Origin of the sequence: Pseudomonas sp. TE3-3-F2023 (genome assembly GCF_036784815.1) — a bacterium.
GTDB lineage: Bacteria > Pseudomonadota > Gammaproteobacteria > Pseudomonadales > Pseudomonadaceae > Aquipseudomonas > Aquipseudomonas pudica.
In genome coordinates, this window is record NZ_CP145113.1 from 4162637 (window position 1) to 4214003 (window position 51367).

General features: G+C 59.2%; 70 protein-coding genes and 1 pseudogene (2 of these 71 cut by a window edge). 17 read left to right on the forward strand and 54 right to left on the reverse strand.

The window, feature by feature from the left end:
• Positions 1-734, reverse strand: the 5' portion of a protein-coding gene (locus V3314_RS18825) for an OprD family porin (RefSeq protein WP_338459486.1). Its footprint begins 556 nt before the window's first position; only the first 734 of its 1290 coding nucleotides appear in the window; the start codon lies at positions 732-734; its stop codon lies beyond the left edge, outside the window.
• 361 nt (positions 735-1095) lie between these two features.
• On the opposite strand from V3314_RS18825, the gene V3314_RS18830 reads away from it, so the two are divergent.
• The 3 genes from V3314_RS18830 to V3314_RS18840 all read left to right on the forward strand — a co-directional run bounded on the left by V3314_RS18830 (position 1096) and on the right by V3314_RS18840 (position 2548).
• Positions 1096-1455, forward strand: coding sequence for a histone-like nucleoid-structuring protein, MvaT/MvaU family (locus V3314_RS18830; RefSeq protein ID WP_046615184.1), 360 nt, complete (start codon positions 1096-1098; stop codon positions 1453-1455).
• Between the two features lie 225 nt (positions 1456-1680).
• The gene (gloA, locus tag V3314_RS18835; RefSeq protein WP_338459488.1) at positions 1681-2208 is read left to right on the forward strand and encodes a lactoylglutathione lyase; all 528 of its coding nucleotides are present in this window, start codon (positions 1681-1683) and stop codon (positions 2206-2208) included.
• A gap of 97 nt (positions 2209-2305) precedes the next feature.
• A complete protein-coding gene (locus tag V3314_RS18840) occupies positions 2306-2548 on the forward strand; it encodes a hypothetical protein (RefSeq protein ID WP_013973119.1) in 243 nt (80 codons plus the stop codon).
• Between the two features lie 127 nt (positions 2549-2675).
• Here the strand turns inward: V3314_RS18840 and V3314_RS18845 are convergent, their stop codons facing one another.
• Entirely contained in the window at positions 2676-3497 is an 822-nt protein-coding gene (locus V3314_RS18845) for a shikimate 5-dehydrogenase (RefSeq protein ID WP_046615182.1), read from the reverse strand.
• Between the two features lie 290 nt (positions 3498-3787).
• Here V3314_RS18845 and V3314_RS18850 point away from each other — a divergent pair, with 290 nt between their 5' ends.
• Complete coding sequence (locus V3314_RS18850; protein WP_025338686.1) at positions 3788-3970, forward strand: hypothetical protein; 183 nt, start codon at positions 3788-3790, stop codon at positions 3968-3970.
• Positions 3971-4043: 73 nt separating this feature from the next.
• On the opposite strand, the gene V3314_RS18855 is transcribed toward V3314_RS18850, so the two are convergent.
• The gene (locus V3314_RS18855; protein ID WP_085599233.1) at positions 4044-4529 is read right to left on the reverse strand and encodes a glycoside hydrolase family 104 protein; all 486 of its coding nucleotides are present in this window, start codon (positions 4527-4529) and stop codon (positions 4044-4046) included.
• Between the two features lie 65 nt (positions 4530-4594).
• On the reverse strand, positions 4595-4960 hold the full coding sequence (locus tag V3314_RS18860) for a hypothetical protein (RefSeq protein WP_046615180.1): 366 nt from the start codon (positions 4958-4960) through the stop codon (positions 4595-4597).
• 163 nt (positions 4961-5123) lie between these two features.
• On the opposite strand from V3314_RS18860, the gene V3314_RS18865 reads away from it, so the two are divergent.
• Positions 5124-5948 carry a S24 family peptidase gene (locus V3314_RS18865; RefSeq protein WP_046615179.1) on the forward strand — a complete coding sequence of 275 codons (825 nt, stop codon included), beginning with the start codon at positions 5124-5126 and terminating at the stop codon, positions 5946-5948.
• 130 nt (positions 5949-6078) lie between these two features.
• On the opposite strand, the gene V3314_RS18870 is transcribed toward V3314_RS18865, so the two are convergent.
• Positions 6079-6402, reverse strand: coding sequence for a DUF1654 domain-containing protein (locus V3314_RS18870; protein ID WP_046615178.1), 324 nt, complete (start codon positions 6400-6402; stop codon positions 6079-6081).
• 235 nt (positions 6403-6637) lie between these two features.
• On the opposite strand from V3314_RS18870, the gene V3314_RS18875 reads away from it, so the two are divergent.
• The gene (locus tag V3314_RS18875) at positions 6638-7312 is read left to right on the forward strand and encodes a polysaccharide lyase family 7 protein (protein ID WP_046615177.1); all 675 of its coding nucleotides are present in this window, start codon (positions 6638-6640) and stop codon (positions 7310-7312) included.
• Between the two features lie 601 nt (positions 7313-7913).
• On the opposite strand, the gene V3314_RS18880 is transcribed toward V3314_RS18875, so the two are convergent.
• Positions 7914-8510: a hypothetical protein gene (locus tag V3314_RS18880; RefSeq protein ID WP_338459489.1), complete on the reverse strand. Its 597-nt coding sequence runs from the start codon at positions 8508-8510 to the stop codon at positions 7914-7916.
• A gap of 321 nt (positions 8511-8831) precedes the next feature.
• Here V3314_RS18880 and V3314_RS18885 point away from each other — a divergent pair, with 321 nt between their 5' ends.
• The 3 genes from V3314_RS18885 (at position 8832) to V3314_RS18895 (ending at position 10360) form a co-directional block, all read left to right on the forward strand.
• Entirely contained in the window at positions 8832-9419 is a 588-nt protein-coding gene (locus V3314_RS18885) for a hypothetical protein (RefSeq protein ID WP_153670799.1), read from the forward strand.
• Positions 9420-9822: 403 nt separating this feature from the next.
• Complete coding sequence (locus tag V3314_RS18890; protein ID WP_338460321.1) at positions 9823-10065, forward strand: hypothetical protein; 243 nt, start codon at positions 9823-9825, stop codon at positions 10063-10065.
• Positions 10046-10360, forward strand: coding sequence for a hypothetical protein (locus tag V3314_RS18895; protein WP_338459490.1), 315 nt, complete (start codon positions 10046-10048; stop codon positions 10358-10360). The genes V3314_RS18890 and V3314_RS18895 overlap by 20 nt, the downstream gene beginning before the upstream one ends.
• A gap of 14 nt (positions 10361-10374) precedes the next feature.
• Here the strand turns inward: V3314_RS18895 and V3314_RS18900 are convergent, their stop codons facing one another.
• Genes V3314_RS18900 through V3314_RS18910 form a run of 3 tightly spaced genes read right to left on the reverse strand, consistent with a single transcriptional unit; the run spans position 10375 to position 13237 of the window.
• Positions 10375-11274 (reverse strand): alpha/beta hydrolase, encoded by a 900-nt coding sequence (locus V3314_RS18900; RefSeq protein WP_313853149.1) that lies wholly within the window; start codon positions 11272-11274, stop codon positions 10375-10377.
• A gap of 23 nt (positions 11275-11297) precedes the next feature.
• Positions 11298-12338: a MerR family transcriptional regulator gene (locus V3314_RS18905; RefSeq protein WP_264209512.1), complete on the reverse strand. Its 1041-nt coding sequence runs from the start codon at positions 12336-12338 to the stop codon at positions 11298-11300.
• Positions 12339-12370: 32 nt separating this feature from the next.
• Positions 12371-13237 (reverse strand): class I SAM-dependent methyltransferase, encoded by an 867-nt coding sequence (locus V3314_RS18910; protein ID WP_338459491.1) that lies wholly within the window; start codon positions 13235-13237, stop codon positions 12371-12373.
• 491 nt (positions 13238-13728) lie between these two features.
• On the opposite strand from V3314_RS18910, the gene V3314_RS18915 reads away from it, so the two are divergent.
• Together V3314_RS18915 and V3314_RS18920 are read left to right on the forward strand one after the other, a co-directional pair.
• Positions 13729-14136 (forward strand): hypothetical protein, encoded by a 408-nt coding sequence (locus V3314_RS18915; RefSeq protein WP_338459492.1) that lies wholly within the window; start codon positions 13729-13731, stop codon positions 14134-14136.
• A gap of 36 nt (positions 14137-14172) precedes the next feature.
• Positions 14173-14451 (forward strand): putative quinol monooxygenase, encoded by a 279-nt coding sequence (locus tag V3314_RS18920; protein ID WP_338459493.1) that lies wholly within the window; start codon positions 14173-14175, stop codon positions 14449-14451.
• Between the two features lie 89 nt (positions 14452-14540).
• On the opposite strand, the gene V3314_RS18925 is transcribed toward V3314_RS18920, so the two are convergent.
• Positions 14541-15449 (reverse strand): LysR family transcriptional regulator, encoded by a 909-nt coding sequence (locus V3314_RS18925; protein ID WP_338459494.1) that lies wholly within the window; start codon positions 15447-15449, stop codon positions 14541-14543.
• A 130-nt stretch (positions 15450-15579) separates the two neighbouring features.
• Between V3314_RS18925 and V3314_RS18930 the strand changes: the two genes are divergently transcribed.
• Positions 15580-16368 carry an SDR family oxidoreductase gene (locus V3314_RS18930; protein ID WP_338459495.1) on the forward strand — a complete coding sequence of 263 codons (789 nt, stop codon included), beginning with the start codon at positions 15580-15582 and terminating at the stop codon, positions 16366-16368.
• A 139-nt stretch (positions 16369-16507) separates the two neighbouring features.
• Positions 16508-17230, forward strand: coding sequence for an SDR family oxidoreductase (locus V3314_RS18935; protein ID WP_338460322.1), 723 nt, complete (start codon positions 16508-16510; stop codon positions 17228-17230).
• Positions 17231-17357: 127 nt separating this feature from the next.
• On the opposite strand, the gene V3314_RS18940 is transcribed toward V3314_RS18935, so the two are convergent.
• From V3314_RS18940 to V3314_RS18950, 3 genes are read right to left on the reverse strand one after another with little or no spacing between them, the layout of a single operon-like run.
• Positions 17358-17567, reverse strand: a complete 210-nt coding sequence (locus V3314_RS18940; RefSeq protein ID WP_085615073.1) for a hypothetical protein — start codon at positions 17565-17567, stop codon at positions 17358-17360.
• Complete coding sequence (locus V3314_RS18945; RefSeq protein ID WP_338459496.1) at positions 17561-18835, reverse strand: Y-family DNA polymerase; 1275 nt, start codon at positions 18833-18835, stop codon at positions 17561-17563. The genes V3314_RS18940 and V3314_RS18945 overlap by 7 nt, the downstream gene beginning before the upstream one ends.
• Positions 18825-19253 (reverse strand): S24 family peptidase, encoded by a 429-nt coding sequence (locus V3314_RS18950; RefSeq protein ID WP_338459497.1) that lies wholly within the window; start codon positions 19251-19253, stop codon positions 18825-18827. The genes V3314_RS18945 and V3314_RS18950 overlap by 11 nt, the downstream gene beginning before the upstream one ends.
• Positions 19254-19356: 103 nt before the next feature.
• Here V3314_RS18950 and V3314_RS18955 point away from each other — a divergent pair, with 103 nt between their 5' ends.
• Positions 19357-20076, forward strand: a complete 720-nt coding sequence (locus V3314_RS18955) for an SOS response-associated peptidase family protein (protein ID WP_338459498.1) — start codon at positions 19357-19359, stop codon at positions 20074-20076.
• On the opposite strand, the gene V3314_RS18960 is transcribed toward V3314_RS18955, so the two are convergent.
• The 32 genes and pseudogenes from V3314_RS18960 to V3314_RS19115 all read right to left on the reverse strand — a co-directional run bounded on the left by V3314_RS18960 (position 20039) and on the right by V3314_RS19115 (position 46593).
• A complete protein-coding gene (locus V3314_RS18960) occupies positions 20039-20245 on the reverse strand; it encodes a hypothetical protein (protein ID WP_046615170.1) in 207 nt (68 codons plus the stop codon). The two genes, V3314_RS18955 and V3314_RS18960, sit on opposite strands and share 38 nt — an antisense overlap.
• Positions 20246-20269: 24 nt before the next feature.
• Positions 20270-20479 carry a hypothetical protein gene (locus V3314_RS18965; RefSeq protein WP_019097712.1) on the reverse strand — a complete coding sequence of 70 codons (210 nt, stop codon included), beginning with the start codon at positions 20477-20479 and terminating at the stop codon, positions 20270-20272.
• A 171-nt stretch (positions 20480-20650) separates the two neighbouring features.
• A complete protein-coding gene (locus V3314_RS18970) occupies positions 20651-21100 on the reverse strand; it encodes a carboxymuconolactone decarboxylase family protein (RefSeq protein WP_019097713.1) in 450 nt (149 codons plus the stop codon).
• Positions 21101-21242: 142 nt separating this feature from the next.
• Complete coding sequence (locus V3314_RS18975) at positions 21243-21782, reverse strand: DUF2514 family protein (RefSeq protein WP_338459500.1); 540 nt, start codon at positions 21780-21782, stop codon at positions 21243-21245.
• Positions 21779-22225: a structural protein P5 gene (locus tag V3314_RS18980; RefSeq protein ID WP_046615167.1), complete on the reverse strand. Its 447-nt coding sequence runs from the start codon at positions 22223-22225 to the stop codon at positions 21779-21781. The genes V3314_RS18975 and V3314_RS18980 overlap by 4 nt, the downstream gene beginning before the upstream one ends.
• Positions 22222-22440, reverse strand: coding sequence for a hypothetical protein (locus V3314_RS18985; protein WP_338459501.1), 219 nt, complete (start codon positions 22438-22440; stop codon positions 22222-22224). The genes V3314_RS18980 and V3314_RS18985 overlap by 4 nt, the downstream gene beginning before the upstream one ends.
• Positions 22441-22500: 60 nt before the next feature.
• Positions 22501-23085 carry a tail fiber assembly protein gene (locus V3314_RS18990; protein ID WP_338459503.1) on the reverse strand — a complete coding sequence of 195 codons (585 nt, stop codon included), beginning with the start codon at positions 23083-23085 and terminating at the stop codon, positions 22501-22503.
• Positions 23086-23093: 8 nt separating this feature from the next.
• Positions 23094-23579, reverse strand: a complete 486-nt coding sequence (locus V3314_RS18995; RefSeq protein WP_338459505.1) for a hypothetical protein — start codon at positions 23577-23579, stop codon at positions 23094-23096.
• 9 nt (positions 23580-23588) lie between these two features.
• Entirely contained in the window at positions 23589-24644 is a 1056-nt protein-coding gene (locus V3314_RS19000) for a hypothetical protein (protein WP_338459506.1), read from the reverse strand.
• The gene (locus tag V3314_RS19005; protein ID WP_338460323.1) at positions 24644-27064 is read right to left on the reverse strand and encodes a DUF1983 domain-containing protein; all 2421 of its coding nucleotides are present in this window, start codon (positions 27062-27064) and stop codon (positions 24644-24646) included. The genes V3314_RS19000 and V3314_RS19005 overlap by 1 nt, the downstream gene beginning before the upstream one ends.
• Before the next feature lie 669 nt (positions 27065-27733).
• A pseudogene (locus V3314_RS19010) lies at positions 27734-29785 on the reverse strand (host specificity protein J); the annotation flags it as partial.
• Positions 29785-30183, reverse strand: coding sequence for a hypothetical protein (locus V3314_RS19015; RefSeq protein ID WP_103462627.1), 399 nt, complete (start codon positions 30181-30183; stop codon positions 29785-29787). The gene V3314_RS19015 and the pseudogene V3314_RS19010, both read right to left, overlap by 1 nt.
• A gap of 2 nt (positions 30184-30185) precedes the next feature.
• Positions 30186-30788: a hypothetical protein gene (locus tag V3314_RS19020; RefSeq protein ID WP_338459507.1), complete on the reverse strand. Its 603-nt coding sequence runs from the start codon at positions 30786-30788 to the stop codon at positions 30186-30188.
• The gene (locus V3314_RS19025; protein ID WP_338459508.1) at positions 30788-31372 is read right to left on the reverse strand and encodes a hypothetical protein; all 585 of its coding nucleotides are present in this window, start codon (positions 31370-31372) and stop codon (positions 30788-30790) included. The genes V3314_RS19020 and V3314_RS19025 overlap by 1 nt, the downstream gene beginning before the upstream one ends.
• A 16-nt stretch (positions 31373-31388) precedes the next feature.
• Positions 31389-34115: a phage tail tape measure protein gene (locus V3314_RS19030; protein ID WP_338459509.1), complete on the reverse strand. Its 2727-nt coding sequence runs from the start codon at positions 34113-34115 to the stop codon at positions 31389-31391.
• Between the two features lie 56 nt (positions 34116-34171).
• Complete coding sequence (locus V3314_RS19035; RefSeq protein ID WP_012273017.1) at positions 34172-34486, reverse strand: hypothetical protein; 315 nt, start codon at positions 34484-34486, stop codon at positions 34172-34174.
• Between the two features lie 124 nt (positions 34487-34610).
• Positions 34611-35048: a hypothetical protein gene (locus V3314_RS19040; protein WP_338459510.1), complete on the reverse strand. Its 438-nt coding sequence runs from the start codon at positions 35046-35048 to the stop codon at positions 34611-34613.
• Between the two features lie 704 nt (positions 35049-35752).
• Positions 35753-36049 carry a DUF1799 domain-containing protein gene (locus tag V3314_RS19045; RefSeq protein ID WP_054572386.1) on the reverse strand — a complete coding sequence of 99 codons (297 nt, stop codon included), beginning with the start codon at positions 36047-36049 and terminating at the stop codon, positions 35753-35755.
• A gap of 17 nt (positions 36050-36066) precedes the next feature.
• The gene (locus V3314_RS19050) at positions 36067-36450 is read right to left on the reverse strand and encodes a phage tail assembly chaperone (protein WP_338459511.1); all 384 of its coding nucleotides are present in this window, start codon (positions 36448-36450) and stop codon (positions 36067-36069) included.
• Positions 36451-36459: 9 nt separating this feature from the next.
• Positions 36460-37116 carry a phage tail protein gene (locus V3314_RS19055; RefSeq protein WP_251962284.1) on the reverse strand — a complete coding sequence of 219 codons (657 nt, stop codon included), beginning with the start codon at positions 37114-37116 and terminating at the stop codon, positions 36460-36462.
• Positions 37117-37155: 39 nt separating this feature from the next.
• Positions 37156-37584: a phage tail terminator-like protein gene (locus tag V3314_RS19060; protein WP_338459512.1), complete on the reverse strand. Its 429-nt coding sequence runs from the start codon at positions 37582-37584 to the stop codon at positions 37156-37158.
• Positions 37581-38255, reverse strand: a complete 675-nt coding sequence (locus V3314_RS19065; RefSeq protein WP_232866529.1) for a hypothetical protein — start codon at positions 38253-38255, stop codon at positions 37581-37583. Before V3314_RS19065 ends, V3314_RS19060 begins: the two co-directional genes overlap by 4 nt.
• Before the next feature lies 1 nt (position 38256).
• Positions 38257-38649 carry a hypothetical protein gene (locus V3314_RS19070; protein WP_186723013.1) on the reverse strand — a complete coding sequence of 131 codons (393 nt, stop codon included), beginning with the start codon at positions 38647-38649 and terminating at the stop codon, positions 38257-38259.
• Between the two features lie 2 nt (positions 38650-38651).
• Positions 38652-39044, reverse strand: coding sequence for a hypothetical protein (locus V3314_RS19075; RefSeq protein ID WP_061305944.1), 393 nt, complete (start codon positions 39042-39044; stop codon positions 38652-38654).
• A 38-nt stretch (positions 39045-39082) separates the two neighbouring features.
• On the reverse strand, positions 39083-39679 hold the full coding sequence (locus V3314_RS19080; protein WP_338459513.1) for a hypothetical protein: 597 nt from the start codon (positions 39677-39679) through the stop codon (positions 39083-39085).
• A 48-nt stretch (positions 39680-39727) separates the two neighbouring features.
• Positions 39728-40672 carry a major capsid protein gene (locus tag V3314_RS19085; RefSeq protein WP_104886286.1) on the reverse strand — a complete coding sequence of 315 codons (945 nt, stop codon included), beginning with the start codon at positions 40670-40672 and terminating at the stop codon, positions 39728-39730.
• A 10-nt stretch (positions 40673-40682) separates the two neighbouring features.
• Positions 40683-41402 carry a hypothetical protein gene (locus V3314_RS19090; RefSeq protein ID WP_338459514.1) on the reverse strand — a complete coding sequence of 240 codons (720 nt, stop codon included), beginning with the start codon at positions 41400-41402 and terminating at the stop codon, positions 40683-40685.
• Between the two features lie 90 nt (positions 41403-41492).
• Positions 41493-42092 (reverse strand): hypothetical protein, encoded by a 600-nt coding sequence (locus tag V3314_RS19095; protein ID WP_338459515.1) that lies wholly within the window; start codon positions 42090-42092, stop codon positions 41493-41495.
• Between the two features lie 23 nt (positions 42093-42115).
• Positions 42116-43162 carry a phage head morphogenesis protein gene (locus V3314_RS19100; protein WP_338459516.1) on the reverse strand — a complete coding sequence of 349 codons (1047 nt, stop codon included), beginning with the start codon at positions 43160-43162 and terminating at the stop codon, positions 42116-42118.
• Complete coding sequence (locus V3314_RS19105; RefSeq protein WP_338459517.1) at positions 43152-44576, reverse strand: DUF4055 domain-containing protein; 1425 nt, start codon at positions 44574-44576, stop codon at positions 43152-43154. The genes V3314_RS19100 and V3314_RS19105 overlap by 11 nt, the downstream gene beginning before the upstream one ends.
• Before the next feature lie 8 nt (positions 44577-44584).
• A complete protein-coding gene (locus V3314_RS19110) occupies positions 44585-46072 on the reverse strand; it encodes a terminase (protein WP_338459518.1) in 1488 nt (495 codons plus the stop codon).
• A 2-nt stretch (positions 46073-46074) separates the two neighbouring features.
• The gene (locus V3314_RS19115) at positions 46075-46593 is read right to left on the reverse strand and encodes a hypothetical protein (protein WP_338459519.1); all 519 of its coding nucleotides are present in this window, start codon (positions 46591-46593) and stop codon (positions 46075-46077) included.
• Positions 46594-46664: 71 nt separating this feature from the next.
• On the opposite strand from V3314_RS19115, the gene V3314_RS19120 reads away from it, so the two are divergent.
• On the forward strand, positions 46665-46871 hold the full coding sequence (locus V3314_RS19120; protein ID WP_338459520.1) for a hypothetical protein: 207 nt from the start codon (positions 46665-46667) through the stop codon (positions 46869-46871).
• A gap of 30 nt (positions 46872-46901) precedes the next feature.
• Here V3314_RS19120 and V3314_RS19125 read toward each other — a convergent pair whose 3' ends face one another.
• From V3314_RS19125 to V3314_RS19150, 6 genes are all read right to left on the reverse strand, one after another.
• Positions 46902-47150, reverse strand: a complete 249-nt coding sequence (locus V3314_RS19125) for a hypothetical protein (RefSeq protein ID WP_338459521.1) — start codon at positions 47148-47150, stop codon at positions 46902-46904.
• Positions 47147-47338, reverse strand: coding sequence for a hypothetical protein (locus tag V3314_RS19130; protein WP_338459522.1), 192 nt, complete (start codon positions 47336-47338; stop codon positions 47147-47149). The genes V3314_RS19125 and V3314_RS19130 overlap by 4 nt, the downstream gene beginning before the upstream one ends.
• A gap of 57 nt (positions 47339-47395) precedes the next feature.
• Positions 47396-47644 (reverse strand): hypothetical protein, encoded by a 249-nt coding sequence (locus V3314_RS19135; protein WP_338459523.1) that lies wholly within the window; start codon positions 47642-47644, stop codon positions 47396-47398.
• On the reverse strand, positions 47631-47897 hold the full coding sequence (locus tag V3314_RS19140) for a hypothetical protein (protein ID WP_338459524.1): 267 nt from the start codon (positions 47895-47897) through the stop codon (positions 47631-47633). The genes V3314_RS19135 and V3314_RS19140 overlap by 14 nt, the downstream gene beginning before the upstream one ends.
• A gap of 63 nt (positions 47898-47960) precedes the next feature.
• Positions 47961-48272: a hypothetical protein gene (locus V3314_RS19145; RefSeq protein WP_338459525.1), complete on the reverse strand. Its 312-nt coding sequence runs from the start codon at positions 48270-48272 to the stop codon at positions 47961-47963.
• Positions 48269-48595 (reverse strand): MFS transporter, encoded by a 327-nt coding sequence (locus tag V3314_RS19150; RefSeq protein WP_085598731.1) that lies wholly within the window; start codon positions 48593-48595, stop codon positions 48269-48271. Before V3314_RS19150 ends, V3314_RS19145 begins: the two co-directional genes overlap by 4 nt.
• 98 nt (positions 48596-48693) lie before the next feature.
• Here V3314_RS19150 and V3314_RS19155 point away from each other — a divergent pair, with 98 nt between their 5' ends.
• Together V3314_RS19155 and V3314_RS19160 are read left to right on the forward strand one after the other, a co-directional pair.
• Positions 48694-48876 carry a type II toxin-antitoxin system HicA family toxin gene (locus tag V3314_RS19155; protein WP_063912511.1) on the forward strand — a complete coding sequence of 61 codons (183 nt, stop codon included), beginning with the start codon at positions 48694-48696 and terminating at the stop codon, positions 48874-48876.
• Positions 48877-48955: 79 nt separating this feature from the next.
• Positions 48956-49381 carry a type II toxin-antitoxin system HicB family antitoxin gene (locus tag V3314_RS19160; RefSeq protein ID WP_063912512.1) on the forward strand — a complete coding sequence of 142 codons (426 nt, stop codon included), beginning with the start codon at positions 48956-48958 and terminating at the stop codon, positions 49379-49381.
• Positions 49382-49998: 617 nt separating this feature from the next.
• Here the strand turns inward: V3314_RS19160 and V3314_RS19165 are convergent.
• The 3 genes in view from V3314_RS19165 to V3314_RS19175 are tightly spaced (each overlapping or abutting the next) and all read right to left on the reverse strand, a layout consistent with a single transcriptional unit that may run on beyond the window.
• Positions 49999-50679, reverse strand: a complete 681-nt coding sequence (locus V3314_RS19165) for a hypothetical protein (RefSeq protein WP_338459526.1) — start codon at positions 50677-50679, stop codon at positions 49999-50001.
• Entirely contained in the window at positions 50676-50822 is a 147-nt protein-coding gene (locus V3314_RS19170; protein ID WP_338459527.1) for a hypothetical protein, read from the reverse strand. The genes V3314_RS19165 and V3314_RS19170 overlap by 4 nt, the downstream gene beginning before the upstream one ends.
• Positions 50819-51367: the 3' portion of a recombination protein NinG gene (locus tag V3314_RS19175; protein WP_338459528.1), read on the reverse strand. 54 nt of this gene lie beyond the right edge of the window; only the last 549 of its 603 coding nucleotides appear in the window; the start codon falls outside the window, past its right edge — the gene reads right to left on this strand; its stop codon occupies positions 50819-50821. Before V3314_RS19175 ends, V3314_RS19170 begins: the two co-directional genes overlap by 4 nt.

A 51367-nucleotide genomic window follows, 5' to 3' on the forward strand; every position in this document is an offset into this window, starting at 1 on the left:
AAGTGCTGGCGGTAGATGTTCTCCAGCTTGGCCACCTGGTACTGGGCGCTGAAGCGCTCGTTGAAACGGTAATCGACACCGGCCAGGTCAAAGTGATCAGCCTCGATATCGCAGGCATAGCGCTTGTTCTTGCAATGCACCCGAATGTCCTGGCGGTCGGTGGAATCCCGTGCGGTGTACTTGTCCAGGCGGGCCAAGGTGAACTTCAGGTCGCGCACTTCTTCGGAGGTGAGCATGGCGCCATGGAACATGGTCGGTAGCAGGCGACCATCGTTGTACTTGAGCAGCGGCAAATCCGGCATCATCGAACCGTACTTGAGCACGGTATTGGAAACCTTGACCTTGGCCGCCAGGCCCATCTTCGCGTACTGGTCCGCCGAGTGCCGTGGGTCATGGCCGGAAGACGGCAACAGGCCGCTGTTACTGTCCGCCGGGCTGGAGTCAAGTTTGAAGCCGAACATGCCCAGCGCATCCACACCAAAACCTACCGGCCCCTGCGTATAACCCGACTGTACATTGAGGATGAAACCTTGTGCCCATTCTTCGCGTTTGGACGCACCCTGGCTGGAACTGCTGTGGCCGTCACGAAAATCCCGGTTGAAATAGACATTGCGTGCTTCGACCTTTGCACTGCTGTCTTCAAGAAAACCGGCGGCCTGGGCATTGACGCCGGCACACAACAGGAACAGGCCGGCAACACGACGCCCGGGGGCGAGGGGGAAAGGGGCAAACATGGGAGAGAACATCCAGAATCAAGGCGAGTAAACAACCTGTGGCACGTACTGGCCACGGTACTGCGAGGGGGCCGGACAATAGCCAGCCATCATCTGAAATGATCGCGCGAAGGCTCTGGCATGGGCCATTGGACCATGGTCTAAGCAACCCGCAAGGCAACCGCGGAAAAACCGGAAAATACCGCGCACAAAACTAGGAAAGTTCCCGGCTTACTTACAAAAAGTTTGCAGTTTACCCAGTACCCACGAATGACTACACTCGATATCAGCGAACAGCGGAACCCACCCGCGTGGCCGGCGTTTTTATTCTTCTTCAATGTTCGTCACGCCCTGCCACGACCGACGTACAGGAGTGATTACAGTGTCCAGACTTGCAGAGTTTCGTGCTGCCGAAAAAGCGCTCCAGGAACAGATGGCGCAACTGGAAGCGTTGAAAAAGGATGCCGGCCTCAAACGCGAAATCGAATTCGAGCAGAAACTAGTCGGCCTGATGAAAAGCTACGACAAGAGCCTGCGCGATATCATCGCCATCCTCGACCCGAAGGCAGTGGCCCGGGTTACCAGTGCAGCGCCCAAGCAACAGCGCCGCGCGCGCGTGGTGAAGGTTTACACCAACCCGCACACCGGCGAGCGGATCGAGACCAAAGGGGGCAACCACCGTGGGCTCAAGGCCTGGAAAGAACAATACGGAGCCGCCACGGTAGAAAGCTGGGTACGCTGATGAAACGTCCACACGTACTTCACACTTTTTTCACAAGGGCTGGCTCAGTATCGAGACAGCTAAAGGACTAGCGACCCCATCACGCGCCCGCACATGCGGGCCTCTAATTCCAGCGCCCTGCCTCGTGCAGGGCGCTTTCATTTGCGCAATCGACACACTGCCGTATCATGGCCAGCCTGTCTGTTTTGCCGGCGCCCTGCGCCCGGCCCCGTCTCAGGAGTTCCCATGAGCCTGCACGATCTGCAAACCCTGCCTGGCGTCACCGCCCAACCGGACGCCGCCACTGCCCAGTTTGTCTTCAACCACACCATGCTGCGGGTCAAGGACATCGAGAAGTCCCTGAACTTCTACACCCGCGTGCTGGGCTTCCGCCTGGTGGACAAGCGCGACTTCCCCGAAGCTGCCTTCAGCCTGTACTTCCTGGCCCTGGTCGACCCGGCGCAGATCCCGGCCGATGACAACGAACGCCACCAATGGATGAAGTCGATCCCGGGCGTGCTGGAGCTGACCCATAACCACGGCACCGAAAACGATGCCGAATTTGCCTACCACAACGGCAATACCGACCCACGCGGCTTTGGCCATATCTGCATTTCGGTACCAGACGTACGCGCTGCCTGTGCACGCTTCGAGGCACTGGATGTACCGTTCCAGAAACGCCTGCAGGACGGGCGCATGAACCACCTGGCCTTCGTCAAGGACCCGGATGGTTACTGGGTTGAAGTCATCCAGCCGACCGAACTCAAAGGCTGAGCGCTCATCGCGGCTCGCTCGTCGGGCCGGGAACTCCCGGCCCCTTGCTGTGGTATATGAAGGTAACTGCTTCACATGCCACAGCGAGGTAAGGACGATGCAATCTCTTCACTGTGAATATCGCAAGCACACCATCACCGCCAGCGTGATGCCCCACCCCGATTCCCCCCTGCCCTATGCCGCCGGGTGCCTGATCACCGACCCCGACGGACACACCAGCAGGCGCATGTCGATGCCGATGAAGTTCTTCTCCGACCTCGAGAACGCACAGCATGTGTCGCTGGCCCATGGCCGGGCGCTGGTCGACCAGCAGCTGGATGAAGGGCACAAGGTGTTCTGACCTTGTCGATGCCTGTACCGGCCTCTTCGCGGGTAAACCCGCTCCCACAGGGGTAATGCCGCCGCTACATTCCGGCACTATCCCTGTGGAAGCGGGTTTACTCGCGAATGGGCCGGCACAGTAATAATCAGATATCCCGGGCGTACGCCACCGCCGCCTCCACCTGTGCCCGGGTCGGCCGCACCCCGGTGTACAGCACGAACTGCTCCAGCGCCTGCAGCGCGATCACCTCCAGCCCGGTGATCACCGGCTTGCCCAGCGCCCGCGCCCGGCGGATCAACGGTGTGCTCTCTGGCATCGCCACCACGTCGAACACTCGCGCCGCCGCCGCAATGGCGTTCTCGGAAAACGCCAGTTCCTCGGCCTCGGGGCCGCCCGCCATGCCGATCGGCGTCACGTTCACCAGCATGGGTGGGCACAGGTCCTCCAGCTCCGGCACCCAGCGATAACCACAGACATCCGCCAACTGCCGCCCGGCCTGCTCGTTGCGCGCAACGATGATGCCTTCGGCGAACCCGGCGTCGCGCAAGGCACTTGCCACGGCCTTGGCCATGCCGCCACTGCCGCGCAAGGCAAACGCCGTGGTCGGGTCGACCTGGTGCTGCGCCAGTAGCTGGCGCACGGCCAGGTAATCGGTGTTGTAGGCCTTCAGGTGGCCATTGGTATTGACCAGGGTATTGACCGACTCGATGGCCGCCGCCGATGGGTCGATCTCGTCGACCAAGGCCATGCAGGCCTCCTTGTACGGCATCGATACACCACAACCGCGGATACCCAAGGCGCGAATACCCGCCACCGCCGCCGGCAGGTCATCGGTGCGCATGGCCTTGTAATAGAAGTCCAGGCCCAACTGCTGGTACAGGTGGTTGTGGAACCGTACCCCGAAGGTGCCGGGGCGGCCGGCCAGGGAAATGCACAGCACGGTGTCTCTGCTGGGAGTTGTCGACATAACCTGCTCCTTTGCCATAACTGAAACGTTTGTTCAGCGTAACAGAGGTAACCGCTGGTCGTCGCTTACACAACCTTTACCGTTCCCCCATGCTCAGCTGTACTACCAGCCGTACTACGCGCCAGTACCACCGCCCCCGGGCTACCGAACCTACTACGGCCCGCCACCGGTGTATTACGGCCCGCCGCGGTGGTAAATGTTGATAGAACCAATGACCACTATCGAGGAAGTTAATTTCAAACCGCCCCGGCTGCTGCGTAAGGTAGGGCCATGTTTTACAGGAGGTCCACATGGCCACTATCCAGATCATGTCCGTCGTCGGCAGTGCCGTCCCCGCTTCGCTGCGTCAGCAGGGCCTGCTGGCATGCTGGTACCTGGTGCGCAACGGCGAAGCCGTAAGCGGCCCGATGCCTACCCTCGCCTCGGCCCAGGCGCTGGTCGAACAGTTGCAACCAGGCACCCTGGTCGCCTGACCCGTATTTGTTGTGCGTTGCTCCCTACGCCCTTCTGGCCCGCCTACCTGGCGGGTCTTTTTTTGCCTGGGCGCTACGCCTGCACCTCCCCGCTGCAGGCGATGAACATTGCCAACAACGCGGCCAATTGGTGCTCATGCTGACCGTAGCCAGCGCCAGGCAGGCTGGCCCAGATGGGCGCGGCCTTGGCAATGGCCTGGGTAATGTGGCCGGCCTTGATCAGTGCCAGTGCGCCGCACTCGCTCAGCAACTTGATTGCCGCAAGGTCCTGGGCCTCAGGGGTAAAGCGGCCATTGAAGCCATAAGTGCTCACGATGGCATCCCAGGTACCGGCCAGAATCTGGTACCGCCCCGCTGCGGAGCTGTGGATGCCGTAGCTGGGCAACCATACCTTCTGCCTCGGGTGCCCTCTGTAGTCATTGAAAAGCTGACCGCCGACCAGGACGTTGTAGCCATCATCACTGGCAACGATGGTCGAGGTACCCTCGGACCAGGCCAGCATGTCCAGGAATGCGAGCACGTTCGCGCCGCCGGCAGCGGCAGAATCCAATCGAGCCATGTTGTCTCCATACAGAAAAAGGCCCATACGCATGGGCGTGAACAGAATTTGTCTTGCGGGCCGCCTCACTCACCCTGCTTCCCGCGCAGGCGGGCGACCCCCTCACCCTGGACGATGACCTGCCGGGGAGGATGGCTGCCCCGACTGGTCAGCGCTTCGATCTTGCCCTCGAGGCGCCCTACGGTGACCACCAGCTCATTGCGTTCCTTGGCAAACTGATCGGCCCTGGCCTGCGCTTCCCTTCGTGCGTCACGCTCGATGTCGAGCAGCTCGTTCAGGCGCCGGACCACGCCAATATCAGCGTTGTCCATGGCACGGTCAGCCGCATCCCTGGACAGCCACTTGCGCAGCCAGAGGAATGCACCCAGCAAAACGGTGCCTGTTCCGCCCAGCCAGGTGATGGTGCCTGGGCCGAGGTCAGTCGGATCCATGAAAACCTCATTTCCGATGGTGATGTCGTAAGCCCTGGAGAACAGCTTCTCGGAGGCTTTCCTTGCTTGCATATTAAATTTAGCCTACAGCTAATGTAATGACAAGCGAAATTTAGCTTTGAGCATATTTAGCAGCGAGCTAAACACTGGCATGCTTCGCCCCATGGACATCTACGAAATTCGCAAGCACAACCTGGTCAAGCTGATCGGCAGCCAGAGGAAGGGATCCTGCGCAGAGCGCTGGGGGATGGCGCCTGCGCACCTGAGCCAGATCCTTTCGGACAAGACAGCGAAGAACCTGGGCGATGACGTGGCCCGCAGAATCGAGGGCATCGAAGGCCTGCCGCGGGGGTGGTTCGACGCGATGGCAGCGGGCGACCAGGCGCAGTCGCCGGTCGAGGCTGGCGACAGCAAGCTTTCCGCGGCCGACCTGGTGAAGCAGATGCTTGCCAGAAGCGGCAGAGGCATCCCTGAAGAAACCCGGCAAAGGCTACTGGCCGCCGCTGAGGAGCCGGCAGACTCGACGCTGGTGGCAGCTGAACTTGTTCGGCCAGGCCTGGTGGGCGACGAAGTGTGGATTGCCCACTACGACGTCCGTGCGGCAATGGGCGGCGGGCAGATTCCCCACGACTACCCCGAGATGTTCAAGGATGTTCGCGTCAGCCCAAGCCATCTGCGTGAGTTGGGCGTGGAGTTCAGCGAGCACCACCACTTGAAGATGGTGACCGGCTGGGGCCAGTCGATGGAGCCGACCATCAAGCACCGCGACCCGCTGATCGTGGACGTCAGCATCCGCGAGTTCGTCGGCGATGGAATCTACCTCTTCTCCTGGGGCGACCACATCTACATCAAGCGGCTGCAGATTGCCGACGAAGACCATTTCGAGATGATTTCCGACAACTCGCGGCACAAGGACCGCGTGATTCGCCGGGAAGAGACCTACATCCAGGCACGGGTGCTGCTGGTGTGGAATGCGCACCTTGTGTAAGCGTCATTGATCTAGCGGGGTACTGCAGGAGCAGCCGTGTGATGCGAACAGGCCAGTACTGACAAGGCATGCCTGTCCCGGCCTTTTCGCAGCACAAGGCTGCTCCTACGAAGCGGGCATTTTCCGATGTTCAGAAAGGTGCCGCCTCCTCTACCGGCTGCTCGCTGTCCTGCTCGACGATAAAGTCTTCGCGCTCCTCCACGCTGCCGCGCTCCCAGCGCACCGTCACGCTCTCGTCGTCGTTGAAGGTCAGTTCCAACTCGGGCGTCTCGGCCAGCAGGCCCATCACCTCCTCCCACTCGGCATCACCATCGGTATCCAGGCGATGTACCGTCACCCAACGCTGCGTCTGCGCGAGCGGGTGGTTGATCATCGCTGATACCCGCAAGCTCAGCCGCTCCATTCCGGTCATTTCCTGGCGCTGATGGGGCGTCGACTTCATCTGCTTAGACATATTGTTATCCTGACAGCTGTATATTCGTACAGTATTCGAGGAAAGCTTATCTCACTGGCAAATCAAGCGTAAAGCCCCGCTGCGGAAAATTTTCGCCAACAGGTAATTTGTCGCCCGGCGAAATAATTTTAGCCATGAGCTATTGACACAAATTTAGCGTGAGGCTAAATTTCGTTCCAGCAGCCGCCACCGTGCTGCTGTGGCATCAACCGTCATTTCATTCAGGAGTTACACCATGAGCGTAGATATCCGCAACCTCACCATCGCCGTTCCGGTAGCCGAATCATCGATCAGCACCGTAGCGGGCGAACTCACCGGCAGCGAAGCGATTGCCCTGTACCCGACCTACGTGACAGTGCTCAGCGATGGTTCGGTCCAGTTGTTTGCCCCCACCAAAGGCGCCTCGAGCAAAAGCACCCGCAGGACCCGCTGCGAATGGTCGGAGCCCAGATACTGGACCCTGGGCAGCGCCCCAGATCACTGGAATCGTCAGGAGATGACGCTGACCAAGGTCAACTGGGCGCAGAAGGTGGTCATTGCGCAGATGCACGTCTACGGGGACGACAGCCCGCCCGTGAAGGTGTTCTGGAAGAAGGGCGACATCACCCTGGGGTTTCGACAGACCTACAACCAGGCAGATCCCGTAAATTCCACGGTGCTCAAGGGGGTACCGCTAGGGGCGAAGTTCGAGGTGAGCATCCACGCCACCTCCGCAGGCGTGGTGAACGTCACAGCCAGGTGCAATGGAGTGAGCGGTTCGTCCGGCGATCTGCAGTTCGACAGCACCTGGGCTTCGCAGCTATTCGAATTCCATGGCGGGGTCTACAACCAGGTGGACTACACCGATACCACGCCTGCCGATGACGGCTCGATCTGCATCATCAGCGACCTCTCGCTGATCCATGCCTGAACCCAGGCAACCGGCAAGGCATCCCGATGCCCCTGCCCCCCAGTGCAGGTTGCATCGGGATCGCCGTGCGCGGTCATGATTTGCGGTCGCCCTCGGGCGCGATACTCATGGCTGGCGGGCTGATCCAGCGGCAGGCCGAGCGAGGTTGTACTGTTGGCTTCGACAGAATGATGATAGGAAAGAACTGGTACCGGATTAAATTTCGTTCACGTTGCGCCCTTTAGTCATAAGGCATTCGACAGCAAATCAGCCATACTCCAGAGATGTTTTTTGCGTTTTGGCAAGTTTATGAAAGTGGAGAAAGCCCGTGTTTACGGGCCTTCCAGCCCTCCCCACCACACTGCATCCCTCGCGAAAACACAGCTATTGGTACGAAAATTGGTACGAAGTGGCTGTACGCCCATCCAGCGCTTTTCCGGAGCCACTATGCCCTCTTCGGCCGACATCACCATGCAGTTTTATAGGGGTGTTTGGCGGTGCTTGAGGGATGATTTTACTGGACAAAATACCCCTACACCCTCCTCCATTCCCCTATTAGTGGTATCAAAATTGGTATCGGCTCGGAATCACTGGAGTAGGCGGGTAAGCGAGAAAAGGCGTATTATCCAGCCACCTCAAAAGCCTTGATCGCCGTGCTGCAGCCGAAATAGAAAAGCACAAACGATCCCACTACTAAAATCACGGCAACCCAGCGCAAGGCCTCCCCGATCTTCTGGCTGAATTCCCCAAACTCCCCACTCATAGCTGCCTGGCATACGTAGGCAACACATGCACCTATGCCGGTAAACAGCACTCCCCACGTGAAATAGCCAAGTGAGCAAGCAAGCAAAGATTTGGCAGCTAGCCCTGGAAACCTAGACCAAGCATTCCCTAGAAATGCCAAGAACGCGACAGCGGCTCCGCCGTTGATGAGCAACGCACTTTTGATAGCAAGATGAGAGGTCCCGATGGTTGCTCGCAACATCTCCAAATTGCTTTCGTGGTCTCGCTGGTTTGAAGCCTGCCAATCAGAGAGATCTGACTTGAATTTCTCCAGCGCTGCTTGAGCGTGCTCGACACCAGTCGGCGTGGTTTGATCTTCCTGTTCTATCAGATCAATCAGCTTGGACAGGCTATCCAGTGAAACCTCAGACAACCCATTCTGCTTGGCTGCGTCTACTTGAGTTCGAAGAATCGATATAGCATCACTTGTGACCATCGCACATCCTGACATCGCGGCTAATCGCCAGATTCTGTAGTGTGGACGGCATCGCTGCAAGAGGTCGGAACCAGATCCTAACCTGGCGACCGAAAACGTCCGTGAAATAAGTCGAAATTTGTCAACGGATTTCAAGACCGTGGTATGAGCGCCCGGTTCATGCGGTTCCAAAGGCGATATCGATTCCAAAACTAAAACGAAATGGCTCCGCTACAGGCCGCATGCAGCAAGGGTCGCCACTTCTGTTTTGGAATCGATTTTTGTAAGGTTTACGCTGCGCCAGAGAGGCGATAGAACCCTACCTAACCAAAGGTTTTGTGAATGTCGAAGCCGCTTGATGTTATCGTAGAAAAACGACGTACTGTGCACACTTACTCGGAACTTTGGCATGCCTCAGAATGCGTACTCAACGTAGGCCTTTCGAACCCGGAAGGCTCGTCATGGCAATTTTTGTCCAGCATCTTGCTAACGGCGTTCACATTCGAAGCATATCTGAATCACCTTGGATCTCGAACCATGGATCGATGGAGCGATTATGATCGCCTTCCGACTGATGAAAAATTCAACCTGCTCTGTCGGGAAATTGGAGCGACCTTTCCACTAGGTTCTGGGGCCAGACCGCTGCAGACGATAACGGAGCTTTTCAAGTTCAGAAATACGATCGCGCACGGCAGAACTACGGAGCTCAACCCGCCACCGCTTAAAAGGAATGTAGGCAATTATCTGGCCGCACATCATGAGCTGTTGAGCACCCCTTGGGAGCGATGCATTAAGGACAGCTCTTTCGCCATACGCGCTCGAGAGGACGTAGCGCTAGTTTTGGCAAAGCTTCATGAGGCGTCCAAAGATGAAGAAGCCCTTTTTTCCTCAGGCATGAGCCATCACAGCGCAACACTTGTCGTCAGCTAGCGGGCTTGCCTCCAGTAATGCAGCAGTAGCGGAAATAATCGACCTCAGACCGCGACCAATGCGGCCTGCGAATCGAGCCTGTCTAATATGGTTCTGCCAGTTTCAGCGACTTTCGCCCAGCAAAACCGAGATGCTTTTGAGCGGTTTTAGACACCTGAACCACCCTCCCCGGCGTTCTGCCGAACGATTCCCTTCCTTTGTGTAGCTGCTCACTGCTTGTCGGGTCGCAGGCACCTTTCCTGCCCGACAAACTCCATCGGGAACAACCCGAAGCTGAGAGGTGGCCGTCATGCAGCCCCCGACGGTACCGTGCCCTGAACGCATCGCGCCGCAGCTCGTTACGCTGGTCGGCCGGCCACCCGCCGGCGCCTGGCGATACGAGATTAAGTATGACGGGTACCGGATGCTGGCCAGGATCGATGGCTCGGTTCAGCTGCTCACCAAGAACGGGTACGACTGGACGGACCGTATGCCGCTGGTGGCCGCGGACCTGGCCCGGATGGCCGTCCACTCGGCCTGGCTCGACGGCGAGGTGGTTGTGCAGGATGACGATGGCCGGCGGCGGGCATCAGTTTGGAGAGCGACATGGAGCCGCAGTAGGCGGGGCGAATGCCCTAGGAGGCATTGTGTACGAGGTGTTGGTTGAAGCGGAGGCCAGTGTGCTGCAATGCGAGATCACCGACCTCGTTGACGAGCAGTCGAAGACCGGCGCCTGGTCGAGCGACTGGGACGCCCATGGCTACAGGGAGTTAGAGTTCCGTGTGGTCTCCGGTCAGTGGCTCGATCCAGACGGTACATCCCATGACCTGGGCATGAACGGCTGCGCAGAAGTTGTCGACCGATACGCCGAGTTCATCGAAGAAGAGTTATGGGCGCCCTGCCCTGCCGATTCAATGAAAAGGTGGCAAATTCTTTCCGCCCTTTTCCCGAAGCACAAGTGACCGAGACGCTGGGCTTACGGTTCAACACCATCTTTTGCCTTTATCGATGGAGCACCTTGAGCATCAGCGAGCCAGTTGGCAATGGCGCGTGCGACAATGCACGAACACTCAACCATCATCATGTGCTGTTCTCCTTCGATTAGATGCAGCGTCGAACCTGCTATTCGATCGGCTGTTCGCTTCATCGCGCCTTCTCCGAAGAACTGGTCATCCTTTCCGCCAATAACCAAAGTCTGTGCCTCGATGCTGTTCAGCCAATCTGCACGCTCGCCGGAACATTCCAACAAAGCATTCAGGTAACGAACAATCGTTTGGGTATTCCCCATTCGCTGAGCCAGTCGCTTACGACCAAGCCAAAGTGCCGCGCGTAGCAAGGCGTTTCGCCATGGGCGCCGAAAGACAGTAGTGAAACTTTCCATCAATGCAACGTAATCTTGAGCCAGGACGTGGGACACTTGCTGACGAACCAACCCCCTGCCGGTTTCGCCAAGCTCGTGAGCGCTTGAAACAAGAATGAGCCTGCGGACAAGGGCAGCGTTCCGAGAAGCGAGGCGCAATGCCAGGATGCCCCCGAATGATATACCGACCAGGATAATGGGCCCAAATCGTCGAGCGACCAGCTCCGCCATACGTTCCGCAAGTATCTGCAAGGTCGCACCTGGTACTGCATCGGGATACCCAAGCAAGACGAACGAAGTATTTGCAGGCAGAATTCGGGCGATTCGCCGACAATCCCTGCGCTGACGGCGAGGCGTCTGCTGCCGCATAAATCCTTGTCCACCGTTAATCACAACGACTTCCGGCGGCTTTTCTCCAAAATGAGTGTACGGGATACCACGCGCTTCGCAGAACTGGATAACGGGACCTGTTGCCTGCGATTCGGTGCCTGGACGTAAAGGATATTTCGAAAACATAATCTATGGTTTTAGTGTATTCATCATGCGCCGGGCGCCTGGACATTCGCGCTTGCAGAAACCGAAGCGACGGCCTTTTCAAGAAACTTCAGCAGACAGGGATGGAGCCAGGTACCGACGCGCAATTCTTCTTCGGACTCCTCTGCACGGCGTATGGCCTGGAGTGCGGCGTCGTCCAGTGCCAGCTTGTGCCGCATGGCCAGCCACGACCTTGCGATCAGCTGCACCTCGGCGCTCGTGGCTGGACAATGAGCGTTGCGCAGGACTTCCAGGCTATCAAGCAGGCCTGGCCACTCCCGCATCACGCCGATGTAAGTGCGTCGCAGGTATTGATAGGCGTTGGGGCTCAAATGCTTGCGATAGATCAGCAGGCGGTGCTCGCAGAACGCCTTCAGGATGTACTCTCCAAGCTGTGGAGAAAACCCCGTATTAAACAGGTCCTCCCCGCGCGAAGTGAGCAGATTGTCCACGCGCACGAACATTCCAGCGTTTGACCGCGTGTCTTTTTCCACCAGCGCAATCCAATCGCGTGCCGCACGGCGAGCAGCCGATGCGCGTGGAGACACTCCCCTTTCAAACAATGCCCTGAGACCATCAATACGCTTTTGCCAAGGAGCCGCAAATCTTCCGTTAGCTCCAAGCAAGGGCAAACTGAGATCATCTTCACTGAGATGGTGGCGATAGAACGCCATCGCTTCCAGCGTATTGAGGCAACCCGCCTCCGACAGGTCTTCTTCAAGTAGTGCACGTTGCAAACGTTCCAGACGGGTGCGAAGTTTGTGCTGATGCGCTATCTCGGCATCGACACGGATCAGCTGCGCAGAAAGAATGGCCGGGGTTGAAAGTGTTCCTTCACACAGGATCTGGCGGATTTCACCCAGAGAAATGCCCAGCTCGCGAAGCGCCAGGATTTTGTTGAGCCGTTGGATGTCTGCCGCTCCGTAAAGCCGATAACCGGCATCGGAGCGAACTGACGGTTCAAGCAGCCCGAGGTTGTCATAGTGGTGCAATGTGCGTACCGAAAGCCCCGCCCGCTTGGCAAGTTCGCCGACTTTTAGCTGCACAGCAATGTCCCCTCACGCCAATTCAATGCACATTAGCCTACAGTTGCGGTGAACAGGCGCAAGCCACCATCCACGGCCTGGAGCCCATCTCGCCGACGCATGAAGTAGCGTGTGTTAATTGCTTCCGCATCCAGGCATTCCACATCGCAGAACCCGTTACAAAGGAGCATCTCCATTAATTGAGCGGGATCAAACGCGCTTAGCCAGGGCTCCCCTGCGGCCGCGAAAGACCGCGCAGCCATATCTTCCATCCATTGCTCTACCGGAGACAGAAACTCGCGTGAGATGCGGGCATCGAACAAAATCTCGCTCTGGGAAGAATAAAGGGAAACCTGGCGGATGATCGCCGAAACGACTGAGGTTTCCAGGTAAGGAAGCACGCCCAAGCAGCTGAATATGGTCGGCAGCTTCGGATCAATTCCATGGTTACCGAGCAATTCCATCAGGGGGGCTTCAGCCAGGTCGGCAGTCAGAAAGACCACGTTGGAAGGAACGGAAATGCCGCTCTCCTTCAGACGGTCAAGTTTCCATTGTTGGGTCTGCGCTTGATCCAGTTCGACGCATCTGACGTTGTCAGGGATGCGAAGGAACAGCGTGTCCAGGCCTGCTCCCAAGATCACGACCTGGCGAACTCCGGTGCCAATAGCGCGAACGACCCTGTCTTCCACAAGCCTGGTGCGTGCGACCACAGCGGCGCGCATTGTTCGAAGCATGGGAGCGTTGTGGACATAGGGGTCAACGAGCGTTTGTCGCGCCAGGTTGCTGCCCAATATGTCGAACGCGTGTCTATCCTGCAAAAGCGTGGGCTCATCGAGCAGTTGATGGACCGCACGTGCAAGGGCCATGGTAAGCGCTGACTGGCGGCGGGGAATGCCATCGAGCAGTGGTTGCGGGTTCATGTTTCAATCACATCCCATTGATTTCAGTTGACCATAGAAATGGTCAACCCTCCCGTAACGTCAGGGTCAAGTCCGTTTTCCCGTTCCTGTTCGACTCTTTCGCCCATCAGGATCAGCCCCCAAGGCAAACTAGTTGTTCAGCTCAGAGAAACAGGCTCATGTAGCCAAGACAACATTCCTATCTGCACCGTCCGCTTTCGACCCATAGCTGCCATTCGCTCAAGGCGACTATCGGGTAATGCCGTCATTTCAATTGCCACCTGGCTGCCTAGCTCGGCGATTTGAATTTGATTCAAGAAACATGTTCCGGCCTGGTGGCTAATCCCCCTCAGTGAGCCGATGGATACTTCCATCCATCAATGCCCCACGAGATAGCCACCATGAAACATGTATTCCAGAAACTATTTAGCCTCGGTGTGATGCTGATCGCGCTGCAAGGCGTGACTACGAACGCAACTGCATCTACGTAGCAGCAACCACCGACGCCATCGGTGCTGCAGCTCATCAATCCCAGCCAATTTGAATGGCAGAAGACCATTCCGCAGCTGGGAGAGAAATCTCCTGAGTACGCCATTCTTCATGAAGACAAGGAAACCGGCCTTACCACATTGATGTTCCGTACGCCTGTGGCGGTACACATCAAACCGCACACTCATCAACGCGCAGAAACTCATGTGGTGTTGGTGGGCGGCACACACGTCTTCAAATCTAACGGGGTCCACTACAACATCCAGAACGGTGGCTTCTTCCGAGCTCCTGGTGGGGTCGTGCATGAAGCCTGGTTACCGGCTGGATCGCAAACTTTCAACATTTTGGAAAGCGGTTGGGTAGTAGATTGGCTGAACGGTGGCCCATCGGCTGAGGACATCGATCAGTACCCGCCGAAAGCACCCCAGTAACTGTCGGGAGGAGAAAGGATGATGCATGGATCATTGGTGATCATCGCCCGTGCGCGGGCCAGGCAAGGCTTTGAGGAGCAGATGATCACTGCTCAGAAGACGCTTGTAACCCTAAGTCGCGAGGCGCCGGGCTGTCTCAGCTATGAGCTTTTCGTATCCGTCCAAGACCCTGGTCTGGTGACGTTCTTCGAACGTTGGGAGTCTGCAACCGCTTGGAGAGCACATATGCAGGGCGATGCTATACGCGCATTTCGCCAAACAGCTGGACACTGCATAGGCGAGTTCGAGCTTGATGAAATGCACCAAGTGGCCTGAGTCAAAATTCGTAAAGCCGGACGGGCTGAGGCAAGGCTCAAACCGCCAGCAGCATATATTGGCCGCATCCCAGACTGCGGCCTTTCCTTTTAGCCAAGCGACCTCAACAACGGCCCGACTCGCTCAACCAGGAAATCGATGAAGACTCTCACCCGTTGCGGCATGTAGCGCTGGTTGTTGAAGATCGCATGGATCTCCTCGGTGTCCCCTGGATTGAAATCAGCGAGCAGCTCGACGAGCCGACCCGCCTTCAGATCCTCTGCGACATGGAACATTCCTAGCCGGCTAATCCCCAGCCCATTGACCGTCATCTGGCGCATGGTTTCGCCATTGTTGGTCAGCATATCGCCGCGCACCGCCAAGTACTGGGTTTGCTGGTTCAGCTTGAACGGCCACTCGTCACGGGATCGGCGGAAGTTGAAATTGAAACAACGATGATTCTCCAGCTCATCCGGTGTTCTCGGTACACCATGACGAGCCAAATAGCCCGGTGAAGCCACGACCGCGCGGCGGCTGCTACCCAACATGCGTGCACGAAAGCTTGCGTCGTCCAGCGGCCCCATGCGTATCGCTACATCAATGCGTTCGCGCTTCAAATCAACCAAGGCGTCTGTAAGCGATAGATCGAGTGTGATGTCGGGATACGTAAGGTTAAAGTTACTGATAATCGGGAGGAGCTGGTGCGTGCCAAAAGGCACCGACGTATTGATTCGCAGGAGGCCACTCGGGGCCGCAGACGAGCCGAAGGCGTCGTGCTCCGCCTCCTCGATGTCGTTAAGTATCCGGACACAACTATCGTAGAAACGAGCACCTTCACCAGTGATTGCCAACTGACGTGTAGAGCGTTCAAAAAGGAGCACACCTAATCGCTCTTCAAGCCGGGAGATGAGCTTGCTTACCGCTGAAGGCGTCAGGTTCAGTAGCTTTCCTGCAGCAGAGAAACTGCCGGTTTCGACGACCTTGCTGAAGACCAGCATCTCTCCGCTACGGCTGTCCATGAACTCATCCTATATGTGAATTTTCTTCTGCAATCATATTCCATTGCATGCGCTAATCAATGCATTCGAACACCTCCATACTTCTCCCCAGCGGACTGATCCGCCCCTCAATTCAACGTTGGAGAATGGTATGAACCTTGGTTTAGAAGGCAAAACTGCATTGGTAAGCGCCTCCACTGCAGGCATCGGCTTGGCGATTGCCACTCAACTCCTAGAAGATGGAGCTCGCGTCATCATCAACGGGCGTAGTGAAGCTGGCGTGGCGCAGCGCGTCAGCGAGCTAAACAAGCGTTTTGGCGAAGGGCGTGCTCTGCCGCTAGTTGCAGATGTCAGTCAGGCTGGTGGCGAGGCGGTCGCAGCCGCCGCATATCCGCAAGTCGACATCCTGATCAACAACATGGGCACCTATGGGCTGAGCGACTTCTTCAGCACCACTGATGAAGACTGGCAGCGCATGTTTGAGACCAATGTCTGGAGTGGGGTGCGGTTGGCCCGTACCTACATGAAGGGCATGCTGGAGCGCGGCCATGGCCGGGTGATTTTCATCTCAAGCGAAGTTGCACTGACTCCGATGGCCGCGATGGCCCATTACAGCGCGAGTAAGGCTACGCAACTGTCGATCTCCCGCAGCCTTGCCGAGCTGACCAAGGGCACCTCGGTGACCGTCAACGCCGTGCTGCCAGGGCCTACCGAGACAGAAAGCCTCAAGGGTTTCATCGAGTCTGTGAATCCGGGACTGCCTTATGCTGAGGCCGAGAAGAAATTCATGGCAGAGAATCGCCCCTCTTCGCTGATCTACCGTCTGGCCAAACCAGCCGAAGTCGCAAACGTAGTGGCGTTCCTGTCCAGTGAACGTGCTGCGGTGATCAATGGTGCGGCAATTCGTGCAGAAGGCGGCACTGTGCAGACCATCGTCTAAATCCGTTGCGTGATGAAAAAAAGTCTGCCCGCAAACGAAGGATTAAATGACCTTCTTGCTGACGGGCTCGAACGCTATGCCCGACGTAGGGCATAGCGGCGTAGAAGCACCTAGGCGAAAGGAGAGCAGTATGAGCGGCATGCTGGAACGTACATTCCTAATAACGGGCGCCAGTAAGGGCATCGGTCGGGCTATCGCCGAGCAGCTTGCGGCCAGTGGGCACCAAGTTGTTGGCATCGCTCGACGGGTGGAAGACAGTCATTTCCCAGGAGAATTGATTGCTGCCGACCTGAGCGATACAGATAGCACCATCCAGGCGCTTGAAGGACTTAAGGCTCGCTATACCTTCGACGGGCTCGTTAACAACGTAGGGCTGGTGAAGCCTCAAGGCGTCGTTGACGTCGACCTAACGAGCTTCGACGAGGTCATGAAGGTCAATTTGCATCCTGCACTGTTGGCAACCCAGGCTCTCCTGCCGGGTATGTCCGAAAGGGGCTGGGGCAGAATAGTGAATATCTCCAGCCTGACGGTTCTCGGAATCCGGCAACGCACATCCTACGCCGCCGCAAAAGCCGCCTTGATTAGCTTCACGCGAGGCTGGGCGCTGGAGCTGGCGCAAACCGGGATCACAGTCAATGCGATCGCCCCCGGCCCTATCGAGACAGATCTGTTCCGAGGTGGAAATCCTGAAGGAAGCTCCGGCGAGGCCGCTTACATTGCAGCAGTACCTATGGGGAGATTAGGGAAGCCTCATGAAGTAGCTGCCGCAGCAACATTCCTGCTTAGCGAGCAGAGCTCATTCATCACTGGGCAGACACTCTACGTTGATGGCGGTGCATCAATCGGTAGGAGCGCGTTCTAGTTGAAGTGCTCCTCGAAGGGCCGTTTCTGGCCGATTGATGTCCTCGATGAATGGCCGCTATGGGTCGAAAGCAGCCATTCACGACCGGCGACAAACGTCCCCCTAGCCGCCGGGCGCATCGAGCGGCTCAAGCTGCCACTTCATCCTCAATCAGAGCCCACAACCTAGCCGCCTCGGCAAACTCCAGCATGTCGGCCAACTGCCCCGCATCAACGTCCCCGCGTCGGTGCGCAGAAATCGCGAGTTCAGCAAGCACCCCGGCTCGGCCATCCGGATCGGCTACAAGAGCGGGCTGATCATTGAGTTCGGCCAGCCAGGCCGCTGGCAGGCTCAACATTTGACCGTCCACAGTTGATCGATCCGCGTTGTATAGGATTGGCTCATCATCTCCCTCCTCATCCCCCAGTCTGGTGTCGCCGGCACGCTGGCGGCTCGCATTGTCCCCCTTCCCCAGCGCTCATTGATGTCGTCCATCACCTGCATCAGCCGGTCACATGCCACCGATTGCTTGAGCGCGAACAAATCCTCTGAAAACTCACCTGGTTGCCGCAGGTCCATCAGCAGCACCTCGGCCTTGCTGTAGCGGAACCCAGGCCTGAAGATCCTCCCGACCGCATCGGTGGCCAGTCGAGTCATCAGCAGCGTGTCGCAGGTTGGGTAAGGAAGCTCCACCAGCGCACCCTGGGCGTGATGCGCCTCCTCCGGATTGAACATGCCTGTGCGGATGCTGACCCGCATGCGCTTGCACACTGACCCTTGAGCCCGCAGTTTCTCCGCAGCGCGGCTAACATAAGTGGCCACGGCCTGTTTGATCGGCGCCAGCTCGGTCAACCGCTTTCCGAACATCCGACTGCAGCAGATCTCCTGCTTCGGCGGTTCGGCCTCGTCAAGTTCAAGGCATGGTGTGCCAGCGAGCTCTCGGGCCGTCTTTTCAACCACAACGCTGAACTTCTGGCGAAGTGTCCAGGCGTCAGCTTTGGCCAGGTCCATGGCTGTGCGGATGCCCATCGCTTCAAGGTGAGCGGTCATACGCCGACCAATGCCCCATACTTCCTTCACCTCGGTATTGCGCAACACCCAATCGCGCTTGAACGGATCGGTGATGTCGACGACGCCACCTGTCTGCGCCAGCAGGCGCTTGGCGGTGTGATTGGCCAGTTTCGCAAGCGTCTTGGTTCCGGCGATCCCGACACCCACAGGAATCCCCGTGCACTGGAAGATCCTCGAGCGCAGCTTTCGTCCGAACTGGGTCAGGTTTTCCTGAATGCCGGAAAGGTCAGCGAAACACTCGTCGATGCTGTAGACCTCTGTTGCCGGCACCATCGATTCGATCAGCGTCATGACACGCTCGCTCATGTCGCCGTAGAGCGCATAGTTACTGCTGAAGGCCATGATGCCGTGTCGGCGCAGCTTTTCCTTCGCTTGGAAAAACGGCTCGCCCATCTTCACAAATGGCTTAGCGTCGTATGACCTAGCGATCACGCAGCCGTCGTTGTTGCTCAACACGACGATCGGGGTCTTGGTCAGGTCGGGCCGAAATACGCGCTCGCAGCTCGCGTAGAACGAGTTGCAGTCGATCAATGCAAACACTTGGTCACTGCGCATGGTCACGAACGCTGTAACGCACAACGCCCCATATCACGAGCTCGTCGCCCTCCATGATGTACCGCGGCGGATATGCCGGGTTCTCGGACTGCAGGATGACCACCCCATCGCGGCGGTGCAGGCGCTTGCAAACTGGCTCGCTGTTAACCGCGGCAATCACCACATCGCCGTGTTCAGCCTCGCGGCCGCGATCGACGATGACGATATCCCCGGAATAGATGCCTGCCCCTTGCATGCTGTCGCCTTCGACTTTCACTAGATACACATGGGGCGCACGGAGGTCGAATAACTCATCAAGGGAAATATGGCCTTCCAGGTGGTCCGCAGCAGGCGACGGGAACCCGGCCGGCACGCGAAACGAATACAACGGGAGCAGTTCGGTACCGCCAGTTGGCGTACCCAAGAAAGTGATAGTCATGGTGGAAGGTCCGAAGCAGACTGTATGCATATACAGTAAATCCGGCATCGGCTGCCCGGTCAATCCTGGATGGTGAAAATTCTGACGGGCGAGAGGGGGAAATATGTGCGGACGATACTCGATCTATGAGTCGATGGATCACTACCTGCGCCAGCTATCGCTGGACCTGATGGTGATCAATGGGTACGACCGTGAACCCATCAGTCGTTTCAATGTGGCGCCTTCGACCCGGGTCGAGGTAATCCGCAGAGTAGACGAGGGGCTGAGTGTGGATAGAGTCAAGTGGGGATGGTCGCCTTTCTGGGCGAAGGGGAAACGCCCGAACCCGATCAATGCTCGGGCCGAGACGGTGGTGATGGGAAAATTCTTTAAGGCTCTGTGGCCGAACGGAAGGGCTTTGGCGCCGGCAAATGGCTGGTTCGAATGGGTTCCAGATCCTGCAGACCCCAAGCGAAAGCAGCCGTACTACATCACGAGCGCCGATGGCGGACCTCTATTTTTTGCCGCGCTCGCAGAAGTACATCAGGGTCTGGAGCCAGATGAACGGGATGGATTTGTTGTCATCACAGCCGCTGCTGATCAAGGCCTGGTCGACATCCACGACAGAAAACCCCTGGTGCTCTCGCCTGAAACCGCTAAGGAATGGCTGGATCCAGCCACATCAGGCGAACGCTTGGAAGCAATTGTCGAGGTTGGATGCCGGCCAGCACAGGACTTCCGGTGGTTTCCAGTTGGAAAGGCGGTGGGGAATGTTAAAAACCAAGGCCATGAGCTGATTGAGCCGGTCAGTGAACAGAACCGCCAGGGCGACCTAGAGCTCTGAGCTGGTAGTCGGTTACCGCCTGGAACTGCGATTCGGCAATTAGCCGCAGACGCTCCACCTCTTCCGCCGGCTCACCCGAAGCCTGGGCCTCGTGATAACGCTTCATAGCGTCCACGGCGTTGGTGTACATGGGATGGTCAGGGTAAAGGATCGGCGGCTTACACTTCATCGGGGTTCCATCCTAAGAAGGCCATCACTGAATGGTAGCCGGTGCCCGACCTGCTTGGATTAACTGGTAATCGATAACCGCTTGGTATAGCGAATCCGCCAATAGGCGTAGGCGCTCGACCTCTTCAGGCGGCGCGCCACCTGTTTCCGCATCACGATGGGCCCGGACCGCTTCCAGAGCTTTCAGTAGCAAGGGCTCACCAGCGAGCGCCATCCCTTCCAGCGTTCTTTTCACGGATTAATCCTTTGGTGGAAGTCAGTGCATTATAGGCCGCTTCGCCCCAGTGCCCGCTATTCAGTGGATCGAGGCGATGCGGCTACAATTGACCCTGACTTCACACCCCGATAAGGCGGAAAACCGAGCTCCACCTTGGCGACTTCCTTAGCAGGGTTAGGCGGTTGACAGCTACGCCTTCGCGGCAGGCTTGAGTCTGAACGTAACCCCCATCCTGTTGAAAGCGTTCATTGCAGCAATCGTGGCAGTCAAATCTACCAAGTCTCGCTCGTTGAAGACCGCGGAGGCGGCAGCGTAGGCCTCGTCCGAAACATGGGTTTCTCCCACATTGGTCACCTCTTCTGCCCACTTCAATGCAGCGCGCTCTAGATCAGAGAATAAGTGTTCCGCCTCATGCCAAACCGCGACTAGCAGCACCTTGTCAACTGACATGCGGCCTTTGATCAAGTCGCGAGAGTGAAGATCGATGCAGAACGCGCAACCATTGATCTGTGATACTCGAAGGAAGACCAGATGTATCAACTCCGGAGGTAGATTCGTTCCGGTGGTTACATAGTGGTGTAACCCGGTCAGCGCTTTTGCTGCACCGGGAGACTTTTCAAACCAATTCATACGAGTCATACATACTCCATAAGCGCTTTCGTAAACACAGACGCATTTTATTGCGTACGCGGCTCGGCTCATGGGTCCAATCCGCTGTAATTTCTGGGTTCCAATAGGTGGCTAGGGCGCTTTTCTGCCTCCCTGCTTCCCTGCTTCCTTGCTATGGAGAGAACTTTCCAAAACCGTCGATCACCGCCTCGCATGCCAGGCCGGCTATTCGGCTTCGCTCAAGCGCCGTCGCGAGGTCTCCCGCCATTCGGTCAGCTTCTTCAAGCAATCCCCCGAGCACCACGACGGCAGAGGTTCCTGCTTGGCGCTGCTGGGCAGCGATGGTGTCGCAGGTGGCTCGGTGACCGACCCGCAGTCGGGCGATCTCACCGCGCAGCCCACCAGCAGCAGACTCAGCAGCATCGGCGCGGTCTTGGGCCAGTTCCAGTTTCTTACGCGCACTCTCACCCTCCTCGTCCGCCACGGCTTGGCGGCGCTGTTCTTCGGTTCTGGCCTGGGCAGCGGCGCGCCGGTCACGCTCGGCCACCTCCAGGCGGTAGTCGGCCAAGACCTTCTCGGACCGCGCAGTTTCCGCGCGCGCATCAGCCGCAGCCCCGTCAGCAACCACCACCCGGTACTGCTGGCCACCGGCGACCAGTACCAGTGCGAGGAGCCACCAGCACCAGGCTGGTACCGCACCGAGCCGAATCACGCCAGCGCCCTCCGCACACCCTCGTCAATCACCTGATCCGGGTACGGGTTGCCGCCGTTCTCGTGCACGATGATGCCGAGCACCATGCCGCGCAGCGTGGCCGGGTCCTTGATGTTGATCGGGTCGGTGGGTCGCACACCGATGCGCTTGGCCACTGCTGCAGCGTAAGCCTGGGTGTCGTTCTCGCTGCTCGGCGCCCAGCGGCTGATGGTTTCCAGCACGGTATCTATTCCCTTCTCGCCCACTCCAGGCAGGCCGTCTTTGCCGCGGTAGTTGATAACCAGCTTGCCGAGGGCGCGGATGCCGTTCTCGGCCTGGTCGAACCTGGCGAAGCGCGGCTTGGCCACGCCCTCCTCTATGCCCAGCTGGCCTTGCCAGGCGTTCCGTGGGTTGAAATCGATGTTGCCGGGGTTATTGTTGCGTACACCGCGGGGAGTAGTCATTCAGTGACCTCCAGTACTGGTTGACCTGCAGCTTCCTCCACGGAGACGGTAACCTGAGCCTTGTAGCGCTTGAGCACCTGGGCAGTGCGGACGATCGCAGCTGGCTGCTCCTCCAGCAGTTTGCGGGCCGCGGCATCCGCTTCCTGTTCCGTGGCGTACTCGATCTGGTGGATCGGATCGAAGTTGTTACTGCTGTTGATGACGATGAAAGGCATGGGCTTTCTCCGGGCAAAAAAATACCGCCGGGCGGCGGTTGAGTTAAGTGTTGCTGCGAGTCAGGCCGGTGGTGCAGGCCAGTCGATATCAGTCGGCCAGCCGGCCTGTTCTGGCACTCGGTTGAGCAGTACGCGGAACCGTTGCCAGTCCGTGAGTGTTTTCGCCTCCGCCTCGCTGGCCATCCCCAGGGCCACGGCATCGGCCAACGGCGCTACGGCCTGGTCAGCTTCCCTGCGGAGCTGGGCAATAGTCCTGAGCGCCAGCGCCTCAGCCTGTTGGGCCGGAGTCTGCATCAGGCTCCAGTCGATCTGAGCGAAGCCAAGGGTCGGGAAATGGTCCTCGACCGCCTTGCCGGGGAGAGCGACGCGCCCGTCGGGAACATCTACCAGGTCGCGAGGGAAGCGCTCGGCTTCGGTTGACTCAGGACTGTTCGGGAGGAAAAGAGTCAGCACCACTTGTCCGCCAACACGCTGGATGGGCCCAGCTACCCATGCCGAGCCGATAGCGTGGGCCGGCAGTAAAGCCCCGTCCACCAAGTTGGCTAAGTCAATCGTCAAACCGTTGATGTTGAGCTGCTCGCCGTTCTTCCATACAGCGAGCTGCTGCGGCGGGTACATTTCCTGGGGTGTAAGTTTGATGATCATGAATGCCCCTATTTCCACCAGCCAGTGCCAGTGAGCGACACGACGTTTTGTGCACGGGTGACGCTAGAGATGAACGCCGCCCCGCTAGGAGTGGCCCACGCAGTCGGTGATGAATTGTCGTACCCAGTGACTGGCACGTTCGAGACACCTAACCCAACATTAGTACTGGCCTGGAAAGCGAATGGCCAAGTCACGTTCTTCACCACGTTGGCGGAATAGCCGGTGAACGTCGCAACACAGATCAGTAGGCCGCTGGCGAACTGGAAGTAGTAGCCATTGGCATTTGAGCCTGACCGCATAAGTGCTCCGGCTGCCGGGTCACCGATGATCGGTGCTGCTGCAGCGATACCTGCCGGAATTGCTCCATTGGCGGGCGCTCCCAAAGCGCTGTAGAGCTCGTTGAAGTTGTTGATAGCCTTCAACCAGGCGCTTCGACGGTCGTCCCCTCCGACGCCGTTAGGCGCGCTTCCTAGGTTGATTACTTGCTTTGCCATATAGATTCCTTAAAGCGGTTTCATTGGCCTGGAAGCGAACAGCGTTCGTCCGTTGGCTGTGAGCGGATTGATCCCCGATCCGTTGTCGCAATACATCTGCAGGACAGATCTGTTTCCAGGCAGAAAGCCGCCAAAATTGGCGCGAAATGGTTGGGTTGTTTGTCCAATGGCAGTGACAGAAAACAAAGCATTCGCCAGGACGTAGTCCTGGTAACTGCCGGTCCAGGGCATTTGATTGCTAGGTGCATACCAAGCCCCACCTGTCAGCGGATCTCCAGCCACAACGAAGGAATTGGACGCAGGTTGGCCGTTTAGCAGCGCCAGATTAGCGGTGGTGATAAAGGTCCGGTTGCCTGCGGCGTCCCGGACCGAGGCTCCGTATTGGCCCGGAGCTGCATCCGGCACCATGTAACTCGCACAGAACCAGTTGATCATCATCGGATAAAGGGCAGCCTCTCCATGCCCGCTTTGGTTGTTCCAGGCTTTCAGCCTGAATCCGGTCCAGTTCCCCGGGCTACCTTTCACCGAAAAGTTACCGACCATCATGTAGTCATCGGCATTCAGAAAGACCATGGGTCTTTCATACGTGGTGATCGGCGCAACAAAGTTCACATCTGCCCATTGAATCTGGTTCCGGCTACCAGGTCCTTGGAAGCCAATGTTGAACCTGCCGTTATAACGAACCGTTAGCACCTGGTTGATTGAATCGATCTGCGTTCGGATGTTGTTGTTCGAAGCGCGGATGCCATAAGAACCAGGAGCAGCAAATGGCTCGCCCCCCATCGACAGAATCATCACCTGCCAGGTCTGGGTGTAGGGTTGCCGCAGTTGCAGTTGCCCCGTGGAGTACCATGCTTGAGGACTACTTGTGTTTTCTCCTCCGTCATACAGTGCATCCACGACCACGAACGACTGCGCCTGGATCTCGGGAATGGAGATGTACTGGTCGAACGCTCCGTTACCAGCGACCTGCATCATTTTCAGAGACCGCACCGAGGTGATGGTGGTGTCCAGGGTGGTAACCCCGGACGCATCGCGCGTCCGGAGCCCATACAGATCAGCCATCAGGTAAGCCTCCCCACTGCTGTCCGCTCAATGCCGTTGGCGTCATAGACGTACAGGCCGCCGTTGTTGAGCAGCGTCGAACCATTGGCATCCTGCCCCCTTAGCGTGAACGTGCCCGCTGCGAAGTTGATTTCAAGCAGCGGTAGGCCCTGGGCGTTCAGCGCAGCAGATCGAATGGTCATACCGGCCACAATTTGCTGGATGAAGGCGGTATTGATCACCGCCTGGTTGATGAAGACCTGACCACCTTCGACCACGAAGGGAAGGATCGTCTGACCATTCAGGCTGTCGATGATCGCCAGCCGCTGGGCCATCAGCAGGATCTCGCCCTCCTCCCCATTGCTGCCGATCGCGATGCCCGAGACGACCTTGCGGCCGCCCTGGTTTGTCTCGACCTTCAGTGTGGTTTGAGCCGACACCCTGCCATTGATGTCAGCCATGACCTCGCTGACCTGCTGGACCGACGCATTGGTCTGGCCCATCTGCGCTTGGACCGTTTCAACCTGCCGCCCCATTGCGATACCGTCCTCGATCCGGGCCGATTGCTCAGTCCAGACGCCCACCAGACCACCCGCGGCGCCAGCCAGGCCGGACGCATCACCCTCCATTTCCGGGTTCACCTGGACATAAAGCCCGTCCAGGCGACTGGCCTGCGCGGTTATGGCCGTGCCCTGCTGCTTCACAACCGTGTCCATCTGGCTGATCGCAGTAGCCTGAGCGGTGACCGCCCGGGCGCTAGGCCCAGCGACAAACGGCGACGGGGTGTTGCTCTCTCCGACCCGCTTTTCGACCATGATCGAGTCCACCACCATCGAGGCGCTTGGCGCTGCATGCCGGTTCGGGTAAATCAGTAGACCGACCTTGCCGCTTTCAGGGATGGTGATTGGGAACGTGATGCGCGTACGCTCGGTGGTATACAGCTGGGTCGCGGATCGAGAGGTCACTCCGTTGTACAGGTTGACCATCATTGAGCCGGACGTGCCGCCTTTCACATACATCGACACGAGGTAAACTCCAGGTTCAACCCGGATGTTGAAGGCCGCCGGATTGTTGGTCGGAGCTAGCACGATGTACGAAAACAGGCTGTCGGTGTCTGCCTCCAGGGAGTAGCCGAACCCGGAGTCAGCCTCGGGCACCGCCACCCCAGTCTTGGTCAACAACGCGCCCCCAGTGACTGGCAACGCGGCTGAAGTCAGCCAGCTGTAGGCACTGTCGAGCAGATTGGCGCCGCTCCCCCCAATTCCTCCCACGCTGCTTTGCAGTTGCGTCAGAGCCTGGCCCTGGCTGGTCAGCGTGTTGCCTTGCTGGGTGACACTCGCGCCGAGGGTGCTGATGGCATCCGCGTTCGCTGTATCGGCAGCGGTGACGCGGCGCGCGACGATGTTGCACCACAGCGATCGACCTGTGCCGTCCGCCGGTTCAGTACGGGTTAAAAACCGCGCCGATACGGCTCCCGCCGGCGCAGTAATGCGCCCGGCGTAAGACTTGAATCCTGTCGCCGCAGCCGCTACCGAGAATGCGTTGAAATAGCCCAGGTTGGTCCCGGACTTGTCAAAGAACTGCATCTGCAGCCGGGCAGTTTGGCCAGCGGTCATGTAGCCCGGCCAGATATCTGCCGACAGGTCGAACTGCTCGCCGCCAGCAGTTACTACGTTTGCTGCCGCCCCGCAGAAGCTGTTCGTATAGAACGACACGCCTTTGCCGGCGGAGGGATGCGCCGAGACGTTGGTTATCCGGGCATCACCGGTCCAAGGGTCAGTCAGGCCATCCTCGAAACTGCCACGCAGGATCAGGTTGTCAGGTTGTTGACCGATGGACGCCTTGATCTGAGTGAGCGAGGTGCCCTGGGCCGTCAGCGTGTTGCCTTGGTTGGTGACTGCAGTTTGCAACGCCTGCAGTGCAGAGGCGTCAGCCTTGGCCGCCACTTGAGCAAGTGCGCTGGCCGCAGCAGCCGCTGCATCAGTGGCCACCTTGTCGGTCACCGCAACCCAGGCGGACCCGGTCCAGCGCTTCGGCGTGTTCGCCGCCCCCGTGGTATCAATCCACAGGTTCTGCGCCAGGCGCTTGTCCGTTGCCGGCTCGGTGCTACTGTAGATCACCTCCCCTTTGCCGCCGGCCTTGTCGGATGCCGCTTGGGCAGCCTGCTGCGCAGCCGTCACGTTACCGTTTGTGGTCTGTAAGCTGCTGCTCAGGCCCAGGATGGCCGAGGCGTTCGCCTCATCACCGCTGATCCGGGCGGTACGCTCATCCACAACCGAGGCCACGGACGCCGAGGGCGCGACCTGGCCCACGGCGATCCAGTCGATCTCGAACGCATCGCCCGCCACTGAGCTCAGCCACAGGTGCAACCTGGTGATCGTGCTGTCCGACCAGTCGGAACCGCCGGCAGTCAGCTGCGACATGTCCCACTCCAACACCATGCTCTGACCGACCGCTAGGCCCGGGTCCGGAATGACTTTCCGGTACGACGTGCTCGAGGCGTGGTTAGCTGTCACGTAAGTGATCTGCCCGCTCCATCCGGTACCGGCTCGACGTGTGACCCTGCAGCGAACGCGGTCATGATCGCGCCCATTGATCGACACAATCGGGCTGTGGAGGTAGGCGCTGGTGTCAGTGTTGGTGACGATCAAACGCCCATTCTCCACAGCCAGGCTGCAGCGGGTGCCCGACCAGCCTTCAACGGTCGAAGCGAAGCCGTAGTTCAGGGCAGTATCGAACCCTCCAGACTCGGCCCGGATCGTTGCAATCTGCGAAGCCAGGGCCGCGTCCGCGTTGGTTCGCGCCGTTGTCTCGTTGCTGATTGCCGACGAGTTGGCCGCGCTACTGGCCGCCACAGTATCGATCCGCTGCCCCAGAGCCGTGTCCGCATTGGTGCGTGCGGTGATCTCCGACTGAATGGCAGCAGCGCTATCACCCGCCGAGGCAGTAACAGTGTCAATACGCTGGCCCAAGGCGGCATCGGCCGATTGGCGAGTCTGCGCCTCGCTGGTGATGGCAGTGCCGCGCGCCTGGGCCTCGGCCAGCAGGCCTTGAGCACGCGCCGCCGCCTCTGCGTCGATCGCCTGGGTGCGTGCCGTTGCTTCCGCTGCCAATCGCTGTGCCACGGAGCCGTCCAGCGTTGGCGGGCCTGAGATCAGTTCGATCTCTTGTTTCAGCGCGGGCGCCAACTGACCACCCTCGATCTTGTCCTTCAGCGCATCGAGCATGTTCTCGACATTAGTCGATGTAGAGGCCACCACTTTCAGGAAGGCGCTCACCCCGTAGGCATTCTTCGAGCGAACGAAATAGGCATAGTTGGTGGCAAACGCCAGACCGGTGTGGGTTAGGGACAGGCCTTGGCCCAGGTACTCACCCTCGGTTGCCTGTGGGTTCGTCGAGAAGAAGTACTCGTAGGTGCCGCCATTAAGTCCATGCAGTGTGTTGCCCGGGATCAGCGTGATGGTGTCGATAGTCGCCTGCACCACGCACGATTCCGGGATAGGCGGGCCGTCGATGCTCACGGTGATACTGGCCTCGCCAGAGCGGGTCAGCGGACCGAGAGCGGCCACACTCATGGTGTAACTACCAGACGGCAAGCCCGACAGTGGCAGCTTGAGCGCCGTGGCCGGTACCTGCTGAGCCTGGACTGCGATCGCGCCTTGGCGGACAGTGACGGCGTAACTGGTGACCACACCAGAGGGGGCCGCCCACGACAGAGTGCCCTGTACCGACTCGGCGTTGTCATCGGTCGACCAAGTGAGCCCGGTGGGACTACCCAGCCCCCCAGTCGGCAGTTTGATAAACCCGATTGGGTTGTAGGGCTGGCCAACAGCGTCGTGAAACTGCGCGGCATCGTACTGCTGCAGCTGGGCGGTGCACCCCTGGTCCGAGCCCATACTCCAGTTGGTGACGATGAACTCGCCCAGAATGTTCAGCGATGGCAGGTTCACGCGCACGGCGCGGCCCGGCCGGCAGTTGTAGCCCATGAAGTTCATCGGCACGCTGATGGTGCCGCCCGCACGCCGGCGGCGCAGCTCGATGTTCGCTAAGCGCTGGGCCTGGTACGCATCAGTGACGTAGGAAAAGGACAGCGTTTCTGCAGCCTCGCCGCCGTCCTCGATAACCCACTCTGCAATGCTGACCTCAGGGTAGTCGGTCTCAGTCCACGATTGAGAGGTGTCAATGAACGTGCCGCGCACCGTGTTGATCGCGGCGTCGTTGGTCGGCTCGGTGCTGCCGGTGATGGTGCCGACCACCATGTCCTCGGTGATCTCGAAGTCATAAGGGCCGTAGTACGCCCCAGCCTGGAACATCCAGCGGCCACCGACACGGATAGTCCGGCCACCACAGGCGACCTCGAGCTTCTGCAGCACGTTGGTACGCTGCTCGTCGGCGCCGATCACACAGCTGCTGCGGTAGCGCGGGCTAGTGGTGTTGTCAGGATTGGCGACAGATTCGTCGCAGATATTGGCACCGCTTGCGAAGGTCTCGAACACGATCTCATCGTCCGGCACGCCGCAACGATTGCGCAGGTACCACAGGATGTGAAGGGCTGTGTTCTCGGTATAAACGGCCGTTCCGCTGCGCGGGTCGTAGATGTCGTTGCGGCCACGGACGATGAAGCGTGCGTCAGGGATGCCAGAAGGGAATTTCTCGGCGCTGTACTTCAGCGACAGGCGCACGAACGACAGCCCACGGCCGATCTGCTCGTCTTTCCAGTCCGGGCAGTTGGCCTTGAGGAACGCGTTCACTTGGGTCGGGTTTACAACCAGCTCATAGGTGGCGTGCTCGCCGTAGGTGGCGATCTCCTCCTCGCCGAGGTAGATGTTCTCCAGAGCATCGACCGGGCCCTCGCAAAGGACGTAGACCAGGTGCAGCCATTCGCCATCGGTTTGGTCGCCGGCCTGCTCCTGCGCCCAGACCAAGACGCCGCCGGTACTGACGCGGCCAAGGATGAAGCGCGCGGGGGCCTTAGATGAGCGGACGGTCTGCGCCGACGGCTCGTTGTCACGCATCGGCGACTTGGTGTTGAGCTTCTCTTGCTGCTCGGCCATGTAGAAGGCCATGCCGGCGCCGATAGCCGCCCCCACCGGTCCGCCTTGGATAAAGCCAATCACCGCACCAACAGCTACCTGAGCTATCTTCTTGACGCCACCGGACATTATTCAACTCTCCAGACTGCAAGCGGATCGCACACCACGCGGGCGACCCCGTCGTCAGTGGTCGCCCAGAATTCATTTGCCCAATACACGGCCATCGACCGTCCGCCGGGCGCTTCGTAGATGGCGATGTCGCCGCGCTGGATGAAAGCTGGCGCCACCCGGGCGAAGCAGGCATCCCATGCTGCCTCGAGGCTGCCGTGCCGCTTCTTCAGCGCCCGCTTCGCCCCTGCCTCGGTCTTGTAGGTGCCGCGGTACGCTTCAGCCGGGTCGGTACCGCACACCGCTACCGCGCAGTCCGCCGCGAACAGGCAGCAGTCAAATTCGCCCCATGAAAAAGGCCGCTCTATGGCGGCCTTGATCACTTCACTGAGGCGTGTGGTCCAGTCTCGGTAGCGCATGACTATTTCTCGTAGGTGAACGTCGGAGCGTCCTTCTTGGAGCCCCAGTAGATGGGCCATTCGGACATTTGTGCGATGGCATAGAAGAAGCGGTCGCCTTGGTGGCGGGCCCGGTGGTTCTCGTCGGTGAAGCGCTCGGTACCCGTGCGGCTCCACTCGGCCATCCGGTCAACGATCGGGACGGTGATCTTGTTGCCGTCCTCGCCATTGCCGGCGTATGAAAAGGTGGCTGCGTCCATGCGGCCAGAGAACAGAATGTCGGAGGCATAGTTGCCCTGCTCGTCGAACACCACAAACATCAGCTTGCCAGAGCGCCCGCGGCAGCCGCGGATATTGGTCTCGGTGATGATGTAGCTGTCCAGGCCGGTGAGTGCTAGGTCGATCGACATGGGGGAGTTCGAGTTGTCGCTCTCCTGCGACTGCCCTACCTCGCCGAACTGCCCTACCCCCAGATAGGTGATGCCGCCGATCACCAGGTCGCCGGTACCCGTGTGCGCGTATACAGGGCCGTCTTCGAAGTCGAGCTGGCAGGCGTACACGCTGAGGAACCTGCCCGTGGCGATGATATCGACCACGCTCTGGCTGAATGGAAACGTCGAGGGCATTAGAAGGCCTCCCTGAACTGGTAGCTGCCATTCGACACGGCCTGGCGCACGGTCATGCTCCAGGTGTCCTGGGTCATGCGCATTTCGGAATACGGGTTGAGGTATTCGATGGCCGAACCAACCGCCAAGGTTTGGCGAATGCGCTTGTTCACCTGCACCAATGCCTGCCCCTGGGCGTTGGCTGCGGCCGGCTTGATCACTTCAAACATCTCGCCGGCGATCGTCATGTAATCCCCGACCGAGAACATCTGAGCGTTTGGTGTGGCACCGCCGACGTGGATAGAGCGGGACTGCGACGGGCCACTCACTACCTTCAGAGCCCCCACACTATTGCCACGACGCCGCGTGAAGGCTGGCACATTGACCGTACCGAACATCCCGTCCAGTTCGCCCAGGAACGACGACAGCTGCCGCTCCTGCTTGCGCGTGAGCAACCCGAACGTGATGGTGCATTGCCAATAGGCGCCCGGCTGCCCAACGATCTGCTGGGCGTTGGAGAGCGTTGAGGTGAAGGCGCGGCTGTTATTGACTATGCCCCACGTCATTTCAGACGGGCGCAGCGATGCCGGCCATTGGATAGCCATGCAGTACTCCTTCTTGCTATCGGTTTCGGGCGATCAGCTGACGCGCCGGACCGTTCATCTTGAGGTCGCGCAGCACCAGGTTGTAGCCGTCCTGGGCCCCCTTCTGTGCGGCCTGCTGGATTCGGGCCAGGGTGGCGTCATCAGCAGTACCTTGAACGCTGATGTGCTGAACGATCCCGGGCAGCGAATTGGTCGACGCTTCGGGTTGGCTGGCAGCCATTTGCGTAGCGGTCGAGGCTATCCGCGGCGTCACGAATCCGCCGGAGGCGTAACCCCTGACGTTCAGTCCCTCCAGGTAGTTGCGCATACCTGGCTGGGCCACCACCTCCTTACGGAGGACGAATTCACCACCGTGCACCACCCCCTTCGGTTCAAACTTGCCGCCGTCACCGGTGTAGCCGCCGGTGGAAAGCTGCTTTAGCGGCTCACTGAATCCAGTCATGGTGCCTTGGCCTAACGCCTGGCTACCACCGCCCAAGAAGCCGAATGCAGTACCAAGAAAGCCGACAGCCGCCTGCCGCACCTGGATGCGGATCAGGTCCTCGATGACCCCATCCGCAAAGTCCTTGAAGGACAACTTCCCGGTTTTGACGAAGGTGACGATGCCGTCTTCCATGTTGGAGAAAGCGTTGGTAAACAGGCTTCTTGTCTGCCCGGCAACGTTCTGCGCCTGCTCGAGGTAGGTGTTGAACGCGGCGCGTGCGCCCAGCGACCAGTCGGACTGCTGCTCGTCGACACGCAGGTAGTACTGCTCCTGCATGGCCAGGCGCTGATCCAACGCATTCTGCAGCGCCGCGTTTTGCTTCTGGTAAAGCTCTTCGCTGATCCGCCCCTCGTTGCGCTGCTGCAACAGGTTGTCCATCTGCTGCTGGTACTGCTGCTCGATGCTGAATCGCTCTTGCAGGCGCTGCTGGGCCTGGTCGCCAAGCCCCATGCCGGCCAGGTTGTTGTCCAAGCCCACCGATGCGCGCTGCAGCTGGCTGTTCAGGTTTGCTTCGAAAGCCGCCAGTTTCTGCGCTTCCTCCGTGGCTACTTTACGCAGTTGCATTTCGCGCTCGAGCCCTGCGTTGCGCTTCAGCTGAGCAGTGATCAGATCCTGATGCGCCAGCAGCGACTTCTGATCGGCGGTTAAGGTCTTCTTGTCCTTGATGTCTGCCAGTTGCTGCTCCCAGCGCACCAGGGCTTGGCCAGCTTCGCCCAGCTTCTGCATCTCGCCGCGCTGGGCACCGATTAGGCCATTCTGCTGCTGGAGCACCGAGTATTGCTGGCGAGCTTGGTCGAGGGCCTTGGTGCCGGCGTCTTCGTGATAGGCGGGCCCCTTGTGTTCGGGCTTATCCTTGAACTGCTCGCGAGCTGCGTCGCGAAGCTGGTTCAACTCGGCCTCGGTGTACACCCGTCCGCCATCGCCGGCGGCAGACTTCTTGGCCAGCTCGTCGATCTCCTTGAGCCGCTTGGCCAGCTTTTCCTGGTTGCTCGCCGTGGTGCGCAGCTGCCCGTTCAGGGTTTCCTGAGACATGATCGAGTCTCTCTGGCGCTGCCGGTAGTTCTCCTGGGCTTGGTCGATGGCTTGCTGGGTTTTGAGCTGATCGCCTAACGCAGTAATCCTGCTCTGTAGTAGCTCGCGCTCTGCTTTCGCCTGGGCACTAGCGGCGACAATTTTGTTCTCTCCAGCTCTTTTTTCAAGATCGGCCAGGTCAGCCTGTGCCGCTGCCAACTGCTGAGCAATTCCTTGAGTTCTGCCAAAGTTGAGAGCTGCATCTCCGGCATTCTTCGTCATGCCCCATACGCCGCGCCATGCCTTCTCGATCCATCCGAGGTTCTCGACGATCTCCTTCGACCGGGTGTCGATAGTTCGAGCGTACTCGTCAGTCAATAATTTCGCAGCGCCAACGGTATCGCCCTGGTCCTTCATCGCCGCAATTTGGGCATACGTGCTCGCGGTTAAAAAGCCATACTGCTCTTCCAGCTCCCTTGCGGCTGCCACTGGATCTTTACCGATCCTCACAAAGTCGGCGATGGTCTCCTCAATCGCGCGACCTGTTGCGTCCTTCATCTGCAAGGCTGCAGTTGCGACGGTGCTAAAACTATCTCCGGCAATCTTCCCGCTGCCTGCAAGCTGTGCGAGCACCTCTGCCGCGGCCCCGGTAGTTCCAACAGTGGTGCTGATCTGTCTCGACAGGTCCGCAAGAGCCCCGGAGTTCGTTCCAGCCGCATTGCCAGTTAGGATTAACGCCTTTCTAAATTCCTCTGCCTCTTGCTGGCCTTTGTAATATGCGAGTCCAGCCCCCGCTACAGCTGCCGCAAGCACAGAATATGGATTCACAAGACTGAGGAGATGGCCACCTAGTGCGCGAGCTGCGGAACCTACCCCACCGAACTGGTCTCGCAACTGACTGCCTTGCTGCAAGGCGACAGTCATGATCGACTGGCCGCCTTGCAATCCGACAACTATGTCGCTCAGCTGTGCTGGCACCGTCCGCAAAGCAGCTGCATAAGCCTTCGTTGACATACCTGCCGCCTGAGCCTGGCGGGCATATCTATCCATTGCTTGCTCGGTGGACTGAGTGCTGGCCGCAAGGTCCTTGATCGATACGCCGGAGCTTTTTGCTTGGGCGCCGACGCTGCCTGTAGCAACCTCGGCACGCTCGCCGGCTTTCGTCAGCTTGTCGAGATCGTCAGCAGCAGATACAGCCTCGCCTGATTCAACCCTGATGCCGAGAACGGCAATATCACCCTGGCTCATACTTTTCTCCGGCCAACAAAAAACCCGCCGAAGCGGGTTTAGTTTTCTTCCGAGGCCTATCCCTCGTCTTTGACCTCGCATAGCGCGCGGTCCAATGATGTTTCACCCTCGCCCTCGAAGGAGACCGTTTGGCCACCGCCATCTTTCCAGATCACGGTGTAACGCTTGAAGCCGACATATCCGCCCATGGCGTTTTTCGAGTTCACCTCACCACACACCCAGCCATCTTTCTTGCTCCGCTCATTTCTGAACTGAGCAGACGACGGATCAGTGAGCTGCTCAGCAACGGCCTCGCGCGCCCTGTCGATGTCGCTTTTCCCGCAACCGGCCAGGACAAATCCAGCCAGCGCCACCAATGCCAAACGCTTCATGCGCGCCCTCCTTGTTGATGAGGGCAATCTACCATCGCGTCGTTTCAGCGCAAAACTGAGTAGCTTCGCCGAAAGGAAAAGCACCCGAAGATGCCCTCTTCATTTCACCAATCAAGCTTGAGCATCAGCGATATTTAAACGGAGCGGGTGTAGTAAGCAGCGGCTCAGCCTTATCCCATGTGCCGCGATACCCCCTGACCTGGTACGAATAACCCGGCTTCAGCTCCAATAGCAGCCCTCGCAGGTCTCCGCCGGCGCAGCCCATGTTGTTCTTAATGCTCAGCTGCACCGGGCCGGGCTGATGGTAGAGGGTCACGGATTTCCCGCTGCTGGTCTCGGCAGCAAGCTTCTCATTCAGGAAAACTTGCATTCCGGCGCCAAAGCAACTGAGCACGCTGGCATCCTGCGTGAAGACAATCCTGGCATCCTCAGGTCCCGCAGGACGGCTGAAGGCGAACACATCATCAGCTGGTACCAGCGCAGCGCTGCCTGGCGAAACCTTCGTTGTCTCGCACCCTGCAACCGAAATACAGGCCAGACCAATCAGAATCCAGTGCTTCACCGCTCACCCTCCCTGAAATGTGGCAATCTACCACCATCACTAGGAAGCGCCAAAACCCAGGCTATCGCATCCAAAAGGACTATCGGATGGGTATCACCGAAATCGGCTGCATGGCGCATGCAAGCCGCAAGAGCTTCGACCTGAATGTGGCGGACATGTGTTCGTCGGACGCTTACCAAGTACCCGCTAAGGGGTAGTGTTCAATACGGCACTCATGGGGATGGCCATCGCCTTTACACGTCCCGTCCAGATATCGGTAGTTGATGTGCATCAACTGGCCTTTTTTGGGCCACTGCCTGCGTGGGAGCGTGCTTTGGTAATCAGCAGCTTCCGGTACGAATGTGATAGTCGCCCCCTTTTCCGGACATTCTGCCGTGGTCGATGCCTGGCTTACCTTCACGACCTGGGCCTGTAGCTTTGGATAGGGAAGCTTCAACACATCAGTGATCTGTAGCTCCATACGGCAAATTTGCCACGTCGATGCTTGTATTGGCTGGCACATTACGAAGAAGGGAAAGGCAAATAGGGCGTAGCGAGTTGCACGGTAGTCCATTATTGGCCCTGCCTTGAATATTGATATCCCAGGCATTATCAGACGTGGACTCACCGAATCATAGGGCGATCCTGTTGCGTCCCGATGACGCAACGCAAGACGCGTCCGATTGAACCAGGGTGCGCCGCACAGGGTGATTTGCTGGCCTGCCCTACTCCGCTGCCTCGGCCATCACTGCCAGCGCCTCGTTCTCCATGAAGCGAAGGTCGTGAAAAGCCTCGGACAAATCACGCCGCTTCAGGCCGAGCATCTTGGCGGTTCCGGGGATAGCGGCGTAATCGAGCCCTGACGGCCCGCCCGGCCCCAAGCGCCATTGGGTGCCCAGCGCTTCAAATAGGCAGAAGGCCGGCCATACATCCGGCCAGACCTCTACATCCTCGGTTTCAATGTCGTCCAGGGTGAGCCCCAGAAACGCTAGCTGCTCGGCGGACGGACCTTGCTCATACAAGGCCCGCGCCGCCGCCTTCAGTTTCCCAGGCGGGCCGGGTTGTACGCTTGCTGGTAGGCATCTAGTACGGCTTGAGGCGCACCGACGCAGGTGGTGACCAACTTGAGGATCGCCTCATCGTTGAACTTGTCGTCGAAGCCCCAGCCTACGGTGACGGCCTTGATCTGCTCAGCCTGGAGTTGCACCTGCCCGGCAGTGAACTGCTCGAGGCTCGCACCCTCGGCCTTAGCCTTTTCAGCATTGGCCTCGGCGGCCTGGTTCCAGCTGTCGTAGAGCTTAGCCAGGGCGGTACGGTCGAAATAGCGGAACGTGAACTCTACCGCCACTGGGTCGCCACCCACGCGCGGGATTTTCACCTCAGCAGTGAACGTGGGGTTCTGCGCGATTTTGATCTTTGGCATCGTGGCTCCTTACGCGGCCAGGTAGCGCAGCGGGCGACCCGACAAACCTACGCTGATGGTCCGGGTCATGACGTTGTTCCGCTCCATGGTCGGGGTGGTGGTGATACTCACGTACCCCGGGTAGAGAATCTGGTCGCCGTTGCGCAGCTTGAGGCGCACCACGGTCAGTTCCTTGGACTCGTCGAAGCCTTCGACGGCGCCCACGTAGGCAGCGGCCGGTTGGTCCTCGACCACAATAGCCAGGCTCAGAGGATTGCGGTTGGTCGGGAACTGGCGATCGTCATCGTCTTCGAGGTAGCCCACAGTAGCGAACTGCTGCTCACCGCCCGACGGGGTAAAGCCAGTGACCTTGGAAATCTGCACCCAGTCGGTGACTGGGATGACGGAGCCCAAGCCAGCGCCAGGGGTGTAGATATCAGCGTTGGCGGTGCTGATGCTGCCCAGGCCGAAGCTGTCGGTGAGGGGGTTCACTACACGCGCAGCACGATCGGTGAGTTTCGCCCACCCGGAGTCGATCAACACGATGTCTTGGGCATCGAGACCGTGCCCAACAGCACTCAGCACCGGTGGCGCCGCGTTGGTGATTGCAGTGAAGGGGACTGCGGTCCCCAAAGTCGCGGCGATCTCGACAATAGCGCCGTTCGGCAGCGGGAAGCGTGCGGCCATGGTGTGGTTCCTTTTGAAAGCCCGCCGGGCGGCGGTTGGTTAGGCCCCAGCGGGCGGTTGGTCCGCGACTCCGCGGTAGGTGAAGCTGGCCGGGACCGTGTAGGTCGCCGACTCGGTGATGGTTGGACCCTGGTCAATTGGTTCGGTGACCAGGCCCTCGAAGCCGTTGCGGCTGAGTTCGGAATCCACCCGGAAGAGACTCGAAAGCTCTCCTACCAGTGTCTCGGCGGCCGCCAGAGGCTGGCCCGCCGGGCAAACGATGCTCACCTGGTAGATGCCGGTGTATTCGTAGGCATCGCCGCCCAGATAGCGGCAGGTGGTCGCTCCGGGTAGCTGAAACGCGTGCAGGTATGTTTCACCCTGCTGAGCCACGAACTCCTGTTCGAAGTTCGCAACACGGATCGGGCGCGCAGCGGCCCAAGCCATCAGCTTGATTTCAATAGCTTGGCGGGCCTTTGCTTGGCTCATACGCGGTTTTTCCTGATGGCTTCGTCGACGATGCGCTGGAAGTTTGCGAGCGTGACCCGGACCATGCCGGCCGGAGCCTGCGACGAATGCCCGTATTCCAGCGGGATGGCATACGGCAAGTTGTTCACAATGAACGCGGTCTGGCCGATGGTCAGCGCCTGCACCTGGCCCATGAGCTCGGCAATAGCTTGACTGCCCGACGGGTCGATGCGGTCGAGCTCTTCTGCCGCCGGAGAATCGATGGAGAACTGCCAGTTGCCCCGGAACCGTCCGCCCACATAGCCCTGGCCCGCCACCAGTCCGTTCACAGCAAAGTTTTGCTCGCGCTCGGTCTTGGTGAGGGGCTTGGCGTATTTCACGCCCTTGCGCAACCTGCCGGCCTTGGTGAAGTTGTCCTGGTTTAGGTTGATCAGCGTATTGCGCACCGAGACCTTGAAGTCGTAGTCGTCGGCAGCCTTGTTGGCCTTGGCCCGGTGGGCCACGTTGGCCGCCCATAGTTCCGGGTTGCCCACTGGCGACATGAGGATGACGCTGCTGCCGATCTCGATCACAATTGTCCTGAAGGTGGAGTCCAACGCCTGCTGAGCTTGCTCCGTAAATGCTCGAATGCTGTCTGCAAAACCACCTTCAAGCCCTCCGTATCGTTGAGCCATATGCGAGCCGCGCGGCATGTCACTTCCTCAGTTGGATGGTCCAAGTAGCCCTAGCCGGGTCCTCAGATACGTTGAGCGCCCGATAACCACTGACTTGATCGCCAATCTTGGGAACCGCCGGGGTTTCCCCAACCACTCCGGCCTGCTGCTCAAACAGTTCGTTCTGCAGTACCAGCAGCTTCACATCCTCAGTCTGGATGCGTGATCCGTCGATCTCCTTGGCCAGGTAACTGCCAAACACCCCGCGGCCAGAGTATTGGATGGTCTTGGCCGGGGCAGCACCTCCTAAACCTGGGTCGTAGATCCCTTTCACCGTGCGAATGCCGGCGACTGGTCTTACAGCATCAGCCAAACCGTCGGGATCATCGAATGACTCGGCCAAGTCGGACTGAATATCTTCACGCAAGCCCATGGCTATCCCCTTTTCACCGCAAAGGCGAATGGGTTACTGCGCCAGGGTGCCAGAATGGCCAGCGCAAGCTGTACGGCGGCTGGCTGGGCGAGAGAGCCCGTCTTATCGATCGAGCCAAATGTCTTGCTTGTCGATACCGAGTCAGCCTTGACCGTTTTCGATTCGAGCGTACCCTCGGTCTGCTGCTGGTACAGCTTGCCCTGCGAGGCGCATTTGGCCAGCCTGGCGCCAGCCTGCTTCACATCGTCAGGGATGTTGTCCATGTCGATACCGACTAGGTTGAGCGCGGTCAGATAGGCATTCGCCTCGAAGACCGCCTCGTCCTTCAGCTCTGGAGCTGCCCAGTCAGGCCCAAGGATGGCGTCTACGTCGGCCACAGTGATGTAGGTAGCCATCAGGCCTCCGCTTGAATGAGTGGGGCCACAGCCCGAGATTACTGCTTGTCGAGGTCGGCGACCTGCTTCTGCAACGACTCTTTCGAGGCGTTGGCGCGGTAGGTGACGTTCGCAGCATCCAGCGTGGCCTTGAGCTCGGCGACCTCTTTGGCCTCGCGGCTTTCGTCGGTCTCGAGCTCCCGCTTGGCTGCTTTGGCCAGCAGATCGTCCACTTGCTTCTGCAGCACTCTGGCCTTCTCGACTTCGCCGTCGCGCTCGCGCTGAAGGCTCGCGATTCCGGCGTTGACCGCTTCCAACACCTGGAATAGGTGGTCGGCAGTTTCGCCAAGCTCGCCTTCAGGGCGCTCCAGGCGCTGCGCCGCGAAGGAGTCGACGATCACACCGATTGATGCAAGCTCGGTGACCAAGCGATCAAGCGCTGCATGATCGGGACCTTCGACAAGAGCCACACGTGTCGGTACCTCAACCACTGACACATCAGCGCCAGCGGCTTCGTAAGCATCGACCACCTTGGGCCAATCGCCGATCACCACAACCGATTCGACGCCTGGTTCGGCCTGATCAAAGTGTCGTGGGTTGCGATAGGTCCGACCTTGCTCGAAGCCGTCACGCTGGGCGGTGTAAATCAGTTCCATGGATTATCTCCAAGGCAGGCCCGCTGGACCCGCCTTTGCTGTGGCAGATTAAGGCGCGGACAGGTCGATCAGGACGCCGGCAGTAGCCTTGTCGCTGGTCGCGTGCTTACGCCAGTTCGCGCCGGTGCCGAGCGCTGCGAGGTTCGGGTTTACGCCTGCGGTGTCCTTCCAGGAGTAGCCCATGATGTCGACGTTGAAGGCGCCTTCCGCGCGATAGCCGATCGCCAAGTTTTCCTGGGTGTTTACCGGATACGAGCGCACACCCGGGGCTTGGGACTCAGTCACCGAAACAGCGCCCACCTGCAGGCCGAAGATGCGCTCTTCGGTGACTTTGTCAGAGACGAGGACCGGTTTGCCCATGGTGCCAGGCGAACCGCCGTAGATGACCACACCCGCTTCTTCGTAAATCTTCTGGTCGATCGCGTCGTCAACCAGGTCGAAATAGGTGGCGGAGTCCATGGCGAAGAGCGCGATGCGATTGAAACGATCGCCGAACTTGCGCATGCCCTTGGTCAGCACCTTCTTGTGATCGACTGCGAAGGAGCCGGTGGCGACCATGTTGGCGTTAGCACCGATAGCCGCGCCCAGAGCCGCGAAGGCAGTCTGGATGTAGTAGTCCAGGGCTGCGTCGGCCATATCCTGGCCAACCAGCATGGAGAACTCTTCGGGGCTTCGCGCACGTCGCTTGAAGGCCTCCTCCGTGGTCTCGTACGGGCCGTACTTCCACGGGGTTTTCACGCCGACCGCTTCGTCGGCGCCGATCTTGATGCCGGCTACAGTGGCGTCGGAGTTGACGTTACGGTGGCCCAACGTGCCGCCGATCTTGTAGAACGAACGCTTGCGCAGGTCGCCCTCGATCAGTTCGTTACGCAGGATCAGCGCACCGCCCGACGAGGCGTTGAACACCTCCAGAACGTCCTGCAGACGCTCCAGGTAGGCGGTTTGGGCAAGATCGTTGTAAATGATCATGTCCGAGTTGAGGGTGGTAGGCATCTGCTACTTCCTATTTTGGCAATTTGAGGTATGCCTCCTGCCCATGCGCTTCGATGTATTCGCGCTTCTGGACAGAGGTCATTTCGGAGCGTTTCTGTGCGGCCCCGCCGCCTTTTCCAGCACCGCCGGCCCCGCCGCCTGATGCCTTACTGCCAGCGATCAGCGGGCCAAAGGCCGGATCGTTGGTGAATTCTGCTTTCAGCTCGTCCAGCGTTGCCGCCGAGAGCTTGCCGGCTGGGTCCAGCACGACAACGGTTGGTTTACCGTCGCGCTGCTCGACACTCAGCCGGCGTTCGATATGGGGAAGCAATGCCTTTGCGGTACCTGGCACAGCCAACTCGGTGGCTAGCTCGGTGGCGGTACGCCCCACGGTCAGATCCCGGATCTGGCCCTGCAAGGTTGAACGCTCAGTTTCCAGAGCCGAGGTCAGCTCAGCTTCGCGACGGTTGAACTTGTCGGACCAGGACTTCTCCAGGCCCTCGATGTCACCTGCCTTGCGGGCAGCCTCCTCGGCCTCGGCGCGAGCCTTATCTTCAGCCTCGCGGCGTGCCTTCTCGGCCGCCTTCTTCTCGCCCAAGAGTTCCTCCACCTTGGCCTTCAGGCCGGTGACATCCTCCTGCTGCGGCAGACCATCGATGCCGAGGACGAACTTGCCGTCCTTCTCGACATACAGGGCTGCTACCGATTCATCGACGCCTTCGAGGCTGTCCAGTTGGAATTTCAAGGTCATTGCTGTCTCCCAGAGACGATGAGCAGGCCCTGCCTGCAGGCATTAAAAAACCCGCCGAAGCGGGTTTGTGAGTAGATATCACCAGCTCAGCTACTGCCTGGCTTCATCGAACTTCTTCTGAATGGCATTGCGGAATGCCAGTTTTGTTTTTTCAGTCACCGGCGCCCTGAAAAATCCTAACGTTGTTTGAACGTGAATCTCTAAATCACTCATCTCTCCGCTGAACGTGTTGCCCGCATTCAAGGCAAGGTCCAAAAACATATCTGGATGAGTTATGAAATCAATGCTTTCCGCATACCCAAGCGTCTGCGGAAGAACGGCGCTTCTCTCATGGAAGATGAAGCTCTTGATTGGCAAAATCGTATCGATTTTTTTGGAGTAGAACCCTACCCACTGAACTCGAGCAGGCCGCTTGCCTTTAGATGTGATCGAGAATCTCCAGCGATCCCTGCCCTGGGACTGGTCAATAACTAGATCCTCCACATCCTCCTTCCGCTGTATGTGGAACTGCCACATAGCAGCACCAACGGCGAAGAACGCCCCAAGCCCGGCTATCCAGTCGCCTACGCTTCCCCAATTCGGAACGAACCGGACTGTCGAAATGGGGTTGAGGTTTATACCTGCAGTCAACCCGGCCAGGGCGCTCAACAGGCAAGCCAAGAGCGCCAATACACCCCAAACGTATTTCATGCCACCTCCTTTGAAGGGAGGGGTTATACCAATCCCGCACGCTCAAACGCCATAGGCTCACGCTCGCGCAGCTGCTTGAGGGTCAGGGTTTTGCCGTCGTCGTCCACGAACCGGTCGATGGACAGCTCGCCCTTGCTGAACAGCTTGTAGCGCTCAGGGCCGAGCACATCCTTTTGGAACGCCGCGGGCTGCCGCGCCAGCCATTCGCCGTAGCTGGTCTTGCTGCTCACCTGCTCAACGCCATTCGGGCCAATAGCTGGCCTGGTCGAACCGGGGATCTCCCTGGCGAACTGGTCTTTCAGCACCGGGATTACCGTAGTCCGGCACCGCCAGTGATACGGCGGCTTCGGACCATCCAGTGGGATGATCGTCTGGTCGATGCTCATGCAGAACAGCGTGGTTCGACTGTCCAAGGTGGCGATCCGGCGCATCCCCTTGAGGATGTCGTCGTTATCCTTGAGCACTTCCACCCGCGCCGTGGTGGCGATGTGGTTGGTCATGGTGTTGACCAGGGCCTGAGCTTGATCGCGCTGCTGGACGCCCAGTGACGTCAGCCGGCGACTGATCTGGCCGGTTGTCTCGCCCAGTGCCGAGCCCATGCGAATCTCGCTGATGATCTCGGCGCTTTTCTTGGTGCCGTATTGGTCGAGCGCACCGGCGATGCTGATGCGCTGCCGGCCCTTGCCGACCTCCAGGTCGAGCGGATCGGCCAGCGCTGCGGCGGCGACCTGCTCAATGCTCGGCTTGTTCAGCTGCACGACCGTCTTCACGACCTTGCCCAGCAGGGTCATGTTGAACTCGGCCTCGTACCCGGCGAATTCCGTCAGGTCGAGCACGACCTGCTGCTTCATCTCGCCGTATACGCCCGCCAGCTCGCCCTGTAGCTCCTGAATCTGCTTCTCGTACCGTTGGGTGCCGTAACGGCTCAATCCCTCTGATACGCGCGATTTGGCGGTGCTGATGGCCTTGGTGATGAACTTGGCCAGGCGCTTGAGGCTTCCCCCGGCGTAGCGCTGCACGTGCACCTGGTGGCGAGTCGCTGCATCGGAAAGGTAGCCGTCACTGCTCATCCTCACCGCCTCCGGTGTCGTTGCCGGTTACCGGCGGCTGCTCGGCCAGCTCATCGTCGATGAGCTCGTCGGTGCGGTCGGCCTCGAGCACGCCGCCCTGGCGCAGGTTGGTACGCAGGTCGGACTTGGCGATGATGCTCTGCTGCCAGAGCTGGACCTGGGCCAGGATGTCCTGGGCGGTCATCGTCTCGTCGAAGAACGACTGGTTGAGCCAGAAGACCGTCCCGTCCTCGTCCGGCTCGCCCATCATGAAACGCTCGGCGTCGAGGATGGCCCGTTTCAGGGCCTCGGATACGTTGCCGGCGATGGTACCCAGCACGCTGTTGTCCGAGCTGTAGCGGATGCGCACGGCCTCTGCTGTCTCGGCACCGCCCGCCTTCTGGACGATGCGTGCGCCGATCATCAGCATCTGCTCTTCCTTGTCCTTCATCAGCGTGCGAGAGAGCTGGCTTTCGTCCGCCTGGACAAGCTTTGCGTCACCGGACTTGCCGAGGTTGAATCCGCGGGTAGAGCCGATGTGGATACCGTTGGGGTTCAGCTTGGCGAAATCGTCCGCGCTGATGTCGGTGGTGATGAACAGCGTGGGCTGGCTGCTGATGAACCCGCTCTCCTCCACCGTGGCACTGTTTCCGTAGTGCAGGATGTTCACGTCGGCCAGGTCTTCCAGCGGTGACTTGTCGATACTGGCGTCGTTGTTCTGGGCGCCGTAGAAGCTGAACAGGATGTGATCGAAAGGCTGGCCGTTCTTGTCGAGCGGCGAGACCTCCGTGAAGTTGGTCTTGTCCTCACTGTAGATGCGCTGAACATAGCGGCCACCAATCAACAGCAACACACGGTACTGGGTGCCAGTGGTCCGTTCCAGGTTTTCCGGGCTGAACTCAGATACGCATTCCAGCAGGCAGACGTAGACCAAGCGCTTCACACCATCGATCACCTGCTCATCCCAGTCGATGATCGACTCGGCGCCGTAGTGATGGATCAGAGCCCGCCGGCCCTGCATGTCCGCCATCGAGGACACGCCCTCAACCGCAGGGAAATCCACGAGGAAGCCACCACGGCCAGCATCCAGGCATTCCCCCACGGCATCCTTGGAAAGCTGCTCCAGGCTCGTGCCGTCGCCGCTGGCGTTCTCCTTCAGATAATCGACACCGGTGGGCAACTCCAGCTCAGCAGTCTTGCGAAACACCGCGCCCAGCAGGCCGGTACGGGTGCGCCCGGTGATGTTCAGGAACATCGCCCGCTTCTTGTACTGCTTGTACCGCGCCAGGTTCTCCGGTGATTTGTTCTCTGGGTCCGGCATCGGCAGGTATTCGTCGTGCTTGCGCACCTCTCGGGCGCCGGCCACGCAGCGCTTGACCAGCTGCCAGCCGGGCAAGGCCTCCGAGTACTCTGCCCGGGGAATGAAGTTCGGCATGGGTGGCCTCAGAAAGTGAACGTGATGGGTACGTGCTTGACTACGGAGCGCTTGGTCTTGGCCACGGCGAAGTAGCGGAATGCGTCAGCAGGGTGGGATGACCAGTCATGCAGCGGCTTGTCTTTCCAGCAGCCGCGCTTGTCGTCCCACTCTTTTCTGTAGCTCTCCAGGGCGGTGATGCCCTCCTCGCATTTGGCTTCGTCGAAGGCGCAGTTCGGGAGGATTTCCCGGGCCTGCTCGATGCCTTCGTCCACGCCGAGCTTTGGCACCACCTGGAAGGTCAGCGAATAGCGCTGTCCGTCGATCTCGTAGCCCTCTCGTGCGAGTTCGCGCCGAGTCTTGCCGTCGCTACCGAATTCCCGGTTGTCGATGTCGTGCGGGCCCCAGTGCTCCCCGTAGGTATATCCGCGATCCTTCAGCACCTTCATGTAGTGCCGCAGACCCTCGCCGCTGTTCTGGTAGAAGTCGACAACGTGGTACTCCTCGCCGACGATCCGGACGAACCAGATGGCCGTGGAGTCGCCCACGCCGATGTCCCAGAAGGTGTGCACCGGCAGGTGGCTGTTGTCGGGCAGTTTGCCGATGCGCTGGGCAGCGTAGAGCTTGGTGAACTGCTTGGCGTAGTACGCGCCTTCGATCGTCTGCTGGAATGCTTCGGCAGGGATCGACGGGTACTCCCGCTTCATGTCGTCGCCGAGGGTCTTCTCCTTGGCTACGTACCAGGCGCGCTGGCCTGGATTGGTGACGATGCCGTGCTTGGCGGCCAGGTCATCGAAGTACTTGACCAGCCGGTCCGGGATTACCACATTGGTAGGATCAAGCCAGTAGAGCGGGTTCCGCCACCAGCTGAAGAAGAAGAACTTCCAGTCCAGCAGGCCCAGGGGCACGCCGGCCAGCTGCTGCTTCTCGGCAGACTGGCTGTAGTCGAAGAAATACCCGGCCCGGCCCTCCGCAGTGGACTCGATGGTGACGAAGCACTCGGCGGCCACGGCCTCGAACGCACCGGTGACGATCTCCCGCGCCTTGTGCGGGAACTTGGCGCAGATCTTCCCGAACTCGGAAACGTGCAGGTAACGCAGCGTGCCACCCCGGAAGGAGGTGGACACGTACAGCGACCCGCCCTTGCTGAATACCAGCTCGCCCGCGGCATCGTTTCGCGCTGGGTTGGCTGCCTTGATCTCCTTGGGCAGATGATCGTAGGCGTACTTCACCTTCTCCCGGAACAGGCGCTTGGCATCATTCAGGGTGTGAGCAATCAGGGCGCACTTGGCCGCCTCGAACAGAGCGGCATCCAGTTGGACAATGCAAACCAGCGTGGTAAAGCCCAGTTGCCGGGCCTTGAGGATGATGTTGCGGGTGTGCATCCCCTGGAAGTAATCGACCTGCTCCTGCGTCATGCGGAAGCGGACCTTCTTCCCCTGCTTGTCCGTGATGAAGTACAGGTTGTTCAGCCGCCAGAACCGGTCCCGGAGCAGTTTCAGGTGCTCGGGCTTCATGGTCAGGCATCCTTCGATAATTCATCCATCAGGGCGGCCAGATCATCGACCGTGCGGTTACCTTCCTCGCTATCCAGGCCGTACGCCTGGCGCTCGCCCTTGATGACCTTGAGCTGTGCATCGACGCCAGCGTTCAGCGCCCGGGAGAAGTCGCCCAGGTTCTCTTCGTTGACGTCCATCTCGGCCAGAGCCACCGAAAGCTTGTCGGCAATCGATCGCCAGTTGGCCAAGCCAGTTCGATGAGCCAGCACCACAGAGGCAGCCTGGTCAGACGCCTCCTCGATGATTTCCGCATCGGTACGCGGCTGCGTACTGGGCGTGCGTACCGTGCTGCGTACCAGCTTGTCGCGGGCCGCTGTCTTGACTTGGCTGGCAAGGTCACGCGTCCAGCCTTCCTTCTTGGCTCGCTTGCGCACCGCGCCTTCAGTGACGCCGTTGTTCTCGGCTATTGCTCGAACCGAAAGCGACCCGGCCCGGAAGGCTCGTTCTATCGCCTCCCAGTCGGGTTGCTTTGAAGTCATGGATGTCTACCGCTTGAATTGATGGCCAGTTGCCGGTATTGATGGGTTTCAAATCTCAGTAGGAGCTACACATGGCAACTATTCCTGAAATGTTGATTAACAACGCAGCAAGCAATCGCGGCGGTGCTATAGCTCGGGCAACCGCTGTAGCAGCTGCCCTAGAGCTAATTGCTGCCAAGGTTGCAAATGCGCCGACCAATAACAGCCAACTGAGCAGCGAATTGGAGAACCTCTCGAAATACGCTGACCAAATCCAGGCTGCACTGGGTCAGGTATAAGTCTGAGCGCCGCATTCTACTGCGGCGCACCTACTCTTCTCCGCAATCCAGCAAAACATCAGCCAGTTTCTGCTCCGCCAGCCTGAACATGGCCAATGATTGGAGGTCGTCGGCTACCGGGCCGAAGGCAAACAGCTCAACCTTGCCCGATGGGTCGCGCATGGCCATGACTCCGACACTACACACCGGGAGTTCACCGCTATCCAGCTGATCTGCGATCTTACGCAGGGTTTTGGATGCATCGCGCCAATTCTCGCGCTGGAACTCGACCACGTTCATTCGGCCACCATCTTGTGCGTCTCGGCATGCGCGTGACCATGCAGCAGGCCGACCAGCAGCCCCTGAGGAAGGCCGGCTGCCTTGGCGGAATCAATCGCCTTCACCAGGGCAGCATCGAACTCGGCCACCGCATGGACGATATCCAGGCCCACCGGAAGCTCGTGGCGAATTCGTGTGACGTTGCTCATGCTCACTCCCGCGCCACGAAAACGCGCTTTAGATTTTGTGGCGCGGCGGCCAAATGACTAGCTGAACCCGAGATAGGCCGCGATCCCGGCCGCTATTACACCAACCACAACTTGCATCGCGTGGGATGAAAGCCATGCAATGCATGCTTTCCAGAATGGCTTCTTATCACTACTTTTTTGGCCAGCAGCTTCGCAGTCTTCCGCTGTAACTTCGCCAAGTCGCCGACCACGAAGCAGCTGCTCTCCATCCGTTTTGCAGCGCTTGAGATTGACGTCATCGGTGTCTTCAAGGTCAAACATGGCCATGGCTAATCCTCCATACCGCCATAGCGAGTGGAGACATCGCCAGGCGGCCAATGCCTGCCTCATGGGTGATATCCGAAGCACGGAATTGCTTAACACCTCGAGCACGAACAGCGGTCTCGACGTTAATAAACATGCCCTCTTGCAAGTCAACACTGCCGCAGTCTACGAAGTTGGCACCAACAGGCCATCCGCGGACCCTCGTGTTGGTGATCTTTACATTGCCGCAGTTTTCGATGTGAATTGCTGTTCCCATGGCGATCTCCTCAAGGAGAGGAAATCATATCATTTGGCCATACACGCTAATTGTCTGTGGGCACTATTCCGCCGAACGGCACTTCTCGCAATCAAGGTGTCGGCAAACCCAGCGCTTTACCCTTGGCCAGTAGGTGACCACGAACATATGGCGCAGGCCTGCCAGGGCCAGGGCGACGTGCATCGTTACCCCGGCAGTGTTCGGGGTGAAGAACATGCGGTCCGACCTGGCCAGGATGGCGTAGCCGCTCAGGGCGATGATCGAGTACAGGATCTTGCCAATTACGCCGTCTCGGACCTTGCCGCTCAGCACAGCCCAGGAGGCCCATAGGGCAATCACCCCAGCCGCCAACGCATTGATGTATTCAAGAATCATCCGTTAGGCCCTCCGAACTTGGACCTGATGACAGACCAGAGGTCGGCGGCTTTGATCGCCCTGGTGACGGCGGCAATGAGGGAGCCACCGAAGGTGCCCAGCAGAAACCCTACCCCCGCGACGCTGCGCGGCTCGACGATACCGAAGTAAGCGCTAACCATTCCGGTCAGGTAGTGGGCGCAGGCCATACCTGTGAGCAGGAAAAGAATCCACGCTTTTCGGTCGAGTAGATCGTCCTTGTGCCATCGGGTGGCAACCAAGGCCCCCAATAGGCCCGCAATAGCCCAGTCGAGCTTTTCGAGCAGGCGGTGAAAAAGCTCCATGCGCTCGGCTCCCTCTGGAATGAAATTAATAACTCAAATTTGCTGTACATAAAGCAAATTTGCTGTATAATGAACTCACACAACAACGAGGCGAGGTGATGAGTTACAACGAGTTCAAACGGTGGCTGAAAGCCAGAGGAGTAAGGTTCGAATCGTTAAACGGAACGAGCCATTTCAAACTCTACTTCGAAGGCAAACAAACGATCTTTCCGGATCACGGTGCAAAAGAAATGAAAGAAGGAACCCGGAAAGGAATCATCAAGCAACTGGGGCTCAAATGAGCCCCTACCACCGTTTGACTCGAATCATCACCTCGCCTCGCGAACATCACTCAGAGAGCCGCCCAAGGGAGGGCTAGAAATGTTTGACTACCCGGTAACTGTGCATACCGAAGACAGCCCAGGTGTTGCGCTCACCTGCGACACCATCCCCGAGTTCAACGCCGCCGGGGATGACCTGGAGGAAGCCTTGGCCGAAGCCAGCATCCTGATGCCTGCCGCACTTTCGATTTACGTCGACCAACGTCGAGCGATCCCCAAAGCACCAGCCCCTGAAGAGGGCCAGCCCGTAGTAACGCTGACCGCACTCACCGTGGCGAAGATCGAATTGTGGAACTCGATGGTTGAAAAAGGTATGCGCAAAGCTGATCTGTGCCGCCTGCTCGGCGTAAGTCAGAGCCAGGGCGACCGGCTAGTGGACTTCATGCACGGCACGAAGCTGGAGGCTCTCGAGAATGCACTGGCCGCGCTCGGTAAACGCCTGGTGGTGTCTGTCGAGCCGGCCTGAATTTGTGTGGGTCTCTCCCCACCTGTCCGCCGAAGACCATCGCAGCGCTGGCCCCCCAATGCACCAGTCTCGCTGATCCGGTCACGTGCCACCCTGAAAGCATGTGAGGTCAGGGTGCGCGGGCTGCCGGTGTTTTTCCGTGTCACTACACTACCGGCTAGCAGTGTCCAGGCTATCCCGTTAGGGGCTGCCCTGGCTGCAGTTGCGTTTCTTGCGCGCACAAAAAAGCCCAGATTTACTGGGCTGTTGGCACCTATTCTGCGATCTGCAAATCCGCGCGCCTCTCCTGCATGGTCAGGCATCCCAGTCTGCGTGGGTTGCCGCACATCCAACAGGAGCAGACCTTTCCATGATTGGCGAATAGGCCTGCGTTACGCGGGTCAGTCGACCACAACTCTTGGGAGCTTTGCTTCTGGTAGAAGCGAGCCTTGATTCGACGCGTATCGTGTCGGCGTTGTGCTCTGGACATTTCATCCTCCTAAGCCAAAGCCGACAAAGCCCCGGCAGATTTCTCTGGCGGGGCTTTTGTAGTCACTCCTCAACACGCGCAGGAATGACAGGATGGAGCAAATTTACGACATGGCGACATGATATTGCAAGCCCTTTTGAGGGCCTTTTTACGCCGCCTCGTCGAACAGCACGCCAATCACCTCAAGCATGTGCTGGGCCTCGGTCAGCGCCTCGTTCACCAGCGACTCCAGGGCGCCCTTAATTGCCCGGTTCCAACGCTGGTAGGTGCGTTCGGTCAGGCCTTGGGAATCCCAGTTGCTCATGTCGTAGTTCGACTCGGCCAGGACGATCATCTCCCCCGGCTTCACCTCGGCCATGGCACGGGCGTGCTTGTTGGCACGCTCAGCAGCGGCAGCAGCAGCCTTGTTGCGCCAGTCCCACTGCCCCTCCCGCTCGTTCTCGCGCGGGTCAGGCGCCTTGAACTGGGGCACCTTGCGCTGAATGCCCTTCGTTTGCTGCGGAACCGCCCAGACCAGTACTGCCTGCTGAGTGAAGCGCTTTGGCGCCGGGGTTGGCACGATGGCGACCAGGCGGCCAATAGAATCAATCTTGCGCCCCTTGTGCGTGCTGTACTTCGCCACGAGCGCATTCCAGTGTCGCGGGCTGAGCTGGGCGTGCAGCAGCTTGTGCACGATGGAGTCAGCCAGCAGCGCGGCATCCTTCCCCGATATCTCGCCCTTGAGCTTACTGGTCTGCACCCGAGGCTCGACATTGCAGCCGCCGGCGCTATTGATCGTCTCGGCCGCCAGGGCGCGAACCACCGCTGATACAACGTTCTGATAGCTCATTGCCCACCCCCGCCTCGTTTGGCCTTCCTCGAAATGAATTCTTCGTAGTAACGCTTGCGGCGCACCGCAATGGCCCAGGACAGCGCCCCGCCCGACACCACGATCAACGCCGCTAAAATCAGAAATGCCCATGCTGGTGTCATGCTGCCGCCCTCCGCAGGTCTTTGAGTTTTTGCCTGTACAGCGCCTTAATGGCCTGCAGGTCTTCGATGGTCAGGCGCAGGGCCTTATGAGGGCCTTCCAGCCACTCGACCTGGTCGGCGCCGATGCGCTTCACCAGACGAATGCGGTACTCGACCACGTTGCCCGACAGGTTGCGGTTGCACTTCACGCACTGCCGGTGGACGTTCAGCGGCTCGAAGCGCAGTTCTGGGCAGGCACCCACCGACCGGTAATGGCCGGCATCCCAGCGACTGCCGGTGATGAGGTCGTGGTCGCTCGGCAGCGAGTCGCAGCTGATGCACGGCAGGCCGGCGTCGCGTTCGCGGATGTAGGCATTGAATGCGGTCTGCGCCTCGGCCATATGCTCGCGGCGGGTCTTCAGCTTCTCCCGGCGCTCCTGCAGGTCCTGGCGGGCCTGCTTGGTGATGGCCTTGGCTGCGATCTTCTGCAGCTTCGGGTCCTTGGCCATGGCCTTGGCACAGGCGATGCTGCACACCTTCTGCGTGGTCATGGTCGGCTTGAAGGG

What these genes read in the sequence shown, in the direction of transcription:
- V3314_RS18865 (WP_046615179.1), top strand. Translation starts at nt 5,124, where the DNA reads ATGGACATCTACGAAATTCGCAAGCACAACCTGGTCAAGCTGATCGGC.
- V3314_RS19110 (WP_338459518.1), bottom strand. Translation starts at nt 46,072, where the DNA reads ATGAAGCCCGAGCACCTGAAACTGCTCCGGGACCGGTTCTGGCGGCTG.
- V3314_RS18850 (WP_025338686.1), top strand. Translation starts at nt 3,788, where the DNA reads ATGGCCACTATCCAGATCATGTCCGTCGTCGGCAGTGCCGTCCCCGCT.
- V3314_RS19090 (WP_338459514.1), bottom strand. Translation starts at nt 41,402, where the DNA reads ATGACCTTGAAATTCCAACTGGACAGCCTCGAAGGCGTCGATGAATCG.
- V3314_RS19000 (WP_338459506.1), bottom strand. Translation starts at nt 24,644, where the DNA reads ATGGCTGATCTGTATGGGCTCCGGACGCGCGATGCGTCCGGGGTTACC.
- V3314_RS18880 (WP_338459489.1), bottom strand. Translation starts at nt 8,510, where the DNA reads ATGGTCACAAGTGATGCTATATCGATTCTTCGAACTCAAGTAGACGCA.
- V3314_RS19015 (WP_103462627.1), bottom strand. Translation starts at nt 30,183, where the DNA reads ATGCGCTACCGAGACTGGACCACACGCCTCAGTGAAGTGATCAAGGCC.
- V3314_RS19020 (WP_338459507.1), bottom strand. Translation starts at nt 30,788, where the DNA reads ATGCCCTCGACGTTTCCATTCAGCCAGAGCGTGGTCGATATCATCGCC.
- V3314_RS19055 (WP_251962284.1), bottom strand. Translation starts at nt 37,116, where the DNA reads ATGGCCGCACGCTTCCCGCTGCCGAACGGCGCTATTGTCGAGATCGCC.
- V3314_RS19100 (WP_338459516.1), bottom strand. Translation starts at nt 43,162, where the DNA reads ATGAGCAGTGACGGCTACCTTTCCGATGCAGCGACTCGCCACCAGGTG.
- V3314_RS18950 (WP_338459497.1), bottom strand. Translation starts at nt 19,253, where the DNA reads ATGACTATCACTTTCTTGGGTACGCCAACTGGCGGTACCGAACTGCTC.
- V3314_RS18940 (WP_085615073.1), bottom strand. Translation starts at nt 17,567, where the DNA reads ATGTTGAGCCTGCCAGCGGCCTGGCTGGCCGAACTCAATGATCAGCCC.
- V3314_RS19050 (WP_338459511.1), bottom strand. Translation starts at nt 36,450, where the DNA reads ATGCCAAAGATCAAAATCGCGCAGAACCCCACGTTCACTGCTGAGGTG.
- V3314_RS19145 (WP_338459525.1), bottom strand. Translation starts at nt 48,272, where the DNA reads ATGATTCTTGAATACATCAATGCGTTGGCGGCTGGGGTGATTGCCCTA.
- V3314_RS18845 (WP_046615182.1), bottom strand. Translation starts at nt 3,497, where the DNA reads ATGTCGACAACTCCCAGCAGAGACACCGTGCTGTGCATTTCCCTGGCC.
- V3314_RS19130 (WP_338459522.1), bottom strand. Translation starts at nt 47,338, where the DNA reads ATGAGCAACGTCACACGAATTCGCCACGAGCTTCCGGTGGGCCTGGAT.
- V3314_RS18995 (WP_338459505.1), bottom strand. Translation starts at nt 23,579, where the DNA reads ATGGCAAAGCAAGTAATCAACCTAGGAAGCGCGCCTAACGGCGTCGGA.
- V3314_RS19155 (WP_063912511.1), top strand. Translation starts at nt 48,694, where the DNA reads ATGAGTTACAACGAGTTCAAACGGTGGCTGAAAGCCAGAGGAGTAAGG.
- V3314_RS18870 (WP_046615178.1), bottom strand. Translation starts at nt 6,402, where the DNA reads ATGTCTAAGCAGATGAAGTCGACGCCCCATCAGCGCCAGGAAATGACC.
- V3314_RS19060 (WP_338459512.1), bottom strand. Translation starts at nt 37,584, where the DNA reads ATGAGCCAAGCAAAGGCCCGCCAAGCTATTGAAATCAAGCTGATGGCT.
- V3314_RS18885 (WP_153670799.1), top strand. Translation starts at nt 8,832, where the DNA reads ATGTCGAAGCCGCTTGATGTTATCGTAGAAAAACGACGTACTGTGCAC.
- V3314_RS19125 (WP_338459521.1), bottom strand. Translation starts at nt 47,150, where the DNA reads ATGAACGTGGTCGAGTTCCAGCGCGAGAATTGGCGCGATGCATCCAAA.
- V3314_RS19035 (WP_012273017.1), bottom strand. Translation starts at nt 34,486, where the DNA reads ATGAAGCGTTTGGCATTGGTGGCGCTGGCTGGATTTGTCCTGGCCGGT.
- V3314_RS19170 (WP_338459527.1), bottom strand. Translation starts at nt 50,822, where the DNA reads ATGACACCAGCATGGGCATTTCTGATTTTAGCGGCGTTGATCGTGGTG.
- V3314_RS18955 (WP_338459498.1), top strand. Translation starts at nt 19,357, where the DNA reads ATGTGCGGACGATACTCGATCTATGAGTCGATGGATCACTACCTGCGC.
- V3314_RS19025 (WP_338459508.1), bottom strand. Translation starts at nt 31,372, where the DNA reads ATGGCTATCCAATGGCCGGCATCGCTGCGCCCGTCTGAAATGACGTGG.
- V3314_RS18900 (WP_313853149.1), bottom strand. Translation starts at nt 11,274, where the DNA reads ATGTTTTCGAAATATCCTTTACGTCCAGGCACCGAATCGCAGGCAACA.
- V3314_RS19165 (WP_338459526.1), bottom strand. Translation starts at nt 50,679, where the DNA reads ATGAGCTATCAGAACGTTGTATCAGCGGTGGTTCGCGCCCTGGCGGCC.
- V3314_RS19120 (WP_338459520.1), top strand. Translation starts at nt 46,665, where the DNA reads ATGGCAACTATTCCTGAAATGTTGATTAACAACGCAGCAAGCAATCGC.
- V3314_RS18875 (WP_046615177.1), top strand. Translation starts at nt 6,638, where the DNA reads ATGAGCGTAGATATCCGCAACCTCACCATCGCCGTTCCGGTAGCCGAA.
- V3314_RS19075 (WP_061305944.1), bottom strand. Translation starts at nt 39,044, where the DNA reads ATGGCTACCTACATCACTGTGGCCGACGTAGACGCCATCCTTGGGCCT.
- V3314_RS18860 (WP_046615180.1), bottom strand. Translation starts at nt 4,960, where the DNA reads ATGGATCCGACTGACCTCGGCCCAGGCACCATCACCTGGCTGGGCGGA.
- V3314_RS18960 (WP_046615170.1), bottom strand. Translation starts at nt 20,245, where the DNA reads ATGAAGTGTAAGCCGCCGATCCTTTACCCTGACCATCCCATGTACACC.
- V3314_RS18930 (WP_338459495.1), top strand. Translation starts at nt 15,580, where the DNA reads ATGAACCTTGGTTTAGAAGGCAAAACTGCATTGGTAAGCGCCTCCACT.
- V3314_RS18935 (WP_338460322.1), top strand. Translation starts at nt 16,508, where the DNA reads ATGCTGGAACGTACATTCCTAATAACGGGCGCCAGTAAGGGCATCGGT.
- V3314_RS19135 (WP_338459523.1), bottom strand. Translation starts at nt 47,644, where the DNA reads ATGGCCATGTTTGACCTTGAAGACACCGATGACGTCAATCTCAAGCGC.
- V3314_RS19150 (WP_085598731.1), bottom strand. Translation starts at nt 48,595, where the DNA reads ATGGAGCTTTTTCACCGCCTGCTCGAAAAGCTCGACTGGGCTATTGCG.
- V3314_RS18840 (WP_013973119.1), top strand. Translation starts at nt 2,306, where the DNA reads ATGCAATCTCTTCACTGTGAATATCGCAAGCACACCATCACCGCCAGC.
- V3314_RS19070 (WP_186723013.1), bottom strand. Translation starts at nt 38,649, where the DNA reads ATGGGCTTGCGTGAAGATATTCAGTCCGACTTGGCCGAGTCATTCGAT.
- V3314_RS18910 (WP_338459491.1), bottom strand. Translation starts at nt 13,237, where the DNA reads ATGAACCCGCAACCACTGCTCGATGGCATTCCCCGCCGCCAGTCAGCG.
- V3314_RS18890 (WP_338460321.1), top strand. Translation starts at nt 9,823, where the DNA reads ATGCTGGCCAGGATCGATGGCTCGGTTCAGCTGCTCACCAAGAACGGG.
- V3314_RS19065 (WP_232866529.1), bottom strand. Translation starts at nt 38,255, where the DNA reads ATGCCGCGCGGCTCGCATATGGCTCAACGATACGGAGGGCTTGAAGGT.
- V3314_RS19140 (WP_338459524.1), bottom strand. Translation starts at nt 47,897, where the DNA reads ATGGGAACAGCAATTCACATCGAAAACTGCGGCAATGTAAAGATCACC.
- V3314_RS18970 (WP_019097713.1), bottom strand. Translation starts at nt 21,100, where the DNA reads ATGACTCGTATGAATTGGTTTGAAAAGTCTCCCGGTGCAGCAAAAGCG.
- V3314_RS19115 (WP_338459519.1), bottom strand. Translation starts at nt 46,593, where the DNA reads ATGACTTCAAAGCAACCCGACTGGGAGGCGATAGAACGAGCCTTCCGG.
- V3314_RS19160 (WP_063912512.1), top strand. Translation starts at nt 48,956, where the DNA reads ATGTTTGACTACCCGGTAACTGTGCATACCGAAGACAGCCCAGGTGTT.
- V3314_RS19095 (WP_338459515.1), bottom strand. Translation starts at nt 42,092, where the DNA reads ATGAAATACGTTTGGGGTGTATTGGCGCTCTTGGCTTGCCTGTTGAGC.
- V3314_RS18945 (WP_338459496.1), bottom strand. Translation starts at nt 18,835, where the DNA reads ATGCGCAGTGACCAAGTGTTTGCATTGATCGACTGCAACTCGTTCTAC.
- V3314_RS19085 (WP_104886286.1), bottom strand. Translation starts at nt 40,672, where the DNA reads ATGCCTACCACCCTCAACTCGGACATGATCATTTACAACGATCTTGCC.
- V3314_RS18855 (WP_085599233.1), bottom strand. Translation starts at nt 4,529, where the DNA reads ATGGCTCGATTGGATTCTGCCGCTGCCGGCGGCGCGAACGTGCTCGCA.
- V3314_RS19030 (WP_338459509.1), bottom strand. Translation starts at nt 34,115, where the DNA reads ATGAGCCAGGGTGATATTGCCGTTCTCGGCATCAGGGTTGAATCAGGC.
- gloA (WP_338459488.1), top strand. Translation starts at nt 1,681, where the DNA reads ATGAGCCTGCACGATCTGCAAACCCTGCCTGGCGTCACCGCCCAACCG.
- V3314_RS19105 (WP_338459517.1), bottom strand. Translation starts at nt 44,576, where the DNA reads ATGCCGAACTTCATTCCCCGGGCAGAGTACTCGGAGGCCTTGCCCGGC.
- V3314_RS18990 (WP_338459503.1), bottom strand. Translation starts at nt 23,085, where the DNA reads ATGATCATCAAACTTACACCCCAGGAAATGTACCCGCCGCAGCAGCTC.
- V3314_RS19080 (WP_338459513.1), bottom strand. Translation starts at nt 39,679, where the DNA reads ATGGAACTGATTTACACCGCCCAGCGTGACGGCTTCGAGCAAGGTCGG.
- V3314_RS19005 (WP_338460323.1), bottom strand. Translation starts at nt 27,064, where the DNA reads ATGGTGTTGGAGTGGGACATGTCGCAGCTGACTGCCGGCGGTTCCGAC.
- V3314_RS18985 (WP_338459501.1), bottom strand. Translation starts at nt 22,440, where the DNA reads ATGCCTTTCATCGTCATCAACAGCAGTAACAACTTCGATCCGATCCAC.
- V3314_RS18925 (WP_338459494.1), bottom strand. Translation starts at nt 15,449, where the DNA reads ATGGACAGCCGTAGCGGAGAGATGCTGGTCTTCAGCAAGGTCGTCGAA.
- V3314_RS18980 (WP_046615167.1), bottom strand. Translation starts at nt 22,225, where the DNA reads ATGACTACTCCCCGCGGTGTACGCAACAATAACCCCGGCAACATCGAT.